This window comes from Pseudomonas sp. NPDC087814 (assembly GCF_044742865.1).
In the GTDB taxonomy this organism is placed as follows: domain Bacteria; phylum Pseudomonadota; class Gammaproteobacteria; order Pseudomonadales; family Pseudomonadaceae; genus Aquipseudomonas.
On record NZ_JBIUVK010000025.1, the window covers coordinates 1 to 56,581 of the forward strand.

General features: G+C 61.6%; 54 protein-coding genes (1 of these 54 cut by a window edge). 39 read left to right on the top strand and 15 right to left on the bottom strand.

Annotation, left to right across the window (positions count from 1 at the left end; all coding sequences use genetic code 11):
* The 8 genes from ACIOMR_RS18520 to ACIOMR_RS18555 form a co-directional block, all read left to right on the top strand.
* Positions 1-156, top strand: a 156-nt coding sequence (locus tag ACIOMR_RS18520; RefSeq protein ID WP_401195756.1) for a 50S ribosomal protein L19, incomplete at its 5' end; no start/stop codon positions are given.
* A gap of 84 nt (positions 157-240) precedes the next feature.
* Complete coding sequence (locus tag ACIOMR_RS18525) at positions 241-654, top strand: acyl-CoA thioesterase (RefSeq protein ID WP_016977715.1); 414 nt, start codon at positions 241-243, stop codon at positions 652-654.
* 136 nt (positions 655-790) lie between these two features.
* A complete protein-coding gene (gene xerD / locus ACIOMR_RS18530; protein WP_003209584.1) occupies positions 791-1,687 on the top strand; it encodes a site-specific tyrosine recombinase XerD in 897 nt (298 codons plus the stop codon).
* Positions 1,688-1,841: 154 nt separating this feature from the next.
* Positions 1,842-2,573 (top strand): bifunctional protein-disulfide isomerase/oxidoreductase DsbC, encoded by a 732-nt coding sequence (gene dsbC, locus ACIOMR_RS18535; protein ID WP_003209582.1) that lies wholly within the window; start codon positions 1,842-1,844, stop codon positions 2,571-2,573.
* A 126-nt stretch (positions 2,574-2,699) separates the two neighbouring features.
* Positions 2,700-4,004: a homoserine dehydrogenase gene (locus ACIOMR_RS18540; protein ID WP_003209580.1), complete on the top strand. Its 1,305-nt coding sequence runs from the start codon at positions 2,700-2,702 to the stop codon at positions 4,002-4,004.
* Positions 4,005-4,071: 67 nt separating this feature from the next.
* Complete coding sequence (gene thrC, locus ACIOMR_RS18545; RefSeq protein WP_008438237.1) at positions 4,072-5,481, top strand: threonine synthase; 1,410 nt, start codon at positions 4,072-4,074, stop codon at positions 5,479-5,481.
* Between the two features lie 109 nt (positions 5,482-5,590).
* Entirely contained in the window at positions 5,591-9,172 is a 3,582-nt protein-coding gene (locus tag ACIOMR_RS18550) for a transporter substrate-binding domain-containing protein (protein ID WP_401195687.1), read from the top strand.
* Positions 9,173-9,245: 73 nt separating this feature from the next.
* On the top strand, positions 9,246-10,490 hold the full coding sequence (locus ACIOMR_RS18555) for an EAL domain-containing protein (protein ID WP_401195690.1): 1,245 nt from the start codon (positions 9,246-9,248) through the stop codon (positions 10,488-10,490).
* On the opposite strand, the gene ACIOMR_RS18560 is transcribed toward ACIOMR_RS18555, so the two are convergent.
* Positions 10,459-11,112, bottom strand: coding sequence for a response regulator transcription factor (locus ACIOMR_RS18560; protein ID WP_003209573.1), 654 nt, complete (start codon positions 11,110-11,112; stop codon positions 10,459-10,461). The two genes, ACIOMR_RS18555 and ACIOMR_RS18560, sit on opposite strands and share 32 nt — an antisense overlap.
* Before the next feature lie 150 nt (positions 11,113-11,262).
* Positions 11,263-11,463 carry a hypothetical protein gene (locus ACIOMR_RS18565; RefSeq protein ID WP_003209572.1) on the bottom strand — a complete coding sequence of 67 codons (201 nt, stop codon included), beginning with the start codon at positions 11,461-11,463 and terminating at the stop codon, positions 11,263-11,265.
* Between the two features lie 302 nt (positions 11,464-11,765).
* Here ACIOMR_RS18565 and ACIOMR_RS18570 point away from each other — a divergent pair, with 302 nt between their 5' ends.
* Positions 11,766-12,050 carry a DUF3509 domain-containing protein gene (locus tag ACIOMR_RS18570; protein WP_401195693.1) on the top strand — a complete coding sequence of 95 codons (285 nt, stop codon included), beginning with the start codon at positions 11,766-11,768 and terminating at the stop codon, positions 12,048-12,050.
* Positions 12,051-12,221: 171 nt separating this feature from the next.
* Here ACIOMR_RS18570 and ACIOMR_RS18575 read toward each other — a convergent pair whose 3' ends face one another.
* Together ACIOMR_RS18575 and ACIOMR_RS18580 are read right to left on the bottom strand one after the other, a co-directional pair.
* Entirely contained in the window at positions 12,222-13,100 is an 879-nt protein-coding gene (locus tag ACIOMR_RS18575; protein ID WP_401195695.1) for a TIGR02285 family protein, read from the bottom strand.
* Positions 13,100-14,299 (bottom strand): CaiB/BaiF CoA transferase family protein, encoded by a 1,200-nt coding sequence (locus ACIOMR_RS18580; RefSeq protein WP_401195698.1) that lies wholly within the window; start codon positions 14,297-14,299, stop codon positions 13,100-13,102. Before ACIOMR_RS18580 ends, ACIOMR_RS18575 begins: the two co-directional genes overlap by 1 nt.
* 145 nt (positions 14,300-14,444) lie before the next feature.
* On the opposite strand from ACIOMR_RS18580, the gene ACIOMR_RS18585 reads away from it, so the two are divergent.
* The 6 genes from ACIOMR_RS18585 (at position 14,445) to ACIOMR_RS18610 (ending at position 19,737) form a co-directional block, all read left to right on the top strand.
* Positions 14,445-14,987 carry a YaeQ family protein gene (locus tag ACIOMR_RS18585; RefSeq protein WP_003209567.1) on the top strand — a complete coding sequence of 181 codons (543 nt, stop codon included), beginning with the start codon at positions 14,445-14,447 and terminating at the stop codon, positions 14,985-14,987.
* Positions 14,988-15,173: 186 nt separating this feature from the next.
* Positions 15,174-16,883 (top strand): single-stranded-DNA-specific exonuclease RecJ, encoded by a 1,710-nt coding sequence (gene recJ / locus ACIOMR_RS18590; RefSeq protein WP_177046946.1) that lies wholly within the window; start codon positions 15,174-15,176, stop codon positions 16,881-16,883.
* A gap of 151 nt (positions 16,884-17,034) precedes the next feature.
* Entirely contained in the window at positions 17,035-18,141 is a 1,107-nt protein-coding gene (locus ACIOMR_RS18595) for an NADH:flavin oxidoreductase/NADH oxidase (protein WP_003209564.1), read from the top strand.
* Positions 18,142-18,333: 192 nt separating this feature from the next.
* Positions 18,334-18,834, top strand: coding sequence for an AAA family ATPase (locus ACIOMR_RS18600; RefSeq protein WP_401195703.1), 501 nt, complete (start codon positions 18,334-18,336; stop codon positions 18,832-18,834).
* Positions 18,818-19,354 carry a GNAT family N-acetyltransferase gene (locus ACIOMR_RS18605; protein WP_102605530.1) on the top strand — a complete coding sequence of 179 codons (537 nt, stop codon included), beginning with the start codon at positions 18,818-18,820 and terminating at the stop codon, positions 19,352-19,354. The genes ACIOMR_RS18600 and ACIOMR_RS18605 overlap by 17 nt, the downstream gene beginning before the upstream one ends.
* A 197-nt stretch (positions 19,355-19,551) precedes the next feature.
* On the top strand, positions 19,552-19,737 hold the full coding sequence (locus tag ACIOMR_RS18610) for a hypothetical protein (RefSeq protein WP_003209560.1): 186 nt from the start codon (positions 19,552-19,554) through the stop codon (positions 19,735-19,737).
* Positions 19,738-19,782: 45 nt separating this feature from the next.
* On the opposite strand, the gene ACIOMR_RS18615 is transcribed toward ACIOMR_RS18610, so the two are convergent.
* The 8 genes from ACIOMR_RS18615 to ACIOMR_RS18650 all read right to left on the bottom strand — a co-directional run bounded on the left by ACIOMR_RS18615 (position 19,783) and on the right by ACIOMR_RS18650 (position 29,982).
* On the bottom strand, positions 19,783-21,408 hold the full coding sequence (locus ACIOMR_RS18615) for a glucan biosynthesis protein D (protein WP_102368202.1): 1,626 nt from the start codon (positions 21,406-21,408) through the stop codon (positions 19,783-19,785).
* A 361-nt stretch (positions 21,409-21,769) separates the two neighbouring features.
* A complete protein-coding gene (locus tag ACIOMR_RS18620) occupies positions 21,770-23,194 on the bottom strand; it encodes a gamma-aminobutyraldehyde dehydrogenase (RefSeq protein WP_003209554.1) in 1,425 nt (474 codons plus the stop codon).
* A 116-nt stretch (positions 23,195-23,310) separates the two neighbouring features.
* Complete coding sequence (locus ACIOMR_RS18625; protein WP_003209553.1) at positions 23,311-24,120, bottom strand: ABC transporter permease; 810 nt, start codon at positions 24,118-24,120, stop codon at positions 23,311-23,313.
* A complete protein-coding gene (locus ACIOMR_RS18630) occupies positions 24,110-25,039 on the bottom strand; it encodes an ABC transporter permease (protein ID WP_003209552.1) in 930 nt (309 codons plus the stop codon). Before ACIOMR_RS18630 ends, ACIOMR_RS18625 begins: the two co-directional genes overlap by 11 nt.
* Position 25,040: 1 nt before the next feature.
* Positions 25,041-26,075 carry an ABC transporter ATP-binding protein gene (locus ACIOMR_RS18635; protein ID WP_003209551.1) on the bottom strand — a complete coding sequence of 345 codons (1,035 nt, stop codon included), beginning with the start codon at positions 26,073-26,075 and terminating at the stop codon, positions 25,041-25,043.
* A gap of 180 nt (positions 26,076-26,255) precedes the next feature.
* A complete protein-coding gene (gene ydcS, locus ACIOMR_RS18640; RefSeq protein ID WP_003209550.1) occupies positions 26,256-27,407 on the bottom strand; it encodes a putative ABC transporter substrate-binding protein YdcS in 1,152 nt (383 codons plus the stop codon).
* A gap of 72 nt (positions 27,408-27,479) precedes the next feature.
* The gene (locus ACIOMR_RS18645) at positions 27,480-28,937 is read right to left on the bottom strand and encodes a gamma-aminobutyraldehyde dehydrogenase (RefSeq protein ID WP_003209549.1); all 1,458 of its coding nucleotides are present in this window, start codon (positions 28,935-28,937) and stop codon (positions 27,480-27,482) included.
* Positions 28,938-29,070: 133 nt separating this feature from the next.
* Positions 29,071-29,982, bottom strand: coding sequence for a LysR family transcriptional regulator (locus ACIOMR_RS18650; protein WP_003209548.1), 912 nt, complete (start codon positions 29,980-29,982; stop codon positions 29,071-29,073).
* Positions 29,983-30,150: 168 nt separating this feature from the next.
* Between ACIOMR_RS18650 and ACIOMR_RS18655 the strand changes: the two genes are divergently transcribed.
* The 17 genes from ACIOMR_RS18655 to ACIOMR_RS18735 all read left to right on the top strand — a co-directional run bounded on the left by ACIOMR_RS18655 (position 30,151) and on the right by ACIOMR_RS18735 (position 47,809).
* Positions 30,151-30,864 carry a tellurite resistance TerB family protein gene (locus ACIOMR_RS18655; protein WP_003209547.1) on the top strand — a complete coding sequence of 238 codons (714 nt, stop codon included), beginning with the start codon at positions 30,151-30,153 and terminating at the stop codon, positions 30,862-30,864.
* 637 nt (positions 30,865-31,501) lie between these two features.
* The gene (locus tag ACIOMR_RS18660) at positions 31,502-33,124 is read left to right on the top strand and encodes a methyl-accepting chemotaxis protein (protein WP_401195713.1); all 1,623 of its coding nucleotides are present in this window, start codon (positions 31,502-31,504) and stop codon (positions 33,122-33,124) included.
* Entirely contained in the window at positions 33,124-33,636 is a 513-nt protein-coding gene (locus ACIOMR_RS18665) for a chemotaxis protein CheW (RefSeq protein WP_401195716.1), read from the top strand. Before ACIOMR_RS18660 ends, ACIOMR_RS18665 begins: the two co-directional genes overlap by 1 nt.
* Entirely contained in the window at positions 33,636-34,898 is a 1,263-nt protein-coding gene (locus ACIOMR_RS18670; protein ID WP_401195718.1) for a CheR family methyltransferase, read from the top strand. The genes ACIOMR_RS18665 and ACIOMR_RS18670 overlap by 1 nt, the downstream gene beginning before the upstream one ends.
* Entirely contained in the window at positions 34,895-35,581 is a 687-nt protein-coding gene (locus tag ACIOMR_RS18675) for a chemotaxis protein CheW (RefSeq protein ID WP_102368208.1), read from the top strand. Before ACIOMR_RS18670 ends, ACIOMR_RS18675 begins: the two co-directional genes overlap by 4 nt.
* Positions 35,578-37,881 carry a hybrid sensor histidine kinase/response regulator gene (locus tag ACIOMR_RS18680; RefSeq protein WP_178911508.1) on the top strand — a complete coding sequence of 768 codons (2,304 nt, stop codon included), beginning with the start codon at positions 35,578-35,580 and terminating at the stop codon, positions 37,879-37,881. Before ACIOMR_RS18675 ends, ACIOMR_RS18680 begins: the two co-directional genes overlap by 4 nt.
* Positions 37,878-38,888, top strand: a complete 1,011-nt coding sequence (locus tag ACIOMR_RS18685; RefSeq protein ID WP_003219250.1) for a chemotaxis response regulator protein-glutamate methylesterase — start codon at positions 37,878-37,880, stop codon at positions 38,886-38,888. The genes ACIOMR_RS18680 and ACIOMR_RS18685 overlap by 4 nt, the downstream gene beginning before the upstream one ends.
* A gap of 51 nt (positions 38,889-38,939) precedes the next feature.
* The gene (locus tag ACIOMR_RS18690; RefSeq protein ID WP_003219248.1) at positions 38,940-39,941 is read left to right on the top strand and encodes a diguanylate cyclase; all 1,002 of its coding nucleotides are present in this window, start codon (positions 38,940-38,942) and stop codon (positions 39,939-39,941) included.
* A gap of 247 nt (positions 39,942-40,188) precedes the next feature.
* A protein-coding gene (gene prfB / locus ACIOMR_RS18695; protein ID WP_096236834.1) for a peptide chain release factor 2 occupies positions 40,189-41,284 on the top strand; the annotation gives its coding sequence in 2 pieces (ribosomal slippage) (positions 40,189-40,260 and positions 40,262-41,284; 1,095 coding nt in all).
* 78 nt (positions 41,285-41,362) lie between these two features.
* Positions 41,363-42,865, top strand: coding sequence for a lysine--tRNA ligase (gene lysS, locus ACIOMR_RS18700; protein ID WP_003219243.1), 1,503 nt, complete (start codon positions 41,363-41,365; stop codon positions 42,863-42,865).
* A gap of 152 nt (positions 42,866-43,017) precedes the next feature.
* Complete coding sequence (locus ACIOMR_RS18705; protein ID WP_087695218.1) at positions 43,018-43,734, top strand: TetR/AcrR family transcriptional regulator; 717 nt, start codon at positions 43,018-43,020, stop codon at positions 43,732-43,734.
* A 16-nt stretch (positions 43,735-43,750) separates the two neighbouring features.
* Positions 43,751-44,299, top strand: coding sequence for a hypothetical protein (locus ACIOMR_RS18710; protein ID WP_087695217.1), 549 nt, complete (start codon positions 43,751-43,753; stop codon positions 44,297-44,299).
* 21 nt (positions 44,300-44,320) lie between these two features.
* Positions 44,321-45,598, top strand: a complete 1,278-nt coding sequence (locus ACIOMR_RS18715) for a flavohemoglobin expression-modulating QEGLA motif protein (protein ID WP_003219237.1) — start codon at positions 44,321-44,323, stop codon at positions 45,596-45,598.
* 172 nt (positions 45,599-45,770) lie between these two features.
* Complete coding sequence (locus tag ACIOMR_RS18720) at positions 45,771-46,676, top strand: alpha/beta hydrolase (protein ID WP_023659124.1); 906 nt, start codon at positions 45,771-45,773, stop codon at positions 46,674-46,676.
* Positions 46,673-46,999 carry a hypothetical protein gene (locus ACIOMR_RS18725; protein WP_003219233.1) on the top strand — a complete coding sequence of 109 codons (327 nt, stop codon included), beginning with the start codon at positions 46,673-46,675 and terminating at the stop codon, positions 46,997-46,999. Before ACIOMR_RS18720 ends, ACIOMR_RS18725 begins: the two co-directional genes overlap by 4 nt.
* Before the next feature lie 112 nt (positions 47,000-47,111).
* Positions 47,112-47,366 (top strand): FlxA-like family protein, encoded by a 255-nt coding sequence (locus tag ACIOMR_RS18730; protein ID WP_003219231.1) that lies wholly within the window; start codon positions 47,112-47,114, stop codon positions 47,364-47,366.
* A 209-nt stretch (positions 47,367-47,575) separates the two neighbouring features.
* Positions 47,576-47,809: a hypothetical protein gene (locus ACIOMR_RS18735; protein ID WP_401195728.1), complete on the top strand. Its 234-nt coding sequence runs from the start codon at positions 47,576-47,578 to the stop codon at positions 47,807-47,809.
* 28 nt (positions 47,810-47,837) lie between these two features.
* On the opposite strand, the gene ACIOMR_RS18740 is transcribed toward ACIOMR_RS18735, so the two are convergent.
* The 3 genes from ACIOMR_RS18740 to ACIOMR_RS18750 form a co-directional block, all read right to left on the bottom strand.
* Positions 47,838-48,623 carry an OmpA family protein gene (locus ACIOMR_RS18740; RefSeq protein ID WP_003219227.1) on the bottom strand — a complete coding sequence of 262 codons (786 nt, stop codon included), beginning with the start codon at positions 48,621-48,623 and terminating at the stop codon, positions 47,838-47,840.
* 55 nt (positions 48,624-48,678) lie between these two features.
* Complete coding sequence (locus ACIOMR_RS18745) at positions 48,679-49,107, bottom strand: DUF4398 domain-containing protein (RefSeq protein WP_003219226.1); 429 nt, start codon at positions 49,105-49,107, stop codon at positions 48,679-48,681.
* Positions 49,108-49,391: 284 nt separating this feature from the next.
* A complete protein-coding gene (locus tag ACIOMR_RS18750; RefSeq protein WP_003219222.1) occupies positions 49,392-49,736 on the bottom strand; it encodes a hypothetical protein in 345 nt (114 codons plus the stop codon).
* 187 nt (positions 49,737-49,923) lie between these two features.
* Here ACIOMR_RS18750 and ppc point away from each other — a divergent pair, with 187 nt between their 5' ends.
* The 7 genes from ppc to ACIOMR_RS18785 all read left to right on the top strand — a co-directional run.
* Positions 49,924-52,569: a phosphoenolpyruvate carboxylase gene (gene ppc / locus ACIOMR_RS18755; RefSeq protein ID WP_401195732.1), complete on the top strand. Its 2,646-nt coding sequence runs from the start codon at positions 49,924-49,926 to the stop codon at positions 52,567-52,569.
* A gap of 268 nt (positions 52,570-52,837) precedes the next feature.
* Complete coding sequence (adk, locus tag ACIOMR_RS18760; protein ID WP_401195735.1) at positions 52,838-53,485, top strand: adenylate kinase; 648 nt, start codon at positions 52,838-52,840, stop codon at positions 53,483-53,485.
* An 89-nt stretch (positions 53,486-53,574) separates the two neighbouring features.
* A complete protein-coding gene (tsaB, locus tag ACIOMR_RS18765) occupies positions 53,575-54,261 on the top strand; it encodes a tRNA (adenosine(37)-N6)-threonylcarbamoyltransferase complex dimerization subunit type 1 TsaB (protein WP_003219215.1) in 687 nt (228 codons plus the stop codon).
* Between the two features lie 160 nt (positions 54,262-54,421).
* On the top strand, positions 54,422-54,733 hold the full coding sequence (locus ACIOMR_RS18770) for a hypothetical protein (protein ID WP_003219213.1): 312 nt from the start codon (positions 54,422-54,424) through the stop codon (positions 54,731-54,733).
* Complete coding sequence (locus tag ACIOMR_RS18775) at positions 54,733-55,593, top strand: DUF72 domain-containing protein (RefSeq protein WP_003219211.1); 861 nt, start codon at positions 54,733-54,735, stop codon at positions 55,591-55,593. The genes ACIOMR_RS18770 and ACIOMR_RS18775 overlap by 1 nt, the downstream gene beginning before the upstream one ends.
* Before the next feature lie 27 nt (positions 55,594-55,620).
* On the top strand, positions 55,621-56,448 hold the full coding sequence (locus ACIOMR_RS18780; RefSeq protein WP_008431093.1) for an oxaloacetate decarboxylase: 828 nt from the start codon (positions 55,621-55,623) through the stop codon (positions 56,446-56,448).
* A 3-nt stretch (positions 56,449-56,451) separates the two neighbouring features.
* Positions 56,452-56,581: the beginning of an extensin family protein gene (locus tag ACIOMR_RS18785; RefSeq protein WP_087695213.1), read on the top strand. It continues 569 nt past the right edge of the window; only the first 130 of its 699 coding nucleotides appear in the window; its start codon is at positions 56,452-56,454; its stop codon lies beyond the right edge, outside the window.

Consider the following 56,581-nt stretch of genomic DNA (forward strand, 5'->3'; position numbering starts at 1 on the left):
TGCATCGGTGTTGGCGTAGAGCGTACTTTCCAGACCTACAGCCCGCAAATCGACAGCATGGCCGTTAAACGTCGCGGTGACGTACGTAAAGCCAAGCTGTACTACCTGCGTGACCTGTCCGGTAAAGCAGCTCGCATCAAGGAAAAACTGGCTTAAGTCCAGCTTCCCGATGCAGAAAAAAGCAGCCTACGGGCTGCTTTTTTGTTGCCTGAAATTTGTCTATTTCCCCGGTACTTATTCATGACTACTCGCCTCGAAGAAATTCAGCGTCGTACTGACCTCTCCGTTACCCATGTGACCAAAGCCGTTTTTCCACCGACTACCAACCATCACAACACGCTGTTCGGCGGCACCGCACTGGCATGGATGGACGAAGTGTCGTTCATTACGGCTACGCGTTTCTGCCGCTTGCCGCTTGTAACGGTCTCCACCGACCGTATCGATTTCAATCACGCGATACCGGCGGGCTCCATCGTTGAATTGATCGGACGGGTGATCAAGGTGGGCAACACCAGCCTCAAGGTCGAGGTGGAAGTGTTTGTCGAAAGCATGAGCGCTGACGGACGAGAAAAGGCCATCCAGGGTGTGTTCAGTTTTGTCGCGATTGATGCTGACAAACGACCGGTGCCCGTGCTGCCAGGGTTTGCCGACTGATCCTGGATCGAGTCGCTTTTGTGGCAAGGGAGCAAGCTCCCTTGCCACAGATTATTTGCCCGCTTTCATTGATGTGTAGCGGCCCGTGCTGCGATAGGATCTACCCGACATCGCCATTTTCCCTGCTTGAGCCCTCATGTCCGCCATCGACCACCCGCAGATAGACCGCTTCCTCGACGCCCTCTGGCTGGAAAAAGGCCTGTCGGACAACACCCGCCAGGCTTACCGCAGCGACCTCGCGTTGTTCAATGGCTGGTTGCAGGAGAAAAACCTCGAGCTGCTCGATGCCGGTCGCGAGCTGATTCTCGACCACCTGGCCTGGCGCCTGGAGCAAAACTACAAGCCTCGCTCTACTGCGCGTTTTCTCTCAGGCGTGCGTGGCTTCTATCGCTACCTGCTGCGGGAAAAGCTGATCGCTGTCGACCCAACCCTGCAAATCGACATGCCACAGTTGGGCCGGCCACTGCCCAAATCCCTGTCGGAAGCCGACGTCGAAGCCCTGCTCGCAGCCCCCGACCTGAGCGAAGCCATCGGCCAGCGCGACCGTGCCATGCTGGAAGTGCTGTATGCCTGCGGCCTGCGCGTCACCGAGCTGATCAGCCTGACCCTGGAACAGGTCAACCTGCGCCAGGGTGTATTGCGCGTAATGGGCAAGGGCAGCAAGGAGCGCCTGGTGCCCATGGGTGAAGAGGCGATCGTGTGGATCGAACGCTACATGCGCGACGCCCGAGCCGAGTTGCTCAACGGTCGGCCCAGCGATGTGCTGTTTCCCAGCCAGCGCGGCGAACAGATGACCCGCCAGACCTTCTGGCATCGCATCAAGCACCAGGCCAAGGTTGCCGGCATCGGCAAGTCGCTGTCGCCCCACACCCTGCGTCACGCGTTCGCCACGCATTTGCTCAACCACGGCGCGGATTTGCGCGTGGTTCAAATGCTCCTGGGCCACAGCGACTTATCCACCACCCAGATATACACCCATGTGGCGCGGGCACGTTTGCAGGAGATGCACGCCAAGCACCATCCCCGTGGATGAAAAACACTTCGGAAAAAGCCCAATTTCCCCGCGACTGGCTGCCCTGCGGCCCAACTGTGGTAGGCTTTGCCGGTTCGCAAAGGGGACGGCCCAAACCCGTGTTTGAAGATCGGTGTTCCTGCTCCCGTCCCTGCATCTGCCTTCAGGAGTTCCCATGCGCTTGACCCAGATTTTTGCCATCGCAGCCATTGCGTTGGTCTCAACCTTTGCCGTCGCCGACGACGCCGCAGAGAAGACAATCCGCAAGAGCCTGGAAGCCCTCCAGCTCGACACCCCGATTGAAAGCATCAACGCCAGCCCGATGGCCGGCCTGTACGAAGTCAAGCTCAAGGGCAGCCGCGTGCTGTACGCCAGTGCCGATGGCCAGTACATCGTCCAGGGCTACCTGTTCCAGCTCAAAGACGGCAAGCCGGTGAACCTCACCGAGAAAGCCGAGCGCCTGGGCGTGTCCAAGCTGATCAACGGTATTCCGGTGGCTGAAACCGTGGTTTACCCGGCCATCGGCGAAACCAAGACCCACATCACCGTGTTCACCGACACCACCTGCCCGTACTGCCACAAGCTGCATGCCGAAGTGCCTGAGCTGAACAAGCTCGGCGTTGAAGTGCGCTACGTGGCGTTCCCGCGCCAGGGCCTGGGTTCGCCGGGTGACGAGCAGTTGCAAGCCGTATGGTGTTCGGCCGACAAGAAAGCGGCCATGGACAAGATGGTCGATGGCAAGGAAATCAAGGCCGCCAAGTGCGCCAACCCGGTTTCCAAGCAGTTCGCCCTCGGCCAGTCGATTGGTGTGAACGGTACGCCGGCCATCGTTTTGGCTGACGGCCAGGTGATTCCGGGCTACCAGCCTGCGCCGCAAGTTGCCAAACTGGCACTGAACGCAAAGTAAGCATTATCGTCGAGCCTTGACGATCATGATCCGCCGACAGTTCGGCGGGTCATTAATAGAGAGCCGCAGTTGTGCGGCTGTTTTCACGGCCGACCTTGAGTCGGCCGTTTCATGGGGAGTTCTTCAGTGAAACCGGTCAAAGTAGGCATCTGTGGGTTAGGGACCGTCGGTGGCGGCACCTTCAACGTACTTCAGCGTAACGCTGAAGAAATTTCCCGCCGTGCAGGGCGTGGGATTGAAGTGGCACAAATTGCCACGCGTACGCCAAAGCCTCAGTTCCAAACGACCGGTATTGCGATTACCAACGATGTCTTCGAAGTCGCCACCAACCCTGAAATCGATATCGTCATCGAGCTGGTAGGCGGCTACACCGTGGCCCGCGAGCTGGTGCTCAAGGCCATCGAAAACGGCAAGCATGTGGTCACTGCCAACAAGGCGCTGATTGCCGTGCACGGTAACGAAATCTTCGCCAAGGCCCGCGAGAAGGGCGTGATCGTGGCGTTCGAAGCCGCCGTGGCCGGTGGCATCCCGGTGATCAAGGCGATCCGTGAAGGCCTGTCCGCCAACCGTATCAACTGGGTGGCCGGCATCATCAACGGCACCGGTAACTTCATCCTCACCGAAATGCGCGAGAAGGGCCGTACCTTCGAAGACGTGCTGGCCGAAGCCCAGGCCCTGGGTTACGCCGAAGCCGATCCGACCTTCGACGTGGAAGGCATCGACGCTGCCCACAAGCTGACCATCCTGGCGTCCATCGCCTTTGGTATCCCGCTGCAGTTCGACAAGGCCTACACCGAAGGCATCACCAAGCTGACCACCGCCGACGTGAACTACGCCGAAGCCTTGGGCTACCGCATCAAGCACCTCGGTGTGGCGCGCAGCACCCCGGCCGGTATCGAGCTGCGTGTGCACCCGACACTGATCCCGGCCGACCGCCTGATCGCCAACGTCAATGGCGTGATGAACGCCGTGATGGTCAACGGTGACGCTGCCGGTTCCACCCTGTTCTACGGCGCCGGCGCCGGCATGGAGCCGACCGCTTCGTCTGTGATCGCCGACCTGGTGGACGTGGTGCGTGCCATGACCAGCGACCCGGAAAACCGCGTACCGCACCTGGCCTTCCAGCCGGATTCGCTGTCGGCCCACCCGATCCTGCCGATCGAAGCCTGCGAAAGTGCCTACTACCTGCGCATCCAGGCCAAGGATCATCCGGGCGTGCTCGCCCAGGTGGCCAGCATCCTGTCGGAGCGCGGCATCAACATCGAATCGATCATGCAGAAGGAAGTCGAAGAACAAGACGGCCTGGTGCCCATGATCCTGCTGACTCACCGTGTGCTGGAGCAGCACATCAACGACGCCATCGCCGCGCTTGAAGCGTTGCAGGGCGTGGTTGGGCCGGTGGTGCGGATTCGCGTCGAACACCTGAACTAATCGTTTTGCGGCAAGGGCCCCACGCGTTCGGCGGCCCTTGTTCAAGCATGCTCTAGAGGAGCCAGTCATGCGTTATATCAGCACCCGCGGCCAGGCACCGGCCCTGAATTTCGAAGACGTTCTGCTGGCCGGTCTGGCCACTGACGGCGGCCTGTACGTGCCGGAAAACCTGCCACGCTTCACCCAGGAAGAAATCGCTTCGTGGGCCGGCCTGCCGTACCACGAGCTGGCGTTCCGGGTCATGCGCCCGTTCGTCACCGGCAGCATCCCGGATGCGGATTTCAAGAAAATCCTGGAAGAAACCTACGGCGTGTTTTCCCACAGCGCCATTGCCCCGTTGCGCCAACTGAACGGTAACGAATGGGTCCTGGAGCTGTTCCACGGCCCGACCCTGGCGTTCAAGGATTTCGCCCTGCAACTGCTGGGTCGCCTGCTGGACTACGTGCTGGAAAAACGCGGTGAGCGCGTGGTGATCATCGGCGCTACTTCCGGTGATACCGGCTCGGCGGCGATCGAAGGCTGCAAGCACTGCGAAAACGTCGACATCTTCATCCTGCACCCGCACAACCGCGTGTCGGAAGTGCAGCGTCGGCAGATGACCACGATCTTCGGCGAGAACATCCACAACATCGCCATCGAAGGCAACTTCGATGACTGCCAGGAAATGGTCAAGGCCAGCTTCGCCGACCAGAGCTTCCTCAAGGGCACGCGCCTGGTGGCGGTGAACTCGATCAACTGGGCGCGGATCATGGCCCAGATCGTCTACTACTTCCATGCTTCCCTGCAGTTGGGCGGCCCGGCGCGTTCGGTGTCGTTCTCGGTGCCAACCGGCAACTTCGGCGATATCTTCGCCGGTTACCTGGCACGCAACATGGGCCTGCCGATCAACCAGTTGATCGTCGCCACCAACCGCAACGACATCCTGCACCGCTTCATGAGCGGCAACCAGTACGTCAAGGAAACCCTGCACGCCACACTGTCGCCGTCGATGGACATCATGGTCTCGTCGAACTTCGAACGCCTGCTGTTCGACATGCACGGTCGCAACGGTGCTGCCCTGGCCGGCCTGATGGACAGCTTCAAGCAAGGTGGCGGTTTCAGCGTCGAGCAGGAGCGCTGGACCGAAACCCGCAAGCTGTTCGACTCCCTGGCGGTGGACGACGCAGAAACCTGCGAGACCATCGCCGAAGTCTACGCCCAGACCGGCGAGCTGCTGGACCCGCACACCGCCATTGGCGTCAAGGCCGCGCGCGAATGCCGCCGCAGCCTGGACATCCCGATGGTGATTCTCGGCACCGCGCACCCGGTCAAATTCCCGGAAGCGGTAGAGAAGGCCGGGGTTGGCAAGGCGCTGGAATTGCCGGCGCACCTCACCGACCTGTTCGAGCGTGAAGAGCGTTGCACGGTATTGGCCAATGACCTGAAAGCGGTACAGGCGTTTGTCAGCCAGCATGGCAATCGCGGCAAGCCACTCTGAGCCAACGGCTTTGCGTGGTGGATCAAGCCCGTCTTCGTGACGGGCTTTTTCATTCTGGCGAGCCATACTTGTGCGGCGACCAACAAGAATAATCAAGGAAACCCAACCGGTGTATTTATCGACCCGAGCACACGCGTGGCTGGCATGTGTGCTGCTGCTTGGCCATGGTTCGGCAAGCCTCGCGGCTGTCAGCCTGCCGTTCAAGCTGGTGCCGGCGTTCATTGCCCTGGAGCCCATGCCCCTGACGGTCAGCGAGCAGCAATGGCTGGCGGCCCATCGGCCACTGAGAGTGGGCATTTCGATTGATGACTATCAGCCGATCGATATCACCCGCGACCGCAATCGCTACCAGGGCATCAGCGCCGATTACCTGAGCCTGATCGGCGCGCGTCTGCATGCACCGATGCAAGTCCTGGGTTTTGCCGAGCGGGCGCAGGCGGTGGAGGCCCTGCGGAGCGGCGCCATCGATATTCTCACCAGTGCCAACGGTTACGAGCGTGATGTGTCGGGGTTGCGCTTTACCGAAGACTACATGCCGGACCGCTCGGTGGTGGTCGTGCGCCGGGATGACAGCACCCAGAACGAGGACCTCAAGGACAAGAAGCTGGTGTTGCTGGACGGTTACGCCAACGTCAAGAACGTCCATCAGGCGTATCCCGGGAGCCACATCATGCTGGCACCGAATCTCTACAGTGGCCTCGAAGCGCTGAAGCAAGGTGATGCCGATGCGTTTATCGGCAACGAAGTGATCGTGCGCGCCTATAAATCGCTGCGGCCCTACCTGGGCTTGCAGATCAAGGTGGAAAGCCGGCTGGCGCCCATCGGCTTTGCCTTTGCCACGCGGGAGGCCGACCCGCTGTTGGGGACGCTGATGGACCGGGCGCTGGCGAGTATTGATGAGTCTGTGCGGCGGGAGATCCTTGCGCGCTGGACCACCGGACTGGGGGTGGGCATTGCCGCCGAGCGCATCGCCTTGTCGGCCCCGGAGCGGGCCTGGGTACTTCAGCATCCGCATGTGGTGGTGGCGTCCCAGCAACTGTCTCCCTATGTATTCAAGGACAAGGACGGCCAGTGGGTGGGGCTGAATGTGGACTTGCTCAACCGCATTTCACGCATGACCGGCCTGCAGTTCGTGATGGAGGAAGTGTCCTCCACGGCACAGACCCTGGGGTTGCTGGAAACGGGCAGGGCGGACATGAACACCACCCTGGCCGAAAATCAGGAGCGCAAGGCCTTTCTCGATTTCAGCCATGGGTTCGGGGGCTCAGGCTGGGTGTTTATCCAGCGCGCTGACGCACCGCCAGTGGCCAGTTTGAGCGAGCTTTCAGGCAAGGTGCTGGCGCTGCCGGCACGCCATGTCCTGGAGGGATATATTCGTCGCGAGCACCCCGGGATCAAGCTGCAACCGGTGGATAACTACGTCCAGGCCCGTGAGCTGGTAACGCAGGGTCGCGCGGCGGCGACTATCCAGAGTGAAGTGGAAGTGCAGAGTTACCCGGCCGATGAGTTGCGCATCGGCCGCAGTGTCGAGGGCAAGTGGTCGGCCAACAGCCTGTCGGTGCGCAAGGATCAACCGGAACTGCTGAGCATTTTGAACAAGGCGCTGGAAGCGCTGCCGGTCGCGGAATTGAGCGCCCTGCGTTTGCGTTGGCTGGGTAGCGTACCCGTCCCGGTGCCGGCCTGGCAGCGTGTGCCGCCATGGGCCTACTGGACGGTCGCCATGGCGCTGCTGTTTGTGCTGGTGTCCCTGGCCTGGAACAGCCGGCTCAAGCGCCAGATTCGCCAGCGCCTCCAGGCCGAGCAGCGGCTCAACGACCAGTTGGCGTTCAAGCGCGCGCTGCTGGACGGCATGCCCAACCCGGTATTTGTGCGTGATCTGGAAGGACGCCTGGTGACCTGCAACACCAGCTATGAACAACAGTTGAACACCCGGCGCGAGCAGATCCAGGGCCTGACGCTGATGGAAAGCGGGCTGATGCCTGACGCTACGGCCGCGCGCCTGCATGCCGGCCACATGGAGCAATTGGCGAGCCAGCAGTCGCTGTTCGTCGACCGGCAGCTGGAGTTCAATGGCGGGGCGTTTCATGTGTATCAGTGGACGGTGCCGTTCTTTGACGCCAAGGGCCAGCTCCAGGGTTTGCTCGGTGGCTGGGTCGATATCAACGAGCGCAAGGTCCTGGAGCTCCAGCTGATGGATGCGCGGCAGGCCGCTGACGAAGCGAACTACGCAAAAAGCGCGTTTCTCTCGACCCTGAGCCACGAGATTCGCACGCCGATGACCGCCATTATCGGTCTGCTCGAGCTGGAGCAGGAGCGTGCCCTGGCTGAAGGCAAGCCAGTGTCTGAAGCCCTGCGAGTGGCCCATCGCTCGGCGCGGGAGTTGATTGCCCTGATGGGTGACAGCCTCGACCTGGCCAAGATTGAAGCCGGTCATCTGCAACTGGCGCCGCAGGCCACTGACTTGAGAGGTTTCTTCGAGGGCATACAGCGCTTGTTCGAACCCATGGCGCAGAAAAAGGGCCTTCACCTGACCCTGGCATTCGACCCGAGCGCGCAAGGGTATTACTGGTTCGACCCGCTGCGCCTGCGTCAGGTTATCCATAACCTGTTGGGCAACGCGCTCAAGTTCACCTCGCGCGGCGAGGTTCGGGTCAGTGTTGCGCGCAAGCTTGACCCGGCGGGGGCCGAATATTTGCAGCTGTGTGTGGAGGACAGCGGGCCGGGCATTGGCGTCGAGCAGCAGGCGCGAGTGTTCAAGCCGTTTATCCAGGTCAGCGCGCGGACGGCTGCCGAGCACGGCGGCACGGGACTGGGCTTGAGCATCTGCCAGCAACTGGTGGAATTGATGGGAGGCAGCATCACCCTGAGCAGCGTGGTGGGAGAGGGCACGGTGGTGTGCATCGACCTGTACCTGGATCGGGTCAGCAGTGACGACGTGCCAGCATCTGCCGGTGTACCGCTGCTGGTCGCCGGCCGCAACCTGTCGGTGTTGGTGGTGGATGACCTGCCGGCCAATCGGCTGGTGCTGGTTCAGCAGTTGCAGTTCCTGGGTCATCAAGTAGTGGCCGTCGACTCGGCCGAAGCGGCCTTGCAGCGTTGGCATCATGAGGTGTTTGACGTCCTGGTCACCGATTGCAATATGCCGGGCATGTCCGGCTACGCCTTGAGTGAGGCCATCCGCCGGCTTGAAGCCCAGGAGCAACGGCCACGCCTGGCGCTGGTGGGTTGCACGGCGAATGCCCTGGATGATGAACAGCAGCGCTGCCGGGAGGCGGGAATGGATGAACTGCTGGTCAAGCCCGTGACCCTTGAGCACTGGACGCGTGTGCTCGCCCGCGTCGTGCCTGCACGCTCTTTCAGCATCCAGACCCTGCGCACCATCACCCAGGCCGACGGACCGGTTTTGCAGCGGATGCTGCAGGAGCTGGCGAGGAGCCTTGAGCAGGAGCATAACCTGATGGCCTCCGCCATGGCGGACCACGACCAGGTCCGGCTGGCCGCCTCGCTGCACCGCCTGAAGGGCATATGCTGCCTGGTGGATGCGTTGCCGCTGGCCAAGGCCTGTGTGGCGCTGGAAGGGTGTATTCGGGAGCAGCGCAACGCTGAGGTTGAACTGCACTGGTTAGCGCTGCGCGAAGCATTGATCGAATTCCAGGTCGAGCTTGAGGCTTATCTGGACCCGTCCGAATAAGACATGTCCTATGGGGAAGGCGCGGGGTTTTTATTAGTCTGTGCACCTTCGCTTCTCCCCGGTAACGTTTTTCATGCGCTCCCTCAACGTCCTGATCCTCGAAGATAACCCGTTCCAACTGATGGCCCTGCATCAGATGCTCAACGCCAACGGCGTATTCAATGTACGCACGGCCGAAACGGTCGACGCCGCTCGCCAGTCACTGGAGAGCAAGGGCGCGGTGGACCTCGCGATTTGCGATCTGTACCTGGAGCAGGGTGATGGCCTTGAGCTGATTCGGGAAATGGCCGAGCGCCGCCAGGCTCAGGTGTTGATCCTGCTGAGCAACGCCGAGCCGGATGTGCTGGAAGGCGTGGCGCACATGGCCCGACAGTTGGGGCTCAACGTGCTCGGCTGCCTGCCCAAGCCGGCGTCGGCAACGCTGATCGGGAAAGTCCTCGAGGCGTGCCGGGAACGCTTGCGGCCCGGGCCGCCGGTGGTGTCCTGGGAGCGGGTGCGTCAGCTGCTGGACTTGAGCGAATCCGAGCAGTTGCCGCCTTCGGCGGATCTGAGCCAGGCCGCTATCGCCCGCTGCGGCACGGTCTGGTATCAGCCCATTGTCAGCCAGGCGGGCGCGTTGCAAGGTGTTGAAGCGCTGGCCCGCTGGCAGCTTCCTGACGGCGAGTTGCTGTTGCCTGACGCGTTTCTGCCGGTGCTGGAGTTTGCCGGAATGGAAGAGGCGTTTACCTGGTACGTGCTGGAACAAGCGCTGGGCCAGGCGGCACACGTCATGCGCGAAACCGGGCAGGTGCTGCCGGTGGCGGTGAATATCCCGGGGCGGATGCTGGAGCGTCCGCACTTTCCCCAAGTGCTGCAAGGCTTGCTGCAACTTCACGGCGTGCCCGCCCGTGGCCTGACCCTGGAACTGGTGGAAACCTCGCGCCTGAACACCGACAGCGCCCACGTCACCGGCTTGCTGCGTTTGCGGATGATGGGGTGCAAGCTTTCCATCGGTGATTTCGGCGTGGGCGGCACCAGCCTGCAACGCTTGCTGGAATTGCCCTTCAGCGAATTGAAGATCCCGCCGGCGTTTGCCAGCGGCATGGCCAGGGACGATCGCAAGGCGGCAGTGGTTGCCGGCGCCATGAGCATGGCGAGGCGACTGGGTGTGGGTGTGGTGGTGACCGGGGTTGAAAGCGCCGCCGACTATCACGCGGTGAGTGAACTGGGGGCTGCGTGGTTGCAAGGCTGCTTTATCGCCGGCCCCATGGACGCCGAGGCGCTGAAGCAGTGGATCGCGTTTCAGGCTAGGCCAGCCCGTGTTCCTGCACATAGATAAACAGCGCGGCGTCGTTGCTCAGGCCCAGCTTGCGCATGGCGCTGACCTTTTGTGCACTGACGGTTTGCTTGCTGCGATGAAGATTCGCGGCGATCTCGCCTACCGTCAGGCCGCCGGCCAGCAGGCGGATGACTTCCAGTTCACGGGGTGAGAGTTGATCCTGGGAGTGCACACGCTCGACGCCTGCCAGGTTCAGTGACTGACTGATAGTCTGGGCCACATAACGTCGCTGCTGGCGCACCTGACGGATTGCTTCAGGCAATTCGTCTGCGAGACTGGCCTTGCTCAGCAGGCCCATGACACCCAACTCCAGGATGGCGTGGAACAGGCCGGCGTTGTTCAGCATGGTCACCACCACGATGGGCAGGCCCGGGTGATGCCGGCGCAGTTGTTCGATCAGGCGCAAGCCGTCGGCCTGGGGCTCGGCGGGCATCATGAAGTCGGTCACCAGAATGTCGCAGGCACAACGTTGCAGCAGTTCGCCAAGGGCCTGGGGTGAGTTGGCTTCACCGACGATGGTTAGCCTCTCGTCACGCTCCAGGACCGCCCGCAGACCGATGAGGAAAATCGGGTGGTCGTCGGCGAGGACGATGCGCAATGGCTTGTCAGACGTTTCGTTCAATACAGGCTCCCGGGGTAATTCGGGGATTCTAGCCTGTTAACGCAGGAGAGGGTCTGAAGGTGCGGTTTACAAAGGTGTAAAAAACGCCGCGTCCCCGTCCGTGGGGCAGCGGCGTTTTTCGTTTCTGGCAGGCCCGGTCGGAGTGATCGTTTAGGCGAGTAGTTTCTGAGCCACTGCCATTACGGTTCCGACAGCCGTGAAGAAGCCGATGGCGATACCAACGGGATACCAGAAATTCTCTCGGGTTATCTTGTGGGATTCTGCGTTTAGCTTGCGTTGCTCGGCATAAATTCTGGATATGTCGGCGTGAATCTTCTCTAGTATTGCCTGCTCTTTTTCGTGTTCCAGCATGGTCTTCGTCCTTCGCAACGGGGCCTTTTGGTATGCGCTGTTTATCGATGTGCCGGCATGATCAGCGCTCACCGAGTATAGGATTCACCCTCGGCATCAGCGCCAAAACGGCAACTCATTGAGTAAGCAGTTATGTGCTGCCGTTTTTTGCTTGTCATGTTGCAAGCGCATGCTGGACACGTCATCCCCCGGCAACCCTTGAAAGACGAAAAAGCGAACTTTCCTACGACGCAAATAGTCACTTAGGATAGATGCAGCTCCCGTTTACACGATTGTTTCCGAACTATTGAGTGGTGATCGAGATGGAAAGTATCAGCCTATTGCTCGGTGAAGCACTGAGCCCTTATCAGGTCACGCTGACCACCTCGGGTGTGCAGGGCGAATGCCTGGTGACCGTAAAGAATCCGGCCGGTGCCATCCTGGTCGAACGAGAAGTCGACCAGGCACAATTGACCGACAAGCGTGCATTGGTGGATGTGGTGGACTGTTTGCACCGCGACTTGATGATTGCCGAAGGACGCCTGGAACCCTCGGTCATGGCGGCCCTGCGTAATGCGGCCCTGACTCGGCCGATTGCCTGCGCATGAAGATTTGTTTTTGTTGGGAACCTTCCTACGGCAAGGTGAGTCAGATTTTGTAACAGCGAGATCAAGCATTGTGCTCCGGTGCTTGTGGCTCGTTGTTACTGGTCTTTTTAGGCCCTTATTAACCCCGAGTTGTCTCCCCACTGCTCGGGGTTTCTTTTTGCCTGCGATTTGTCATGGGCTCGGGGCATCCTGGAAAAACGTCGGGTGGTCTTGCAGGTATTGCTCACGCATGACCGGGTCGAGCCATGAGGCGTAGGACTGTCGCAGTTGCTCCTGCGGGATCTCGCGCAGCACCTGATTGATCCGCTCGATAGCCGTGCGGCCTGAGGCGTTATCCGTGCAGGCAATCCGGGTCAGTTGATAGGGCGGGGTGCCTTTGATGGGGTAGAAGATCAGCTCCTGTGGATCAATGCCTTGTTGCAGCGCCTGGTAGCGCACTTCTGTCCAGTAACCCAGCACCGCTTCCAGCCGCCCCTTTCGTTGCATCTGCAGCAGGCTGCCGAGGGCGTCATTGCCGTAATGCGGCGCCAGTTTGTGAGCACTGGTGTGCTTCAGCGCTTCATCGATGATGGAGCCGTAGCTGCGTTCGGCGATGATGCCAAGGCGCGCATCCCGTGCATTCAAAAATGCCTCCAGGTCGAACCGTCCATCCACCACAAACGGCGCCAGCAGCGCCCGCTGACCCTGGCGGATCGTCACCCCGTTGCTCACGGCCGCGAAGGCCTGGGCGGAAAACACGATGGTTTTAGCGCGCTCCGCCGTCCACAGCAGGGACGGGTCGCAGGTAAGCGTGCCGGGGTCGCGGAGCATCTGCATGCCGCGCGCGCGGTTCACGTGGAGGATCTGATGTCGATACTCCGGCATGTGTTCGGCGAGTATCGGCAGCAGTTGGTCGAGGGCGCCCTGGCCTTTTTGCGGGCCTTCGAAAATCGTCACTGGCGGCAGGTCACGCAACAGCCAGATCAAGGTTTCCTGGGCCTGGCTCGACAGTGGCCAAGTCCCGAGCAGTGAACCCAGGAGGCAGAGTCGAATGATGAAGCGCCGGCCCATCAGATCGCGCCGTTCTCACGCAGGCGAGTAACGGCGGCCGCATCGTAGCCCAATTCAGCGAGCACCACGCTGTTGTGCTCGCCCAGCTGCGGTCCGACCCACTCACAGCTGCCCGGTGTGTCCGACAGTTTGGGCACGATGCCGGGCATCTTGAAGTCCTTGCCGCCCGGGAGCTGCGCCTTGAGGAACATCTCGCGGGCGAGAAATTGCGGGTCTCTCAGCATGTCTTGCGCGCTGTAGATACGGCTGGCGGGCACTTCGGCCTTGTTCAACTGTTCCACCACTTGCTCAAGCGGCAGCGAGTTGACCCAGCGATCAATCACCCCGTACAACTCATCGCGCCGGCTGTCGCGGCCATCGTTGCTGGCCAGTGCCGGGTCGTTGGCCAGGTCGTCGCGACCAATGGCTGACATGAAGCGCTTGAAGATCGCGTCGCCATTGGCGCCGATCTGCACATGTTTGCCGTCGGCGCTGGTGTGGATCGAGGAGGGCGTGATGCCGGGCATGATGTTGCCGGTGCGCTCGCGGATAAAGCCGAACACGTCGAACTCCGGGATCATGCTCTCCATCATCGCGAAGATCGCTTCATACAGCGCCACATCCACCACCTGGCCGAGCCCGCCATTCACTTCACGATGACGCAGGGCCATCAGCGCCCCGATCACGGCCCACAACGCCGCGATCGAGTCCCCGATGGAAATCCCGGTGCGCACCGGCGGGCGGTCCTCGAAACCGGTGATGTAACGCAGGCCCCCCATGGATTCGCCCACCGCGCCAAACCCAGGCTGGTCCTTCATCGGCCCGGTCTGGCCAAAGCCCGAGAGGCGCACCATCACCAGTTTCGGGTTCAGGGCGTGCAAGGTTTCCCAGCTCAGGCCGAGCTTTTCCAGCACGCCAGGGCGAAAGTTCTCAATCAAAATGTCGGCATCCGCCAACAGTTGCTTGAGGATCGCCAGGCCGTCCGGGTGTTTCAGGTTCAGGGTCAGGGATTTCTTGTTGCGCGCCTGCACAAACCACCACAGCGAGGTGCCTTCATACAGCTTGCGCCACTTGCGCAGCGGGTCGCCGCCATCCGGGGATTCGACCTTGATCACCTCGGCGCCGAACTCGGCGCAGATGCGCGACGCAAACGGGCCGGCGATCAAGGTGCCGAGTTCGATGACTTTCAGGCCGGCAAGTGGTTTGGCGGTAAACGACATGAGGAACCTTTCGGGCAGGGCAGGGATGTGAGCCTTTTAACATAGGCGAGTGGCGCAGTGATAAGGATGATGCAGCGCAGGATTCGTTGAATCACCTCGCCATCGGTTAGACTTGCCGCCTTTCCCTGTCTCTAGAAGTCCGTTCATGGCCCAGCCGTCCACGACCTACAAGTTTGAACTCAACCTCACCGACCTTGACCGTTCGGTGTACGAGAGCGTCAAGCAGACCATCGCCCGCCACCCTTCGGAAACCGAAGAGCGCATGACCGTGCGTTTGCTGGCCTACGCGCTTTTCTACAACGAGCAGCTGTCTTTCGGTCGTGGCCTGTCAGATGTAGACGAGCCGGCGCTGTGGGAAAAAAGCCTGGATGATCGGGTCCTGCACTGGATCGAAGTCGGCCAGCCGGACGCGGACCGCCTGACCTGGTGTTCCCGCCGTACCGAACGCACGACCTTGCTGGCCTACGGCAGCTTGCGCGTCTGGGAAGGCAAAGTGGTGCCGGTGGCGAAGAACCTGAAAAACGTGAGCATCGCCGCCGTACCCCAGGAAATCCTGGAAGTGCTGGCCAAGGACATGCCCCGGGTGATCAAGTGGGACGTGATGATCAGCGAAGGCACGATCTTCGTGACCGATGACCGTGGGCAGCACGAAGTCCAGCTGGAATGGCTGGCTGGCGAGCGCGGCTGAAACGTCGATAACTGATTGGACGCTGGTCGAGTGTGGGAGCTGTCGAGCTTCAGCGAGGCTGCGATGCAGGCGCTGCGGTCTGACAGGTACACCGAGGTGATCCCATCGCAGCCTCGCTGGGGCTCGACAGCTCCTGCAAGGGATCACCGCTAATTTTCAACATTAAAGAGAAGCTTCCGTCACCCCATGCGTATCGATCCTCGCCCGTTGCCCGCCGTCCTGCCATTCCTCGGTGAATTGCCACCGTTGTTGACCCGTCTCTACGCCGCACGCGGGGTGCAATCGGAAGCCGAGCTGGATAAAAGCCTGGCGCGGCTGATCCCGTATCAGCAGCTCAAGGGCATCGATGCCGCGGTGGACTTGCTGGTGACGGCCCTGGAGCAGCGCCAGCGAATCCTGATCGTGGGTGACTTCGACGCCGACGGCGCCACCGCCAGCACCGTGGGCACCCTGGGCCTGCGCTTGTTGGGCGCCGCCCATGTCGACTACCTGGTGCCCAACCGTTTCGAATACGGCTACGGCCTGACCCCGGAAATCGTCGCCGTGGCCCTGCAGCGCCAGCCACAGCTGCTGATCACCGTGGACAACGGTATCTCCAGCGTCGAAGGCGTGGCGGCCGCGAAAGCGGCGGGGCTCAAGGTGCTGGTTACCGACCACCACTTGCCGGGCGACGAACTGCCCGCAGCCGACGCCATCGTCAACCCGAACCAGCCGGGCTGTGAATTCCCCAGCAAGGCCCTGGCCGGTGTGGGCGTGATCTTCTACGTGCTGATGGCCCTGCGTGCGCGCTTGCGCAGTTTGGGTTGGTACGAGAACAAGCCGCAGCCGAATATCGGCGAACTGCTGGACCTGGTGGCCCTGGGCAGCGTGGCCGACGTGGTCCCGCTGGACGCCAACAATCGCATCCTGGTCTACCAGGGCCTGGAACGCATTCGCGCCGGTCGCGCCCGGCCGGGGATCAAGGCGATCCTCGAAGTGGCCAAGCGCGATCACGCCCGCATCACCTCCACCGACCTTGGTTTTATCCTCGGCCCGCGCCTGAACGCCGCCGGGCGCCTGGATGACATGAGCCTGGGCATCGAGTGCCTGCTCACCACGGATTTCGCCGCCGCCCGGGAAATGGCCGCGCAACTGGACGGCATGAACCAGGACCGCAAGTCCATCGAACAAGGCATGCAGCGCGAGGCCCTGGCCCAGCTCAAGGACTTGCCGGTGGAGTCGATGCCGTATGGCTTGTGCCTGTTCGACCCGGAATGGCACCAGGGCGTGATCGGCATCCTCGCCTCGCGCATGAAAGAGCGTTACTTCCGCCCGACCATCGCCTTTGCCGACGCCGGTGACGGCCTGCTCAAGGGCTCCGGGCGCTCCGTGCCGGGTTTTCATATCCGTGACGCGCTGGCCGTGGTGGCCAGCCAGCACCCAACGCTGATCGCCAAGTACGGCGGCCACGCCATGGCGGCGGGTCTTACCTTGCCCGAGGCCAACTTCCCACTGTTCGCCGAGGCCTTTGACGCCGAAGTGCGTCGGCAACTGCGCGAAGAAGACCTGACGGGCCGGCTGCTGTCCGACGGCACCCTGGCGGTTGAAGAGTTTCACCTGGAACTGGCCCGCGCCCTGCGCAACGCCGGGCCGTGGGGCCAGCATTTCCCAGAGCCGTTGTTTCACGGGGTGTTCCAACTGGTGGAGCAGCGCGTCGTCGGCGAGCGCCATCTGAAGGTGGTGCTCAAGAGCGAGTGTGGATCGGTGAAGCTCGATGGCATTGCTTTCGGCATCGACCGCGAGATCTGGCCCAATCCCACCATTCGCTGGGTGGAACTGGCCTACAAGCTCGACGTGAACGAGTTCCGTGGCCAGGAAACCGTGCAACTGATGATCGCGCATATCGAGCCGCGCTGAACCCTGTGCAATCCTCTGTTGTCGACTAGTCTCTAAGCACTGTGTGATCGGTCTTGTGACCTTGTCTTATTTCAGCCCGCCGGGGACGGGTTTTTCGTCGACCTTTCAAACAGAACCCTGGAGCCTGCCCACTGCATAAAAGAGGTGCCCCATGAGTCTGCTGCTTGAACCCTATACCCTGCGCCAACTGACCCTGCTCAACCGCATCGCCGTGTCACCAATGTGCCAGTATTCCAGCGTCGATGGCCTGGCCAATGACTGGCACCTGGTGCACCTCGGCAGCCGTGCCGTCGGTGGCGCCGGGCTGATCTTTACCGAAGCCACCGCCGTGACTGCCGATGGCCGCATCACCGCCCAGGACCTGGGCCTGTGGAACGACGAACAGATCGAACCGCTGCAACGCATCACGCGCTTTATCAATGCCCAGGGCGCGGTGGCGGGCATTCAACTGGCCCACGCCGGGCGCAAAGCCAGCACGCACCGGCCATGGATCGGCAAGCACGGCAGCGTCAAGCCGGAAGATGGCGGCTGGGTGCCGGTGGGCCCTTCGCCGATTGCCTTCGATCCGCAGCACACTTCACCCAAGCAACTCGATGAAGGGCAGATCCAGCAAGTGATCGCTGACTTCGTCGCTGCCGCCAAGCGCGCGTTGACCGCCGGTTTCAAAGTGGCGGAAATCCATGCCGCCCATGGCTACCTGTTGCATCAATTTCTTTCGCCGCTGAGCAACCAGCGTCAGGACCAGTACGGCGGCTCGTTCGAAAACCGCATCCGCCTGGTGCTGCAAGTGACCACGGCGGTGCGTGAGGCCTGGCCGCAAGAGCTGCCGCTGTTTGTGCGGGTCTCGGCCACCGATTGGGTCGAGGACGGCTGGAACCCGGATGAAACCGTCGAACTGGCGCGCCGCCTGAAAGACCTGGGCGTCGACCTGATCGACGTCTCCTCGGGTGGCACCGCGGCCAATGCGGAAATTCCTACCGGGCCCGGCTACCAGACCCGCTTTGCCGAGCGTGTGCGCAAAGAGTCGGGAATCGCCACCGGCACCGTGGGCATGATTACCGAGCCCGCCCAGGCCGAGCACATCTTGCGTACCTGTCAGGCCGATATCATTTTCCTCGCCCGTGAACTGTTGCGTGACCCGTACTGGCCACTGCATGCCGACGATGACCTGGGCGGGCGCAAAGCCACCTGGCCGGCGCAGTATCAGCGGGCTACGCATCGCGACCAGCCGATTCATGAGTCGGACTTGCGGGATTAACCTTGCGCAGGAAAACGCCTGAAGCTACTGTCGAAACTATGACTCTATTACTGAACGCCTCGATTATTCCCACCCTCCAGGAGAGGGTGGGCTGACGCGTGCTGGAAAAGCATGAAAAACCCGCCCTTGAACCGGCGGGTTTTTTATTGCTCGCCGATCACCGGCCAAACTCTGCGACACAAGGAGAAGCTCATGTTGCATCTGATCTGCGGCAAAATCGCAGCCGGTAAATCGACCCTGACCCAGCAGTTGTCGCAAGCCCCACAGACGGTATTGATCAGCGAGGATGAGTGGCTGTCACGCCTTTATCCCGGACAGATCCAGGCTCTGGGCGACTACGTGCGCTGCACCGGCCACCTGCGCGATGCGTTGACGGCCCATATCATCTCGTTGCTCAAGGCCGGCGTCTCGGTGGTGCTGGATTTTCCCGCCAACACCCTGGCCAGTCGCCGCTGGATGCGCTCATTGTTCGAAGGCGCAGGCGCTGACCATCAATTGCACTACCTGGATGTGCCGGACGAGGTCTGCAAGGCACGCCTGCGTGCGCGCAACGCGGCGGGTACCCACGCGTTCGAAACCAGTGACGCCCAGTTCGACTTGATCACCGGCTATTTCGAAGCACCGACACCTGCGGAAGGCTTCAACCTTGTTCACCATCAACCCTTGGAAGCACAGCATGTTGATCAAGCGTGACCTGACCGAAAAGGACCTGCCGTTGCTGGCGCTGATTGACCGTACCGAACGGATCGAGGCGTGCTATCGCGTGGAGCACGGGGAGTTGCTGCTGTACCCCGAGCACCACGACATGCGCGGCTGGCCCGAAGGCGAAGCCGAGCAGGATGCCGTGGCCTTGCAGGCGTGCCTGAAGCGCGGCGGGTGGCTGCACGGTGTGTTTGACGATGCAAAGCTGCTGGCGGCCGTGGTAGTGGACAACCGGGTTATCCTCAACCAGGGCCTGCGTATGCGCCAGCTCAAATTCCTGCATGTGAGCCATGGGGCCCGTGGCCTGGGCCTGGGTGGCCAGCTGTTTGCCCTGGCCTGTGAACACGCCCGTGCAGCCGGGGCCGAGGCGTTGTACGTATCGGCCACGGAATCGCGCAATACGGTGGAGTTCTATCTGCGGCTCGGCTGCCGGTTGCTCAAGCAGCCGGATCCCGAGCTGTTTCAACAGGAGCCGCACGACATCCACCTGTACCGGCCGCTTGTGGGATAACGCTGTAGGTCATTGCCCTGCAAGCGTTTTTTTAAGTGATTACTCTAAAAAAGTCCCACGCCCTGCAAGATAGTTTCTACGCTTAAGGTAAGCATGATTTCTGGCCCAGGAAATCAGCTTGTTGATCCTCGCAGGTCGCATCGCGGGATGGGGTTATGGGCAACCAGGAGCAGTTGATTGATACGAGGAGACAGTCCATGGCCAAGTCTTATGGTGTAGCGGGGGTGTTGTCGTCTTTTCTGGCCCGCAGGATGTCGCTGCGCAGCCGGCGCCTGAGTTCGGACGAAGAGCAATTGCTGGAACAGTACCGCGCCCTGACCGAGAGTGATCAGGTGGCGATGCGGTACTTGATCGGGGCGATGAAGAGTATTTCGCGGTTCTGAAGATCCCGAAGGGGCGTTCCCACGCGAGCGTGGGAACGTTCGGTATCAGGTGTACTTGCGCTTGTCTGGTGCAGGTGGGAAGTATTGGTACAGCCAGGTTTCGCTCAAGGTGCGGTCCTGGGTGCGGATGAACAGCCGCAGTTCAACCGGCTCGACGCTGTCGCTGGTCGGGTACCAGTCAAACAGAATTCGATAGCCCTTGATGGCATCCAGTACCAACACGCTGAAGTCTTTGACCTCACCATGGGAGCAGGTCACCACCGGCTCGATCCCGGTGCCTTCAGGCAAACGATCCAGCCCGCCGCCGTTGAAGTCCACGGCAAAGCGCCGCGCCCAGACTTCGGGGTAGTGCTCGCCCGGCGCCCAACCTTCGGTGAAACCGCCCATGCCCGAACGGGTGGCATTGACCTGCGCCAGTGGCGTGCTGACCGGCGGCAGGGCGCTCCAGTAGAGCTTGTAGCCGTAGTTCAGGGATTCGCCGGCAGCGACGGGCTTCTTCGGGGTCCAGAAGGCCACGATGTTGTCCAGGGTCTCGCCGGTTGTAGGAATTTCCAGCAGATCGATAGAGCCTTCACCCCACGCAGTAGTAGGTTCTACCCACAGGCTTGGGCGTTTGCTGTACCAGTCCACCGTGTCCTGATAGCTGGCGAACTCATGATCGGTCTGCACCAGGCCGAAGCCTTTCGGGTCGGTGTCGGCAAACGCGTTGAATTGCAGGGTAGCCGGGTTGTTCAGCGGGCGGCAGATCCACTCGCCATTGCCGCGCCACATGGCCAGGCGATCCGAGTCGTGGATTTGCGGGTGAATGGTGTCGCACATCCGCCGCTCAACGGTGCCGCAGCTGAACATGCTGGTCATCGGTGCGATGCCCAGTTGCTCGATGGCGGTACGCGCATTGATATGGGCGTCGATGGCCATTACCACCTGGTTGGCCTGGCAGTCGATATCGAAGCGATAGGCACCAGTGGCGCTCGGCGAATCCAGCAGGGCGTAGACCACGAAGCGGGTGCTGTCCTTGTCCGGGGTTTCGAACCAGAACTTGGTGAAGTCCGGGAATTCCTCGCGCTTTTTCGCGTAGGTGTCGATGGCCAGGCCGCGTGCGGAAAGGCCGTACTGGCCGGTGGAATCCACCGCACGGAAGTAGCTGGCGCCGAGGAAGGACAGCACGTCGTGGCGGTCCAGTTCCGGGGCCTTGAACAGCTTGAAGCCGGAGAAACCCAGGTCGCCGGTCAGTTGCTTGGTGTCTACCGTGGTTTTTTCATAGTTGAACAGCGAAGGGCGGAAGTGCACCTCGCGGGCCTGGCGGGTTTTCGGGTCGACGCTGTACATGCGCACCGGCGTCTTGAAGCCCATGCCGACGTGGAAGAACTGCACGTCCAACTGGCCGTTCAATTCTTTCCACAGCGAATGCTTGCCGTCGTAGCCGATGGCGTTGAAATTCTGCGGGGTCATGGTCGCCAGGGTCGGCGGCAATACCTGCTTGGTGTCCTGGTAGCGATTGCTTGCCAACTGCTTGGCCTGGATCTTCAGGGCCTCGAAATCGAAGGCCTGGGCCTCGCCATCAGCGGCGCGGTTGCCCGCCCAGGCCTGGGCGGCCAGCAGGCCACTGGCCGACAGACCGGTGTAAGCCGCGATGGCCATGGACGCTTTGAGCAAATTCCTGCGGTGCATAAATACAACCTGTCGTGAACAATCCCGCGCCGTTCCTGGCACGTGCTGGATCAAGGAAAACGGTTCGGACATGCCTTCGGCCAAACGCAACGGACATTAAACAGATACCAAATAGCTTAAGCGGTTCGGTGCGCAAGGAAAAATGATTGATGGCGGGTTGATGGCGCTGCATATGAAACAAGACGTTTCTGTGGAAACCGTGTGGTGAGGGAGCTTGTTCCCGTTGGGTCGCGAAGCGACCCCAAACCAGGCGATCGAGATCCTTCAGGGATATCTCGATCGCCTGGTTTGGGGCTGCTGCGCAGCCCAGCGGGAGCAAGCTCCCTCGCCACAGTGAGCTCGCTTCGACAGGGGTAAAGGGTCAGTGCTTGAACATCACATGGCGAACGGTGGTGTAGTCCTCCAGGCCGTACATGGACATGTCCTTGCCGTAGCCGGACAGTTTCTGACCGCCATGGGGCATTTCGCTGACCAGCATGAAGTGGGTATTCACCCAGGTGCAGCCGTACTGCAACCGTGCAGCCAGGCGATGGGCGCGGCCGACGTCGGCGGTCCACACAGAAGAGGCCAGGCCGTAGTCCGAATCGTTGGCCCAGGCCAATACCTGGGCCTCGTCGTTGAATTTGGTTACCGACACTACTGGCCCGAACACTTCGCGGCGCACGATTTCATCGTCCTGCTGCGCGTCGGCCAATACGGTCGGCTCAAAGAAGAACCCGTTGCCTTCCACCGCCTTGCCACCCGTGATCAGGCGGATATGGGATTGCGCCACGGCACGCTCCACAAACCCGGCCACACGGTCACGGTGCTGTGCGGTGATCAGCGGGCCCAGCTCGGTGGCCGGGTCATCCTGCAAACCGTATTTGATGCTGGCAACCGCCGCGCCGAGCTTCTCGACGAACGCGTCGTAGATATCGGCCTGTGCATAAATCCGGCACGCAGCGGTGCAATCCTGCCCGGCGTTGTAGAAGCCGAAGGTGCGAATGCCTTCCACCGCCGCGTCGATATCGGCGTCGTTGAAGATGATCACCGGCGCCTTGCCGCCCAGTTCCATGTGCATGCGTTTGACGCTGTCGGCAGTGCTGGAAATGATATTGGCCCCGGTGGCAATCGAACCCGTCAGCGACACCATGCGCACTTTCGGGTGATTCACCAGCGGGCTGCCCACGGTTGGCCCACGGCCAAACACCAGGTTGAGTACACCGGCCGGGAAAATTTCAGCGGCCAGTTCCACCAGGCGCAGCGCGGTCAGCGGGGTTTGTTCCGAAGGCTTGAGCACCACGGTATTACCGGCGGCCAGGGCCGGGGCGATTTTCCAGGCGACCATCATCAGCGGGTAGTTCCACGGCGCGATGGAGGCAATCACGCCCACCGGGTCACGGCGGATCATCGAGGTGTGGCCCGGCAGGTACTCGCCGCCGGCCGAACCGCTCATGCAGCGGCTGGCGCCGGCGAAGAAGCGGAACACATCGGCCACCGCCGGGATCTCGTCGTTCAGCGCGGCGCTGTAGGGTTTGCCGCAGTTGTCCGACTCAAGCTTGGCCAGCTCTGCGCCGTGGGCTTCGATGGCGTCGGCGAGTTTGAGCAGCAGCAGCGAGCGATCCTTCGGTGGCGTTTGCGACCAGCCTTCAAAAGCGCTGTCGGCAGCACGCACCGCGGCGTCGACCTGGGCTTCGCTGGCTTCCTTGATTTCCACCAGTACCCGACCCAACGCCGGGTTGAACACCGGCTGCGCCGGGCCTTCGCCTTCGACCAGATGGCCGTTGATCAGCAGTTTGGTTTGCATGGTTCAGTCCTCTTAAAGCTGCATCGTTTCCCCTGCCGAAACCGGTTCAAGTATGGGAGCGAGCAAGCCCGCTCCCACATTTGAATCTCATTCCTTCAGTGGCAATGTGTTGTCAGTTATTTACCGCCACTACCGGCCACGCTTTCGCCGCCGCGGGTCAGGTAATAGGCACCCAGGATCGGGAACATCGTCACGATCATCACCAGCATCGCCACCACGTTGGTCACCGGCACATCCCGTGGCCGGCTCAACTGGTTGAGCAGCCACAGCGGCAAGGTTCGCTCGTGGCCGGCGGTGAAGGTGGTGACGATGATTTCGTCGAACGACAGCGCGAACGCCAGCATGCCGCCGGCCAGCAACGCCGAGCCGAGGTTGGGCATGATGATGTAGCGGAAGGTCTGCCAGCCGTCGGCGCCGAGGTCCATCGAGGCTTCGATCAGGCTGTGGGAGGTGCGGCGCAGGCGGGCGATCACGTTGTTGTAGACGATCACCACGCAGAAGGTCGCGTGGCCGACGATGATGGTGAACATCCCCGGCTCAATCCCCAGGGTCTTGAAGGTCGCCAGCAACGCGATGCCGGTGATGATCCCCGGCAGTGCAATCGGCAGGATCAGCATCAGCGAGATGCCTTGCTTGCCGAAGAACTCCCGGCGATACAACGCCGCCGAGGCCAGGGTGCCGAGCACCATCGCAATCAGCGTGGCGATGGCCGCGATTTGCAGCGACAGCTTGATCGCTTCCAATACGTCCGGCCGCGAGAAGGCCACGCTGAACCACTTCAGGGTGAAGCCCTGGGGTGGAAAGCTGAACGCCGCCTCTTCGGTGTTGAAGGCGTAGAGGAAGATGATCAGGATCGGGAAGTGCAGGAAAACCAACCCGCCCCAGGCCGCGATTTTTAGACTGAGTGAGGCTTTTTCAGAGTGCATCGAAGGCCCCCAGACGTTTGACGATGGACAGGTAAACCGCGATCAGCACGATCGGCACCAGAGTGAACGCCGCGGCCATGGGCATGTTGCCGATAGCGCCTTGTTGCGCGTACACCATGCCGCCGACGAAGTAACCCGGCGGGCCCACCAGTTGCGGCACGATGAAGTCGCCCAGGGTCAGCGAGAACGTAAAGATCGAACCCGCCGCGATCCCCGGCACCGACAGCGGCAGAATCACCTGCATGAAGGTCTGGCGCGGCTTGGCGCCGAGGTCTGCCGAGGCCTGCAGCAACGATGGCGGCAAACGCTCCAGCGAGGCCTGGATCGGCAGAATCATGAACGGCAGCCAGATGTACACAAACACCATGAACCGCCCCAGGTGCGAGGTGCTCAAGGTGCTGCCGCCCACGCCGGGAATGCCCATGATGAATTGCAGCGCCGGCTCCAGGCCCAGGTGCTGCACGAACCACTGCGCCACGCCGCCCTTGGCCAGCAGCAGGGTCCAGGCGTAGGCCTTGACGATGTAGCTGGCCCACATCGGCATCATCACCGCGATGTAGAAAAACGCCTTGGTCTTGCCGGTGGTGTAGCGCGCCATGTAGTAGGCGATCGGGAACGCGACGATGGCACTGGCGATGGACACCACCACCGCCATGCTCAAGGTGCGCACGATGATGTCGAAGTTCGACGGCTGGAACAGCGCGGCAAAGTTGGCCAGGGTCAGGTCCGGGGTGACCGCCATGGTGAAGTCATCGAACGTATAGAAGCCTTGCCACAGCAAGGTCAGCAGCGACCCCAAATAGATCGCGCCGAACCAGATCAGCGGCGGCACCAGCAGCAGCGACAGGTACAGGTTGGGCTTCTTGTACAGCAGGTTGGAAAACCTGCGCATCGGGGGTTGGGACAGGGCCAGGCTCATGTCACACCTCGCCTGCGATGTCGGTCAACGGCGTCATGGCTTCCCGCGCCCAGCGCGCGGTGATGGACTGGCCGACTTGATGCCCGGCGGTGGTGTCCAGCCATTGGTTGTTGGCCTGGCTGATGTTCAGCGCCTGGCCGTTTTCCAGTTTCAGTTCGTAGCGAGTGGCGCTGCCCTGGTACTGAATGTCATGCAGCAGGCCGCTGACTTCCACCTCGCCGCTGCCCAGCGGGCCTTCGGCGAAGCGCACGTGTTCCGGGCGGATCGAGAACGGCTGCGGGTTACCGCTCAAGCGTTGCGCCAATTCGCCGCGAATCACGTTGGAGGTGCCGACGAATTCCGCGACGAAGGTGGTGGCGGGCTTCATGTACAGGTTGCGCGGGGTGTCGACCTGTTCGATGCGGCCCTTGTTGAATACGGCCACACGGTCGGACATCGACAGTGCTTCGGTCTGGTCGTGGGTGACGAAGATGAAGGTGATGCCAAGTTGGCGTTGCAGTTTCTTCAGCTCGCTTTGCATCTGTTCGCGCAGCTTCAGGTCGAGAGCGCCGAGGGGCTCATCCAGCAGCAATACGCGCGGACGATTGACCAGTGCGCGGGCCAGGGCCACACGTTGACGCTGGCCGCCGGAGAGTTGCACCGGCTTGCGGTCGCCGTAACCGCCGAGGGCGACCATGCCCAGCGCTTCTTCGGCGCGGTTGAGGCGTTCGGTCTTGCCCACGCCTTTGACTTTCAGGCCGTAGGCCACGTTGTCCCGCACGTTCATGTGGGGGAACAGCGCGTAATCCTGGAACACAGTGTTCACGTCGCGCTGATACGGCGGCAAGCCGGCGGCTTCCTCACCGTGGATGCGGATGGAGCCGGCACTGGGTTGCTCGAACCCGGCGATCAGGCGCAGGCACGTGGTTTTGCCCGAGCCGGAAGGGCCGAGCATGGAAAAGAACTCGCCGTCCTGGATATCGATGGAAACCCGGTCAACGGCTTTCACTTCGCCGAACTGACGGGAAACGTGGGTGAATTGGACTGCAAGCGTCATTGTGCGGTGCTCCAAAAAGGCGCGTCTTGTAAAAATTAAATCGGAGGTAGAGGTGATCGTTCCCACGCTCTGCGTGGGAATGCAGCGCTGGACGCTCCGCGTCCGCCCTTAAAGTCGTGACGCGGAGCGTCACAGGAGGCATTCCCACGCGGAGCGTGGGAACGATCAACTAGGGAGTGCTTAGCGCCCGCCCATGATCGCGATGTAATCCTGGGTCCAGCGGCTGTATGGCACGAACTTGCCGCCTTCAGCCTGCGGGGTTTTCCAGAAGGCGATCTTCTCGAACTGGTCGAAACCGTTGGTCTTGCAACCCTCGGCGCCCAGCAGTTCGCTTTCCTTGCACGCCGCGGGAACCGCCGGCAACGAACCGAACCACGAGGCCACATCACCCTGGACCTTCGGCTGCAGCGACCAGTCCATCCACTTGTAGGCGCAGTTCGGGTGCTTGGCATCGGTGTGCAGCATGGTGGTATCCGCCCAGCCGGTGGCGCCTTCCTTCGGAATGGTCGAGGCAATCGGCTGCTTCTCGTTCACCAGGCCGTTGACCTGATACGGCCATGCGCTGGAGGCCACCACGCCTTCGTTCTTGAAGTCGCTCATCTGCACGGTGGTGTCATGCCAGTAGCGGTGGATCAACGGCTGCTGGGCGCGCAACAGGTCGAGCACGGCCTTGTACTGGGTTTCGGTCAGCTCGTACGGGCTCTGGATGCCCAGTTCCGGCTTGGTGGCCTTGAGGTACAGCGCCGCATCGGCGATGTAGATCGGGCCGTCATAGGCCTGCACGCGGCCTTTGTTCGGCTTGCCGTCCGGCAGGTTCTGCGCATCGAACACTACGTTCCAGCTGGTGGGCGCGGTCTTGAACACGTTGGTGTTGTACATCAACACGTTCGGGCCCCACTGGTACGGCGTGCCGTACGTTTGCTGGCCGACCACGTACCACGGCGCATCTTTCAGGCGCGGGTCGATGTTCTTCCAGTTGGGAATCAGCGAGGTGTTGATCGGCTGTACGCGCTTGCCGACGATCAACCGCAGCGAGGCATCGCCCGACGCGGTGACCAGGTCGTAGCCGCCCTTGGCCATCAAGCTCACCATCTCGTCGGAGGTGGCGGCGGTCTTGACGTTGACCTTGCAGCCGGTCTCTTTCTCGAAACCGGTGACCCAGTCGTAGTTCTTGTCGCTTTCGCCACGTTCGATATAGCCGGGCCAGGCGACAATATCCAACTGGCCTTCACCGGCACCCACCGCCTTCAGCGGTTCGGCGGCCTGGATGCTGACACTGGCCAGCAGCGCGGTGGTCAGGGCACTGAGCAGAGCGGTCTTGTGCGCAGACATGGGGGTTCCCTCTTCTTTAATTATGGTCGGGGCAGTTTTTGCAGCAGGTGGTGCGTGAGCGTAGTTGTTGTTTTAAAGATGCTGGCCGTGGCGCGCCATGATGTGCCGCACCACGCTGTAGTCCTGTAGCGAATCGCTGGACAGATCTTTGCCATACCCCGAGCGCTTCAAGCCGCCGTGGGGCATTTCGCTGACCAGCATGAAATGACTGTTGATCCAGGTGCAGCCGTATTGCAGGCGCGACGCCACTTGCATCGCCTTGTCCAGGTTCTGGGTCCACACGGAGGAGGCCAGGCCGTATTCCGAGTCGTTGGCCCAGTCCACCGCCTGTTCCAGCTCGTCGAAGCGGGTCACGGTGACCACCGGGCCGAACACTTCGCGCTGCACGATTTCATCATTCTGTTTACAACCGGCCAGCAAGGTTGGCTGGTAGAAGAAGCCAGCACCGGAATGCACGGCGGCGCCGGTGATGCGTTCGATATGCGGCTGGCCGAGGGCGCGTTCGACAAAACTGGCGACGCGGTCGCGCTGGCGGGTGCTGATCAGCGGGCCGAGTTCGTTGTCGGCATCGCGCTTGCCGGCAAACCGCAGGCTGCTGACGGCGGCGCCGAGCTCGGCCACCAATTTGTCGTGGATGCCGGCCTGGGCGTAGATGCGGCACGCGGCGGTGCAGTCCTGGCCGGCGTTGTAGTAACCGTAGGCGCGCACGCCTTCGACCACGGCTTGCAGGTCGGCGTCGTTGCACACGATCACCGGGGCCTTGCCGCCCAGCTCCAGGTGCGTGCGCTTGAGTGTCTTGGAGGCGGCCTGGAGGATCTTCTGCCCGGTGACGATATCGCCGGTCAACGAGACCATGCGCACCTTCGGGTGGCTGACCAAATGGCTGCCGACCCCTTCGCCGCCGCCACACAGGATGTTGATCACCCCGCGCGGCAACAACTGGCTCAGTACGGGCGCCAGGGCCAGGATCGACAGCGGGGTATGTTCCGACGGCTTGAACACCAGGGTATTACCGGCCGCCAGGGCCGGGGCGATTTTCCAGGCGGCCATCATCAGCGGGTAATTCCACGGCGCAATGGAGGCCACCACGCCAATCGGATCGCGACGCACCATGCTGGTGTAGCCCGGCAGGTATTCACCGCTCAGTTGCCCGGTCTGGCAGCGCACGGCGCCGGCGAAGAAACGGAACACATCGACGGTCGCGCTCAAATCGTCCTGACGTGCCAGGTGCAGCGGCTTGCCGCAATTCAGCGATTCCAGGCGGGCGAGGTAGTCGGCTTGTTTTTCGATTGTCTCGGCGATGCCCAGGAGGATGTTCGAGCGCTGCTGGGGCGTGGTCCGCGACCAACCGGCAAAGGCCCGGTGGGCGGCGAGGATTGCGGCTTCGACCTGCTCGGTACTGGCTTCGGCGATATGGGTGAGGATTTCACCGGTGGCCGGGTTGATGATCGGCTCGACAAACCCCTGGCCCGGGACCAGTTCGCCGTCGATCAGCAACGCAGTGAGCAGCGGTGTGGGCGCGCCAGACATTTTTCGCGATCTCTTTTCTTGTGTGGTCATGGCTGTTCTCGTGCGAGGCGCCTGACCTTCTCTTATGGGATGAGCAGAGACTAGAGGTCAGGCGCGAGGTCAACAAATACTAAATACTGAAAGCAGCATTCGATTAAATAGATGGCTTGCGTGGGTGGGGCTGTTCGCGGGCCACCGTCAGGAATGGGTCCACCAGCGCCGGGCGCGCCGTGCCCCGGCGCCAGGCCAGGCCCACGTCGAGGGTCTGGCTGAGGTCGGCAATCGGCCGGGCCTCGATGATGTCGCCTTCCAGGGACCAGGGGCGGTAGGTCATGTCTGGCTGGATCGACACCCCCAGGCCGGCGGCGACCAGGCTTCGCACGGCTTCCGTCGAGGCGGTGCGCAAGGTGACGCGAGGTTGCAGCCCGGCGCCGGTCCACATGCGTTGGGCGTTGTGGCCCATTTCGTCGACGTTCAGTTGAATCAGCGGCTCGCGCGCCACATCCGCCAGGTTAATGCTGTCGTGTTCCAGCAGCGGGTGCTGGGCGGGCAGCCATAAACGGTGGGGCGAGTGGGTGAGCACTTCGGTTTGCAGGGCGTGGCGGTCTTCGAGGTTGGAGAGGATCAGCACGCCGACGTCGATTTCACCGCTGACCAGCAGGTGTTCGATGTAGGGGCGTTCGTCCTCCATCACGCGGATTTCGACATTGGGGTAGGCGCGCTGGAAGCGGGTAAGCAAGTCCGCCAGGTAGTAGCCGGCGACCAGGCTGGTCACGCCGATGATCAACTGCCCGGCCACCTGGTCGGTGCTCTGTTGCAGGCTGCGCTTGGCGTTGTCGACGGTGGCGAGGATGAGGTGCGCCTGGCGCAGGAACTGGTGGCCCTGGTGGGTCAGGGTCATGCCCTTGGCGTGGCGGTTGAACAGGTTGACGCCGATTTCCTGTTCCAGTTGCTGGATCGCCAGGGTCAGGGTGGACTGGGAGATGAAGGCGGTCTGGGCAGCGGCGGAGATCGAACCGGTCTCGGCCACGGCGATGAAGTGACGGATCTGACGCAAGGTCATCATGCTGGAATTACCAGTGGGGTGTTTTTATAGATTTGTTCGAGTGTATATCGTTTTAATTGAGGGGTAAGCGCGTTACATCTGGAAGCACTCTAGATCGGGGGTTTTTGGCACTTAGTTTTACGCTGGGGGCCTATTGGTCCTGTGAACTTGAGTTTCTGGAGGTTGTGAATGAATACCCGTGGATTGCTCGATCAACTGCTCAAATCCGGCCAGGACATGTTGCAGAACAAGGCTGGCGGGCAGCGCAAGTCAGATGACAAGGGTGCCCTTGGCGGACTGCTGGGTGGCGGCGGGTTGGGTAGCTTGCTTGGCGGTGCCGGTGGTGGGGCCCTCGCGGCCGGCGCCATGGGTCTGTTGCTGGGCAACAAGAAAGCCCGCAAGTTTGGCGGCAAGGCGCTGACCTATGGCGGGTTGGCTGCTTTGGGGGTGATTGCCTACAAGGCCTACGGTAATTGGCAGGCGCAGCAGGCGAGTGCGCCTCAAGGGGAGCCGCAGACCATTGATCGGCTGCCGCCGGCCCAGGTCGAGCAGCACAGCCAGGGGATTTTGAAGGCGCTGGTGGCTGCGGCCAAGGCTGACGGGCATGTGGATGAGCGTGAGCGGGCGTTGATCGAAGGGGAGTTTGTGAAGCTGGATAACGATCGTGAGTTGCAGCAGTGGTTACATGCCGAGCTGAACAAGCCGCTGGATCCGGCAGATGTGGCTCGGGCTGCCAGTACTCCGGAGTTGGCTGCCGAGATGTATATCGCCAGTGTGATGTTGGTGGATGAGGAGAACTTCATGGAGAAGGCTTACCTCGATGAGTTGGCGCGGCAGCTTAAGTTGGAGCCGGGGTTGAAGGCTGAACTGGAGAAGCAGGTGCGGCAGGCTGAGGTGGTTTGATTGTGTACATATCCGTTTCTGCGGTAACGGCTACTTATGGTAAAAGCAAAGACCAGAACGAAGCAGAGCCGCTTTTCTGTAGGAGCTGGCTTGCCGGCGATGCAGGCACCTCGGTCTTCCAGACACACCGAGGTGATGCTATCGCCGGCAAGCCAGCTCCTACAGTGGACCGTGCCCGCTTTAGCTTTTGATTTGGCTTTTAAACACTCAAGCCGGCCGGTAAGCCGCTGTGCTGTTGATCTGCTTTTGATCTTGATCTTAGGCGCCCCGTTAAACCACGCTGGCCGAACGCAGGCTTTGGAGCGAGGGTAACCTGGCAGGACGCCAGGTTAGCCGTCCTGGGCCAAGGATGGCCCATGACGGCGGCCCACGGTCCAAAGCCGGAGTGAGGGCACACCGAGCCTGGGCGAGGAGCCGAGTGGTGGGGCAAGAGCGTTTTGCTTACTTTTGCGCTTTTCAAAAGTGAGCCGCTGTAAGAGCGGAACCAATAGCAGCCGTTACCGCAGCAACGGATATGCCCCCCCCCCAAGAAAACTTTCCTCCCCCGAGCGTGACCCAGATCCCACAAGCCGTTGATTAATGATGGCATCCGCTCAGCTATACTCCTCTCCATTTGAATGGCCCTTGAGGAATTACTGTGAAGAACTGGACCTTGCGCCAACGGATTTTGGCGAGCTTTGCGGTCATCATCGCGATCATGCTGCTGATGGTAGTGGTCTCGTATTCACGCCTGTTGAAGATCGAGGCCGGCGAAGAGTCAGTCCGCGATGACGCAGTCCCCGGGGTCTACCTAAGCTCCATGATCCGCAGCGCATGGGTCGACAGCTACCTCGACACCCTCGACATCATCGGCCTGCGCAAAGACAAGACACTCACCGAAGCCGACAAGGCCGACTACAAGTCCTTCGAAGCGCGCATCATCACGCAAATGGCCAATTACAAGGCAACTATCAACGGCGCTGAGGATCAGGCCGAGTTCGATAAGTTCGAAGCCCTGCACCAGGCCTACAACAAGGCTTTGGCCGCAGTCACTGAAAACCTGCAACGCAATGACGTCGTCGCCGCCCGCAAAGTGTTCGACGAAGAGCTGACCCCGACCTGGACCGCAGGCCGCATGAAGCTCAACGACATCATCACCGAAAACAAAAACGTCGCGGACCGCGCCACCAACGCTATCGACGACGCCGTGTCCGCTGCAAAAATCAGCATGGGCGTCTCGCTGATCCTCGCGATCCTCGCCGCCGGCCTCTGCGGCCTGCTGCTGATGCGCGCGATCATGGCGCCGATGAAACGCATCGTCGACATCCTCGAAACCATGCGCACCGGCGACTTGAGCAAACGCCTGAACCTCGAACGCAAGGACGAATTCGGCGCAGTAGAGACCGGCTTCAACGACATGATGACCGAGCTCACCGCCCTGGTGTCCCAGGCACAGCGCTCTTCGGTACAGGTCACTACCTCGGTCACCGAGATTGCCGCGACTTCCAAGCAACAACAGGCCACGGCCACTGAAACCGCCGCGACGACCACCGAGATCGGCGCTACTTCGCGGGAGATCGCTGCTACTTCCAAGGACTTGGTCCGTACCATGACCGAAGTCTCCACCGCCGCCGACCAGGCCTCGGTGGCCGCCGGCTCCGGCCAGCAAGGCCTGGCGCGCATGGAAGAAACCATGCACTCGGTGATGGGCGCGGCCGACCTGGTGAACGCCAAGCTGGCGATCCTCAATGAGAAGGCCGGCAACATCAACCAGGTGGTGGTGACCATCGTCAAGGTCGCTGACCAGACCAACCTGTTGTCCCTCAACGCTGCCATCGAGGCCGAGAAGGCCGGTGAGTACGGTCGCGGGTTTGCCGTGGTAGCCACCGAAGTGCGGCGCCTGGCCGACCAGACCGCCGTGGCCACCTACGACATCGAGCAGATGGTGCGCGAGATCCAGTCGGCGGTGTCGGCCGGGGTGATGGGCATGGACAAGTTCTCTGAAGAAGTGCGCCGTGGCATGTTCGAGGTGCAGCAGGTGGGCGAGCAACTGTCGCAGATCATCCATCAGGTGCAGGCCCTGGCGCCACGGGTGTTGATGGTCAACGAAGGCATGCAGGCCCAGGCCACCGGCGCCGAGCAGATCAACCATGCGCTGGTGCAGTTGGGCGATGCCAGCAGCCAGACCGTGGAGTCCCTGCGTCAGGCCAGCTTTGCCATCGACGAGCTGAGCCAGGTCGCCGTTGGCCTGCGCAGCGGCGTGTCGCGTTTTAAAGTCTGATGAACGACCTCGCGGCTAAACGCGGTGCCGTTGCGGCAGTGAAGAAAGCACTGTTCCTGGTGTTTCACATCGGTAATGAACGGTATGCCCTCAAGGCCACGGAAGTGGCCGAGGTGCTGCCGCGCCTGCCGCTCAAGCCCATTGCCCATGCGCCTGCGTGGGTCGCCGGGATCTTTGCCCATCGCGGGGCAATGGTGCCGGTGATCGATCTCAGTGCCTTGACCTTCGGTACGCCGGCCCAGGCCCGCACCAGCACGCGCCTGGTGTTGGTCAATTATCAGCCGGATGCACTCACTCCGGCACGCTGGCTGGGGCTGATCCTCGAACAGGCCACCGATACCCTGCGCTGTGACCCGGCGGAGTTCCAGCCCTACGGCCTGGACAACCGCCAGGCCCGTTACCTGGGCCCGGTGCGCGAAGACGAGCGTGGCTTGATGCAGTGGATCGGCGTGGCGGACCTGCTGACGGCTGACGTGCAGGCGCTGCTGTTTGCCGCGGGCGAGGAGGCTTGATGAGCAGTGATCAACGCTTCTTCGACTTCCTTAAGGAGCGCATTGGCCTGGACGTTGCCTCGGTGGGCGAAGCGATCATCGAGCGTGCCGTACGCCAGCGCAGCATGGCGCTCAGCGCGCAGACCGCAGATCAATACTGGCAGCAATTGCAGGCCTCCACCGACGAACAGCAAGCGCTGATCGAAGCGGTGATCGTCCCCGAAACCTGGTTTTTCCGTTACCCCGAATCCTTCGCCACCCTGGGCCGGCTGGCGGTCACCCGCCTGGCCGAAATCAAGCAGATGCGCGCCCTGCGGATCCTCAGCCTGCCGTGTTCCACCGGCGAAGAACCCTATTCGATTGCCATGGCCTTGCTCGACGCCGGGCTGGCGCCGCATCAGTTCAAGGTGCAGGGCATGGACGTCAGCCCGCTGTCGGTGGAGCGCGCCCGCCGTGGGGTGTACGGCAAGAATTCGTTTCGCGGCCAGGACCTCGAGTTCCGCGATCGCCACTTCACCGATCAAACCGACGGCTACCGGATTGCCGACCGGGTACGCGAACAAGTGCGCCTGCAGGTGGGCAACCTGCTGGACCCCACGCTGCTGGCCAACGAGCCCACCTACGATTTTGTGTTCTGCCGCAACCTGCTGATCTACTTCGACCAGCCGACCCAGAAGCAGGTGTTTGAAGTGCTCAAGGGCCTGACCCATGTCGACGGCGTGCTGTTTATCGGGCCTGCCGAAGGCAGCCTGCTGGGGCGCCTGGGCATGCGTTCGATTGGCGTGCCGCAGTCGTTTGCCTTCAGCCGGCATGCGGAGCCCGCGCCTGAACCGGTATTTGTGCCGATGCCCGCGCCGATTCCTCAGCGCAGTGCCGCGCCTATCCCGACCAGGCCCCGGCCGTTCAGCACCGTCAGTGCCCAAGTGGTACCGATCAAGCCGCCGCCCCCGCAGTCGGACGCCGCCGATCTGCTCAGTCAGATTGCGACCCTGGCCAATGAAGGCAAGAGCCTGGAAGCCCGTGCTGCCTGCGAGCGTTATTTGCAGAGCCATCCGCCGGCGGCCCAGGTGTTTTATTGGCTGGGCCTGCTCAGCGATGTGGCCGGCAGCGCCCTGGAAGCCCAGGGTTATTACAGAAAAGCCTTGTACCTGGAACGCCAGCACCCGCAGGCCTTGATGCACCTGGCCGCGTTGCTCGAGTCCCAGGGCGATGTCGCCGGCGCCCGGCGTTTGCAGGCTCGTGCCGCGCGCAGCGAGCGAGCTGACAGTGAGCGTAAATCATGACCCTGGATCCCGAGCTGAACCTGACCCTGGCCGATACCCAGGCCATCGATGACTGCTGGAACCGCATCGGCATCCACGGTGACAAGTCCTGCCCGTTGCTGGCCGAGCACATTCACTGTCGCAATTGCTCGGTGTATTCCGCCGCCGCCACGCGCCTGCTCGACCGTTATGCCTTGCAGCAGGACGATCACCGCCCCGTCGCGACGCCGGAAGTCGAGGGTGATGTCCTCACCCGTTCGCTGCTGATGTTCCGCCTCGGCGAAGAATGGCTGGGCATCGCCACTCGCTGCCTGGTGGAAGTGGCGCCGTTGCAGCCGATCCATTCCTTGCCCCATCAGCGTTCCCGCGCCTTGCTGGGCGTGGCCAACGTGCGTGGCGCACTGGTGGCGTGCCTGTCCCTGGTGGAATTGCTGGGGCTGGACAGCACCGGCAGCGGCCCCAGTGGCGCACGAATCATGCCGCGCATGCTGATCATCGCGGCGCAGGACGGCCCCGTGGTGGTGCCGGTGGACGAAGTGGACGGTATCCATGCCATTGATGAACGGACCTTGAACGCGGCGTCTGCCTCCGGCACCCAGGCCAGCGCCCGCTATACCCAAGGGGTGTTGCAGTGGAAAGGCCGCAGCCTGCGCTGGCTGGACGAGGCGCAATTGTTGTCTGCCGTGACCCGGAGCCTCACATGACCCCCGACCAGATGCGCGATGCCTCGCTGCTGGAGCTGTTCAGCCTGGAAGCCGACGCCCAGACCCAGGTGCTCAGCGCCGGCCTGCTGGCCCTGGAGCGCAACCCGACCCAGGCCGACCAGCTCGAAGCCTGCATGCGCGCCGCCCATTCCCTGAAGGGCGCGGCGCGGATTGTCGGGGTGGACGCGGGGGTCAGCGTGGCCCACGTGATGGAAGATTGCCTGGTCAGCGCCCAGGAAAGCCGCTTGTACCTGCTGCCGGAGCATATCGACGCACTGCTGCAAGGCACCGATTTGCTGATGCGCATTGCTACGCCGGGCAATACCGTGGGCCCGGCGGACATCGAGTCCTATGTGGCATTGATGGAGCGGTTGCTCGATCCGTCGCAGAAAGTCGCACCGCCCGCTGCGCCAAAGCCTGCGCCGCCGCCAACGCCCGCGCCAGAACCTGAATTGTCGATGGAAGCGCTGCTGACCCTGCCGCCGGAGCCCGAACCCGCGCCGCCGGTCAGTGCCGAACTGCCGCGCCAAAATAAGCGCATGACCGAAGGCGGCGAGCGGGTGTTGCGGGTGACCGCCGAACGCTTGAACAGCCTGTTGGACCTGTCCAGCAAGTCCCTGGTGGAAACCCAGCGGCTCAAGCCTTACCTCGCCAGCTTGCAACGCCTCAAGCGCATCCAGAGCAACAGCGCCCGCGCCCTGGAAAACCTCGACGGCCACCTCAAGACCGTCGACCTGAGCCTGGAAGCCCAGGAAGCGCTGGCTGATACCCGCCGCCTGTTGAGCGAAGCCCAGGCGCTGCTCGCGGAAAAAACCGCCGAAATCGACGAGTTCGGCTGGCAGGCCGGGCAACGCGCCCAAGTCTTGTACGACACGGCGCTGGCGTGCCGCATGCGGCCGTTTGCCGACGTGCTGGCCGGGCAGGTGCGCATGGTGCGTGACCTGGGCCGCAGCCTCGGTAAACAGGTACGCCTGGAAATCGAAGGCGAGAAAACCCAGGTCGACCGCGATGTGCTGGAAAAACTCGAAGCGCCGCTGACCCATTTACTGCGCAATGCTGTGGACCACGGCATTGAAATGCCCGAGCAACGCCTGCTGGCGGGCAAACCGGCTGAAGGCCTGATCCGCCTGCGGGCGTCTCACCAGGCCGGCTTGCTGGTGCTGGAGTTGAGCGACGACGGTAACGGTGTCGACCTGGAGCGCCTGCGCGGCACCATCGTCGACCGGCATTTGTCGCCGGTGGAAACCGCCCTGCGCCTGAGCGAAGAGGAACTGCTCACGTTCCTGTTCCTGCCGGGGTTCAGCCTGCGGGACAAGGTCACCGAGGTCTCGGGGCGCGGGGTCGGCCTGGATGCGGTGCAGCATATGGTGCGCCAGTTGCGCGGCGCGGTGGTGCTGGAGCAGGCGGCGGGGCAGGGCAGTCGCTTCCACCTGGAGGTGCCGTTGACCCTGTCGGTAGTGCGCAGCCTGGTGGTGGAAGTTGGCGAAGAGGCCTACGCCTTCCCGCTGGCCCACATCGAGCGCATGTGCGATCTTGCGCCCGACGACATCGTGCAACTGGAAGGCCGCCAGCATTTCTGGCACGAAGGCCGGCATGTCGGCCTGGTCGCCGCCAGCCAGTTGCTGCAGCGCCCGCCGGGGCAGGGCAGTCAGGAAACCCTGAAGGTCGTGGTGATCCGCGAGCGCGATGCGGTCTACGGGATTGCCGTGGAGCGTTTTATCGGCGAACGCACGCTGGTGGTATTACCCCTGGACGACCGGTTGGGCAAGGTCCAGGACATCTCCGCCGGAGCGTTGCTCGATGACGGTTCGGTGGTGCTGATCGTCGACGTCGAAGACATGCTGCGATCGGTGGACAAACTGCTGAATACCGGTCGTCTGGAGCGCATCGCCCGACGCACCCAGCAAACCCTCGAAGCACCGCGCAAGCGTATTCTGGTGGTGGATGACTCGCTGACCGTGCGCGAGCTGCAACGCAAATTGTTACTTAATCGCGGTTATGAAGTGGCCGTGGCAGTCGATGGCATGGATGGCTGGAACGCGCTGCGCTCCGAAGACTTCGACCTGCTGATCACGGACATTGATATGCCTCGCATGGACGGTATTGAATTGGTCACACTCTTGCGCCGTGATACTCGCCTGCAATCCCTGCCGGTGATGGTTGTTTCCTACAAGGATCGGGAAGAAGACCGTCGTCGTGGACTGGACGCCGGCGCCGACTATTATCTAGCCAAGGCCAGCTTCCATGACGACGCGCTGTTGGACGCGGTGGTGGAGCTGATTGGAGGAGCACGGGCATGAGGATTGCGATCGTCAATGACATGCCCATGGCCGTGGAGGCCTTGCGCCGGGCGTTGAGCCTTGAGCCGGCCCACGAAGTGGTGTGGGTTGCGGGCAACGGCCTGGAAGCAGTGCAGCGTTGCGCCGAGTTCACGCCCGACCTGATTCTGATGGACCTGATCATGCCGGTGATGGACGGTGTGGAGGCCACCCGGCAGATCATGGCCGAGACGCCTTGTGCGATCCTGATTGTCACCGTCGACCGCCAGGCCAACGTCAGCCGTGTATTCGAAGCCATGGGCCATGGCGCCCTGGACGTGGTTGACACCCCTGCACTGGGCGTGGGCAATCCGAAGGACGCCGCGGCACCGCTGTTGCGCAAGATCCTCAATATCGGCTGGCTGATTGGCCAGCGTGGCAGCCGCGTGCGGGCCGAGCCTGCGCCCCAGCGGGCCACGGGCAAACGCCAGAGCCTGGTGGCCATCGGTTCGTCCGCAGGCGGCCCGGCTGCCCTGGAATCCCTGCTCAAGGGCTTGCCCCGGGACTTCTCGCCGGCCATTGTGCTGGTGCAGCATGTGGACCAGGTGTTCGCCGCCGGCATGGCCGAATGGCTGAGCAGTGCCTCGGGCCTGCCGGTGCGCCTGGCCCGGGAAGGCGAGCCGCCCCAAAGCGGTGTCGTGTTGCTGGCGGGCACCAACCATCACATTCGCCTGCTGAAGAACGGCACGCTGGCCTACACCGCAGAGCCTGTGAACGAGATTTACCGGCCGTCCATCGACGTGTTTTTCGAGAGCGTCGCCAGCTACTGGAATGGCGATGCCGTTGGCGTGCTGCTGACGGGGATGGGGCGTGATGGCGCCCAGGGACTTAAGTTGATGCGTCAGCAAGGCTACCTGACCATCGCGCAGGACCAGCAAAGCTGTGCTGTTTACGGCATGCCCAAAGCGGCAGCGGCGATTGACGCGGCTGTTGAAATTCGCCCATTGGACAGAATTGCGCCACGATTGCTGGAGGTATTCGCAAAATGACCGATATCACACGCTGTCCTGGCCTGCAGGTAGTAATTCAGGTGACCGTAAATGAATGATTTGCAGCTCGACGACTTCAAGACCGACGAAAACGCCGCCATGGTGCTGCTCGTCGACGACCAGGCGATGATCGGCGAGGCCGTACGCCGGGGCCTGGCCCATGAAGACAATATCGACTTCCACTTTTGCGCCGACCCGCACCAGGCCATTGCCCAGGCGATCCGTATCAAGCCGACGGTGATCCTGCAGGACCTGGTGATGCCGGGTCTCGATGGCCTGACCCTGGTGCGCGAATACCGTAATCACCCGGCGACGCAGAACATCCCGATCATCGTGCTTTCCACCAAGGAAGACCCGCTGATCAAGAGCGCGGCGTTTGCTGCCGGGGCCAACGATTACCTGGTCAAGCTGCCCGATAACATCGAACTGGTGGCGCGCATCCGCTATCACTCGCGCTCCTACATGACCCTGTTGCAACGGGACGCGGCCTACCGGGCGCTGCGGGTCAGCCAACAGCAGTTGCTGGACACCAACCTGGTGCTGCAACGGCTGATGAACTCCGACGGCCTGACCGGGCTGTCCAATCGCCGGCATTTCGACGAATACCTGGAACTGGAATGGCGCCGCGCCATGCGTGACCAGACCCAACTGTCGCTGCTGATGATCGACGTGGACTTCTTCAAGACCTACAACGACAGTTTCGGCCACCTGGAAGGCGACGAGGCGTTACGCAAGGTGGCGGCGACCATTCGTGATGCCAGCAGCCGTCCTTCGGATTTGCCGGCGCGTTATGGCGGTGAAGAGTTTGCCCTGGTGCTGCCCAATACCTCGCCGGGCGGTGCGCGGCTGGTGGCCGAGAAGCTGCGCCAGGCGGTGGCGAGCCTGAAAATCCCGCACATTGCCCCGGCAGAAGGGGCGAGCCTGACCATCAGTATCGGCTTGGCGACCATGACCCCGGTGCAGGGCACCGATTGCCGGCAATTGATCTCGGCGGCGGACAAGGGCCTGTACCTGGCCAAGCACAATGGGCGCAATCAGGTGGGGATCGAGTAGGGAATACGGTCTGCGGGATGTCGCAGACCTAATGTGGGAGCGGGCTTGCTCGCGAATGCGGTGTGTCAGTCAATGCATCTGGCGACTGAACCACCGCATTCGCGAGCAAGCCCGCTCCCACATTTGATCTTCATCGCTGTCTGGATGGTGCATATCCCCGCCTTTTCGGCCAAGCGGACTGCCGTTATCAGCCGTTTGTCGTTATACTCGTCGGCTTTCAAAAGTTCGCCAACGAGTGCTGCCCGCCATGGAAATCAACCCGATCCTTAACACCATCAAGGACCTGTCCGAGCGCTCCGAAACTATTCGGGGGTATCTTTGACTACGATCAAAAGCATGAGCGTCTGACCGAAGTCAATCGCGAGCTTGAAGATCCGGCTGTCTGGAACAAACCTGAATACGCCCAGGAACTGGGCCGCGAGCGCGCTGCGCTGGCGCAGATCGTCGACACCCTCGACGAATTGAACACCGGTCTGGGCGATTGCCGCGACCTGCTGGACATGGCCGTCGAAGAAAACGACGAAGGCGCAGTGGGCGATGTCGTCGCCGAGCTGGCCCGTCTCGAGGAAAACCTCGCCAAACTCGAATTCCGCCGCATGTTCAGCCATGAAATGGACCCGAACAACGCCTACCTGGACATCCAGGCCGGTTCCGGCGGCACCGAAGCCCAGGACTGGGCCAACATCCTGTTGCGCATGTACCTGCGCTGGGCCGACAAACGCGGTTTCGACGCGACCATCATGGAACTGTCGGCCGGTGAAGTCGCCGGCATCAAGGGCGCGACCGTGCACATCAAGGGCGAATACGCCTTTGGCTGGCTGCGGACCGAGATCGGCGTACACCGCCTGGTGCGCAAGAGCCCGTTCGACTCCGGCAACCGTCGCCACACGTCGTTCTCCGCCGTTTTCGTCTCGCCAGAGATCGACGACAAGGTGGAAATCGAGATCAACCCGGCAGACCTGCGGATCGACACCTACCGTTCCTCCGGTGCCGGTGGCCAGCACGTAAACACCACCGACTCGGCCGTACGTATTACCCACGTACCGACCAATACCGTGGTGAGCTGCCAGAACGAACGTTCCCAGCACGCGAACAAGGACACCGCCATGAAAATGCTGCGGGCCAAGTTGTACGAGCAGGAAATGCAGAAACGCAACGCCGCGTCCCAGGCGCTGGAAGACACCAAGTCGGATATCGGCTGGGGTCACCAGATCCGCTCGTATGTGCTCGACGCGTCGCGGATCAAGGATCTGCGTACCAACATCGAACGCAGCGACTGCGACAAGGTGCTCGACGGTGATATCGACGAATACCTGGAAGCCAGCCTGAAATCTGGCCTGTAACTCCTTTGTAGGAGCCGGCTTGCCGGCGATCCCCGGCCGCAGGCCGGGGACAACGAACCTGATGGAAAATTTAAAGACATGAGCGACCAACAACTCGACCCGCAAGCCCTGCAACAGGAAGAAAACTCCCTGATCGCCCTGCGCAAGGAAAAGCTTGCTGCCGAGCGCGCCAAGGGCAATGCCTTCCCGAACGACTTCCGCCGCGAAAACTACTGCGATGCCTTGCAGAAACAGTACGCGGACAAGACCAAGGAAGAGCTGGCAGAGGCTGCAATCCCGGTCAAGGTTGCCGGTCGCATCATGCTCAACCGTGGCTCGTTCATGGTGATCCAGGACATGACCGGTCGCATCCAGGTCTACGTCAACCGTAAAACCCTGTCCGAAGAAACCCTGGCCTCGGTGAAAACCTGGGACATGGGCGACATCATTGCCGCCGAAGGCACCCTGGCCCGTTCCGGCAAGGGTGACCTGTACGTTGAAATGACCAGCGTGCGCCTGCTGACCAAATCCCTGCGCCCGCTGCCGGACAAGCACCACGGCCTGACCGACACCGAGCAGCGCTATCGCCAGCGCTACGTTGACCTGATCGTCAACGAAGAAGTGCGCCAGACCTTCCGCGTGCGTTCGCAGGTTATTGCGCACATCCGCAGCTTCCTGATGAAGCGCGACTTCCTCGAAGTTGAAACGCCGATGCTGCAAACCATCCCGGGTGGTGCCGCAGCCAAGCCGTTCGAAACCCACCACAACGCGCTGGACATGGAAATGTTCCTGCGTATTGCGCCTGAGCTGTACCTCAAGCGGCTTGTTGTTGGCGGCTTCGAAAAAGTGTTCGAGATCAACCGCAACTTCCGTAACGAAGGCGTTTCGACCCGTCACAACCCTGAATTCACCATGTTGGAGTTCTACCAGGCCTACGCCGACTACGAAGACAACATGGACCTGACCGAGGAACTGTTCCGCGAACTGGCGCAACTGGTCCTGGGCACCACCGACGTGCCATACGGCGACAAGGTGTTCCACTTCGGCGAGCCGTTCGTGCGCCTGTCGGTGTTCGACTCGATCCTCAAGTACAACCCTGAGCTGACCGCCGATGACCTGAACGACATCGACAAGGCCCGCGCCATCGCCAAGAAAGCCGGCGCCAAGGTGCTGGGCTTCGAAGGCCTGGGCAAATTGCAGGTGATGATTTTCGAAGAGCTGGTGGAGCACAAGCTGGAGCAGCCGCACTTCATTACCCAGTACCCGTTCGAAGTGTCGCCGCTGGCCCGTCGCAACGATGACAACCCGAACGTCACCGACCGTTTCGAGCTGTTCATCGGCGGCCGTGAAATCGCCAACGCCTACTCCGAGCTGAACGATGCCGAAGACCAGGCCGAGCGCTTCATGGCCCAGGTGGCCGACAAGGACGCTGGCGACGACGAGGCGATGCACTACGACGCCGACTTCGTACGCGCCCTGGAATACGGCATGCCGCCTACCGCCGGTGAAGGTATCGGCATCGACCGGTTGGTGATGTTGTTGACCAACTCGCCGTCGATCCGTGACGTGATCTTGTTCCCGCACATGCGGCCACAAGCGTAACCGTAGCGAAATCCGAAGCCGCCTTTTATAAGGCGGCTTTTTTATGTGGCGTTTATAAGCGTCAAGTAAACAGCGCCAGGTGATCGTTCCCACGCTCCGCGTGGGAACGCAGCCCGTGACGCTCCGCGTCACACTGTGGAGGAAGATCCGTCGTGAACCGCGTAATGGCTCAAAAGGGTGCCGCCGGCATTGCCGCTGCCGTGGCTGAAAGTGTTCAGTACCAGGGCCGCAAGGCCAGTCGCCGGGGCAGTGAGCAGCGCAGGCAGGACATTCTCGATGCAGCGATGCGCATCGTGGTACGCGAAGGCGTGCGTGCCGTGCGTCACCGTGCGGTGGCGGCGGAAGCCGGTGTGCCGTTGTCGGCCACCACCTATTACTTCAAGGACATCGACGACCTGCTCACCGACACCTTCGCCCAATATGTGGAGCGCAGCGCCGCGTTCATGGGCAAGTTGTGGGTGCGTAACGAAGGCCTGCTGCGCGAGATGGTGGCTTATGGCGACGGCAGCCCGCAGTCGCGCTCGCAACTGGCCGATGACATCGCGCGCCTGACCGCCGATTACGTGCAACGCCAATTGCTCAACCGCCGTGAGCACCTGATGGCCGAGCAGGCGTTTCGCCAGGAAGCGCTGCTGAACCCGCGCCTGGCCGAGCTGGTGCGCTCCCACCAGCAAATCCTGCTGCAGGGCACTTGCCAGTTTTTCCAGGTATTGGGTTCCCGCGAGCCGCAACAGGATGCCAAAGTGTTGACGGCGATTATCGGTCGGATGGAATATCAGGGCCTGCTGGGCGGCTCAGAGCCTCTGACCAGCGAAGAAATGCTTGAGATCCTCAAGCGTTACATGCATTTGGTGTTGGCTTCGGTCTGACACAGGGGATTGTCCAATGAAAGCCTGGCGCGTCGTCGTGATCGCCTTGTCGTTCCTGTTGCTCAGCGGTTGCCTGGTGACCTTCAAGGACCCGTTGCCCGCCAGCGAGGCGGCGCCTGATGGACTGCTTGGCAAATGGGCCAGCAAAAATGCCTGGGGTGAGCCGCTCAACCTGCAAATCAGCCGCGTCGGTAAGCACCGCTACAAAGCCGTGAGCTACCCTAAGGCCAAGCCGGGCCAGCGGGATGAATACCTGTTCACGGTTTCCCGGCATGGCAGCCGCTGGTATCTGTCGGCGCCATTGCCGACCAGGTTCGGCGGGCATTACATCCTCGCCGGGTTCGAATTGAATGATGAGCACGAGCTGGTGGTCTACAACCTCGACCTGGATCAGGTCCACCAGGCGGTCGGCCAGAAGGTCCTGAGTGGCAGCACCGTCGAAACCGTCGAGGGTGCCGGTGTGTTGATCGACAGTTCCATGGCCCGGGTATTTGCGTACCTGGATGATCCGGCCAATGCCGATGTGTTCGTCGAAGCCGTGCGCTACCAGCGTGCAGGCAAATAACGTTTAAAGAGGAAGTACCGGGTGGACGATTACCAGCAGACGATACGCGCCTTGTCCGATCGCATTGTGCTGGCGCAAACACCGATTCGCGTCCTCGACGCCGTGAAGTGGGACGAGAATATTCGCCAGGGATTCCTCAAGGCCAAGGGCAAGGAAATGCCGGCGGTGGACCGCGACTACTACCTGACCCGGCCGCTGTCGTTCGATTCCAGCGCGGTGAAGCTCGAGTTCCAGAACATCGAGCGTGACATCACCCGCCAGCTTGGCCAGTTCAACCCGGTCGGGCAGATCATGCGGCGCATGTGCAAGGAGTACCGCATGGTGGTGCGCATGCTCGAAGCGCGGGGCACCGAGGATTTCGGCCTGATCTCCCAGGAGCTGTACGGTGCCGCTTCCGATGCGTTCCATGCCGGTGACCCGACCCTGGCCGACCTCGGCCTGATGATGTCGGACTACCTGAACAATATCGATGGCCGTGGCGACCTCAAGGACGAAGCCAAGACCCTGACCGCCAAGGACGCCGTCAACCTGCTGCAGAGCCGCCTGAACAAGGTATTCGGCGAGGCCGAGGAAACCATCCGGGTGTTCGAGTCCGACGGTATCGTGGCGGATGCGGCGGCAGGTGCCGACTACATCAAGATCCGCGCCGACGCGATGTTCAACGACCGCGACGTGCGCGCCCTGGAGGTCCATGAAGGCCTGGTGCACGTGGGCACCACCCTCAATGGGCAAAACCAGCCGATCTGCACCTTCCTGTCCAAGGGCCCGCCCTCGTCGACCGTGACCCAGGAAGGCCTGGCGATCCTGATGGAAATCATCACCTTCGCCTCCTACCCCAGCCGTCTGCGCAAGCTGACCAACCGCACTCGCGCCATTCATATGGTGGAGCAGGGAGCCGACTTCCTGCAGGTGTTCGAGTTCTTCCGTGAGCAGGGCTTTGAGATGGCGGAAAGCTACGGCAACGCGAGCCGGGTTTTCCGTGGGTCGACGCCTACGGGTCTGCCGTTTACCAAGGATTTGTCCTACCTCAAGGGCTTTATCATGGTTTACAACTACATTCAGTTGGCCGTGCGCAAAGGCAAGCTGGAGCAAGTGCCGTTGTTGTTCTGCGGCAAGACCACCCTGGAAGACATGCGTACCCTGCGCCAACTGGTGGACGAAGGCCTGGTGGTGCCACCCAAATACCTGCCGGATCAGTTCCGCGACATGAATGCGTTGGCGGCGTGGATGTGTTTCTCCAACTTCCTCAACCATTTGAGCCTGGACCGGATCGAGGCGGATTACTCCAATATCCTTTAACGATATCTCTGAAGGAACTCAGTCAAAATGTGGGAGCGGGCTTGCTCGCGAATGCGGTGTATCAGCAACAGATGTGGTTACTGAATCACCGCATTCGCGAGCAAGCCCGCTCCCACCTTGATCTCCATAGGTCTTCAGGATCGTTCCCAACCCATTCACGAGGCTTCAACGGATGAGAATCCTCGGCATTCTTTGCCTGCTACTGACCCTTAACGGCTGCAGCTCCTTATTGTTCTATCCGGAGCGCGGCATGCCGTTCACCCCGGAAAAGGCTCGCCTGCAATACCGTGACGTCACATTGACCACCGCCGATGGTCTGAAGCTCCACGCCTGGTGGCTGCCGGCCAAGGCCGGCGTGCCGCTCAAGGGCACGGTGCTGCACCTGCACGGCAATGGCGGCAATCTCGCCTGGCACCTCGGCGGCAGCTGGTGGCTGCCGGAGCAGGGCTATCAAGTGCTGTTGGTGGACTATCGCGGCTACGGGCTGTCCGAAGGCGAACCTTCGCTGCCGGCGGTTTACCAGGACATCGACGCTGCCTTCAAGTGGATCGACAGCGCCCCCGAAACCCAGGGCCAGCCGTTGATCGTGCTCGGCCAAAGCCTGGGCGGCGCGCTAGTGGTGCACTACCTGGCGGAACATCCCGAACGTCAGCCGCAGCTCAAGGCGCTGGTACTGGACGGTGTGCCGGCCAGTTATCGTGACGTAGGACAATTCGCCCTCAGCACCTCCTGGCTAACATGGCCGTTCCAGGTGCCGTTGTCGTGGCTGGTGCCGGACGGCGACAGTGCGATCAACGCCATGCCCCGGCTGACCGGCGTGCCGAAATTGTTGTTCCATAGCCTGGACGACCCGATCGTGCCGCTCTCCAACGGCATTCGCCTGTATCAGGCTGCGCCGCCACCGCGGGTGCTGCAACTGACCCGGGGTGGCCACGTGCAAACCTTTGCCGACAAGACCTGGCAAACCGTGATGCTGCGCTACCTGGACGACCCCCAGCATTTCAACGGGCTGCGCCGCCTGGGGGAAATCCCCAATTACCCGGCGGCCCCGAACTCCAACGCAGAGAACCCGCAATGAGCGAAGAACGCAACATGATCCCCCTGATCCTCACCGGCATCGGCACCATCATCGGTACCGTTGGCTGCCTGTGGTACTACGGCTATTTGCACTTCGCCAAGCCCGAGGATGCGTTGCTGCTCAGCGACTTCACCATGCTCAAGACCGTGCCGGGCGAGGACTACAAAATCTCCCTGACCCCGGCCGCCCAGGTGGCGCAATGCGTTGATGGCGTGCTGGTGCTGTTTGATACCGAACAGAAAGGGCTGACCGGCGTACTGGTCAACAGCAAGAAGCAGGCAGTGCGTTGCATGGGGCAGGAAACGCCGCAATTGGAGCAGTAGCGCGAGTCAAGTGGGAAAGGTCTGGAACCATTTTAAGTGGATTGCCACAGATTCCGTACTGGCCAGCAGCGCTGGATCGGTTATCTCGGATACTTAATTTGGAGTCACTTGAATGGACATTCCTCGCGTAAATAACTCGTCTTCCCCATTCACTGCCGGTGCGGGGGGAGGTGATTCGCGACTTCAGCAATTGGAACAAGAGATTCAGAAGTTGAAGAACCAGATCGCCCAAGGAGGCGGTGGTGCACAGGGCGCGCAGGGCGAAGAAAGCCTTGAGGAAAGGCTCAAGAGGCTCGAGGCGGAGCTGGCCCAACTCAAAGGGCAGGCGGCTCCGGAGCAGGATAACTCGGCGCCAGTAAGCTACTGACCCGATGCTCTTGAAGCGCACTGGGACCTCTTGATTCCTGGCCTGCAAATAAAAGAATCCCGCCATTTGGCGGGATTTTTCATGCGGCCTCAAACGATCATGCAGCGACGGAGCGGGCGGCGTGGTGTGCGGGCTGGGCCCTCCGGTGCAGTCGTAGTTGATGATGGAAATATCTGGAACCGTATTGCGTAACGCACCACAGAAGCGATGTGATTTACACGAGTTGGGGCGAGAAGGTGGCGATAGATATTGCTGCAATAAGCAACATGGTGAACATGCTCAGGGGGCACGAGAAGCTGGAAATGCTCGACGCCGAGGATCATAAGCTCAAGCAATTGCTCGACAAGCTGTCGGAACATGGCTACGGCGGGAAGATAGAGCTACCAGCCGAGGATCCCAACCGACCTGTCCGGTTCGACGACCCGAAAAAAAACCCACAGTAACGTGGGTTTTTTTTCCAGCATCAATCGATCAGTTGGCCATCGAAGAACGTGGCTTGACCGGCTGGTTGTCGTTGGAGATGGTCACTTCAACGCGGCGGTTCATGGCGCGGCCCGAAACGCTGCCGTTATCGGCAACCGGGTATTCCTTGCCATAGCCCTGGGTCACGATGCGCGAGATATCCACACCCTGGTTGGCCAGTGCGCGCTGTACGGAAGCGGCGCGGCGCTCGGACAGGCTCTGGTTGTACGAGTCGGAACCGGTGCTGTCGGTGTAGCCTTCGACGATCACTTTACGGTCCGGGTTATCGCGCAGGAACTGCGCCAGCTTGGTGATGTTCACCAGGCCGCTGGACTTGAGGTCCGACTTGTTGGTGGCGAACAGCACGTCACCAAAGGTCACCAGTGTGCCGCGATCAGTCTGCTTGGCGTTCAAGCTGTCCTGCAGTTGCTTGATCTGCGCGTCACGGGCCTGCAGCAGGGCGCGGGCACGTTCGTCACCGGCGTTTTTCAGCTTGGCTTCGGACTCACGCAGGACGATGGTGTCCTTGGCCACTTCAACGCGCTGGTTGGTCAGGTAGGCCAGTTGGTCGACCTTCTTCTGGTCTTCCTTGTCGCGGTAGGCCTTGTCAGCCTTGTCCAGCCAGTCGCTGGCGTCTTTGGTTTCCAGCGCCGCTACCTTGGTAGCTTGCGGGTTGGCTTGCAGGGCCGAGAAGTTGGTCCGAGCATTTTCCAGGTTCTGGTTCGGCGGGGTGGAGCAAGCCGCCAGAGCAACGCTCATCGCCAGCAGGGCAGGGATCATCAATTGTTTACGCATAGTCGTGTCGTCCTTTCAATTCGGTTTCGGGTGCAATGCAATCAGGGGCGGCGGCTTACTGTTGCGGCTGGATCACAGCCGGGCGCATGCCTTCCTGACGCAGCTCCTGAACAGCTTTCTGGGAATCCTTCACAGCCTGTTCGGCCTTGGCAGCCTGGGCTTTACGCTCTGCTACGCGAGCGTCCCACTCGGACTGTTCGGCCAGGCGACGGGCTTCGTCGTAGTTCTTGTCGTGCATGGCGATTTCAGCTTGCTTCAGTTTGTCCTGGGCAGACTTCATCTCCACGGCTGCGAACTCGGTACCGCCGGCGCTGACAGCGCTGTTCACCGCAGATTGGGTAACAGCGTATTGCTCGGTCGGCGGGTTGCCGGCGCAGCCAGCCAGTACGAAGCTGGTGCCGATTGCCAGCGCGGCCAATTTAAGCCCGCGCAGGTGGTTAAACGAGGTTTTGGCAGTGCTGGTCTTCATCGTCTTCAACTCCATTAGGTAACTCCTGAAAAACATCAAATCCATCTCCGGCTTGCAGTGTCTGCGGGGCCCGGCGGTTAGCTCAGGACGCCTATTCAAACGGCTGTTCCAAGTGATGGCTTACTGGCTGTGACCGGAAGCTTTTTTGAATAGTTCAGCGAAGATGGCGATTTGCCTAAAAAAATATTTGACTGAACGGTCAGTGTTTAAAAGTTGGAACTTTTGCATGGCGCAGCGGTATCCAGGGCCTGTGGGAGGCCCTGAATACGGGAGGTTAAGGGGTTCGAGGCGCAGGTTTACTAGTGTTTCTGCTTGTCGGACTGAGCTGACAAATCGTGCAGGTAACGCCGTGACAGGCTGAGAAACCGTGGGGTTGGGCCGACATCCTCATACAGCGGATCGCCTTCCTCATCGGTCGCAATCACCTGCTTGCCCTTGATGTAGGGAAAGCTCGCTTCCAGCTCTTCGAGAGCTGCGCCAATCAACTCGCCGAGCAGTTCTTCGGTATGGCGTTTGGGGTACATCTCGGAGATCGCCGCCAGCCTGGCGGCGGCTTCCACGTCCAGATGGATGGCGTATTCGGTTTTGGTCAGGCGACCCTTGGCGTTTTCTTCCCAATGCTGGGCCAGTTCTCGGATTTTCATGGCAACCTCAATGGAGCCCACGGTACGCGGGCGATGATGAGTGACCAGCCGGCCAGCGCGGATAACGCTGCGGCTTACTGTTGAGACTAGCTGCAACTCACAAGGTTTAAAGTTCCTTGTAAGACGTCGCCGTGGGCGGCACTCTTGAAGATCAAAGCGTCCCGGATTTTCTGCTGGAGATTGGCTGATGAGCGATATCGATGCACGTTTGCGTGAGGATGTTCACCTGCTGGGTGAACTGTTGGGCAACACGATTCGAGAACAGTACGGCGATGAATTCCTCGACAAGATCGAGCAGATCCGTAAAGGCGCCAAGGCCGACCGCCGTGGCGCAGCCTCGGAGCAGGTGGCCGGCGAAGAGCTGAGTGCCAGCCTCAATCAACTCAAGGAAGACGAACTGCTGCCGGTGGCGCGGGCCTTCAACCAGTTTCTCAACCTGGCCAACATCGCCGAGCAGTACCAGTTGATCCACCGCCGCGATGAATCAACCCCGGCGCCGTTTGAGTCACGGGTACTGCCGGAACTGCTGGCACGCTTGCAGAGTGAAGGCCACAGCAGCGAATCCCTGGCGCGCCAGTTGGGCCGGCTGGAAATCGAACTGGTGCTCACCGCTCACCCCACCGAAGTCGCCCGCCGCACCCTGATCCAGAAATACGACGCCATCGCCGCACAACTGGCCCTGCAGGATCACCGCGACCTCACCACCGCCGAGCGCGAGCAGATCCGCAATCGCCTGCAACGCCTGATCGCCGAAGCCTGGCACACCGAAGAAATCCGCCGCACCCGGCCCACGCCGGTAGACGAAGCCAAGTGGGGCTTTGCGGTGATCGAGCATTCGTTGTGGCACGCCATCCCGAATTATTTGCGCAAGGCCGATCACGCCTTGCACGCGGCTACCGGCCTGCGCCTGCCTCTGGAGGCCGCGCCGATTCGCTTCGCTTCCTGGATGGGCGGCGACCGCGACGGCAACCCCAACGTCACCGCCCCGGTCACCCGCGAAGTGCTGTTGCTGGCGCGCTGGATGGCGGCTGACCTGTACTTGCGCGACATCGACCACCTCGCCTCCGAACTGTCGATGCAACAGGCCAGCCCGGCATTGCAGGCCAAGGTGGGTGACAGCGTCGAACCTTACCGGGCGTTGCTCAAGCAATTGCGTGAGCGGCTGCGCGCCACACGCCAATGGGCCCACACCTCGTTGACCAGCACCACGCCGGCGCCCGCCGATGTGCTGCAAAACAACCGCGACCTGCTCGAGCCTTTGCAACTGTGCTACGAGTCGCTGCATAGCTGCGGCATGGGCGTGATTGCCGACGGCCCCCTGCTGGATTGCTTGCGTCGGGCGGTCACGTTCGGGCTGTTCCTGGTGCGCCTCGACGTACGCCAGGATTCCACCCGCCACTGCGCGGCCATGACCGAAATCACCGACTACCTGGGCCTTGGCCGGTACGAGGATTGGGACGAAGAGGCGCGCATCAGCTTCCTGATGAAGGAACTGGCCAACCGTCGACCCTTGTTGCCGGGCTACTTCAAGCCTTCGGCAGACACCGCCGAAGTGCTGAACACCTGTAAGGAAATCGCTGCCGCACCGGCTGCGTCCCTGGGTTCCTACGTCATCTCCATGGCCGGCGCCGCGTCGGACGTGTTGGCCGTGCAACTGCTGCTCAAGGAGTCCGGCGTACAACGGCCGATGCGTGTGGTGCCGTTGTTCGAGACCCTGGCTGACCTGGACAACGCAGGCCCGGTGATCGAGAAACTGCTGCTGTTGCCGGGTTATCGCGCCCGCCTGCAGGGCCCGCAGGAAGTGATGATCGGCTACTCGGATTCGGCCAAGGACGCGGGCACTACCGCCGCCGCCTGGGCGCAATACCGGGCCCAGGAACGGCTGGTGGAAATCTGCCGCGAACAACAAGTCGAACTGCTGCTGTTCCACGGTCGTGGCGGCACTGTAGGCCGCGGCGGCGGCCCGGCTCACGCGGCGATTCTGTCGCAGCCTCCTGGGTCGGTGGCGGGGCGTTTCCGCACCACTGAGCAGGGCGAGATGATCCGCTTCAAGTTCGGCCTGCCGGACATCGCCGAGCAGAATCTCAACCTGTACCTGGCGGCGGTGCTGGAGGCAACCTTGCTGCCACCGCCACCACCGGAGCCGGCCTGGCGCCACTTGATGGACGAATTGGCCGCCGACGGTGTCAGCGCTTACCGCGCCGTGGTGCGGGAAAATCCGCAGTTCGTCGAGTATTTCCGCCAGTCCACGCCGGAGCAGGAACTGGGTCGCTTGCCCCTGGGCAGTCGTCCGGCCAAGCGCCGGGCTGGTGGCATTGAAAGCCTGCGGGCGATCCCGTGGATCTTCGGCTGGACCCAGACCCGCCTGATGCTGCCGGCCTGGCTCGGCTGGGAAGCGGCGTTGAACAATGCCCTGAAGCGTGGCGAAGGCGAGTTGCTGGGGCAGATGCGCGAGCAGTGGCCGTTCTTTCGTACCCGCATCGATATGCTGGAAATGGTGCTGGCCAAGGCCGACGCCGATATCGCCCGGCTGTATGACGAGCGATTGGTGCAGCCCGATCTGCTGCCATTGGGCGCGCACTTACGCGACCTATTGTCGCAGGCGTGCAGTGTGGTGCTTGGCCTGACTGGCCAGTCTCAGCTGCTGGCCCACAGCCCCCATACGCTTGAGTTCATCCGCCTGCGCAACACCTACCTGGACCCGTTGCACCTGCTGCAGGCCGAATTGCTGGCCCGATCGCGACAACAGGAAGCGGCACAGGACAGCCCTCTGGAACAGGCGCTGCTGGTGTCTGTGGCCGGTATTGCCGCTGGTTTGCGCAACACCGGCTGACATTTATGGCGTGTTCTCAATAGCTTGCAGATACCCCGCGCCGGTCGCCGTAAAATTGGCGACCGGCGTTTTGCTGTCAGGGTTGTACCTGCCTATAAAGCCAGCGCGGCGCGGGTTTCTCCTACTTTCGGCGGCTTGTGTGGTTTGGGCCTGCTGTGTATCTTGATCAGCCTTTGGCCGTTTGTGCGGCCTGGACCCAAAATTTCCGAGATTGGCCCCACGCGGCGAATCCGAGCGTCATCTCTATAAAAAATTGAGGAGCACATCGATGCGCGTCATTCTGCTGGGAGCTCCCGGGGCCGGTAAAGGTACTCAGGCAAAGTTCATCACTGAAAAATTCGGCATTCCACAAATCTCCACCGGCGACATGCTGCGTGCGGCCGTCAAAGCCGGCACCGTGCTGGGCCTGATCGCCAAGAGCGTGATGGACAGCGGCGGCCTGGTCTCCGATGACCTGATCATCAACCTGGTCAAGGAACGCATCAGCCAGGAAGACTGCAAGAACGGTTTCCTGTTCGACGGCTTCCCGCGCACCATTCCCCAGGCTGAAGCCCTGGTGAAGGCCGGCGTCGAGCTGGACAACGTGGTGGAAATCGCCGTTGAAGACGAAGAGATCGTGCAGCGTATTGCCGGTCGTCGTGTTCACGAGGCCTCGGGCCGCGTCTACCACATCGTCTACAACCCGCCGAAAGTCGCGGGCAAGGACGATGTTACCGGCGAAGACCTGGTACAGCGTAAGGACGACACCGAAGAGACCGTGCGTCATCGCCTGTCGGTCTACCATTCCCAGACCAAGCCGCTGGTGGACTTCTACCAGAAACTCTCGGCCGCCCAGGGCAAGCCGAAGTACAGCCACATCGAAGGTGTGGGTTCGGTTGAAGCCATCACTGGCAAAGTACTGGAAGCGCTGATCTGATCGTTCATCCGCTTGATTGACAACGGCCCGCTTGCGGGCCGTTGTTGTTTATACTGACGCACTTTTTTTCAACGTGGATGCATACACCGATGAGCACCTTGCTGGCCCTGGACACCGCGACTGAAGCTTGCTCCGTTGCCCTGCTGCACGATGGCAAGGTTACGAGCCACTACGAGGTGATCCCGCGCCTGCACGCGCAGAAGCTGTTGCCGATGATCAAGCAATTGCTGCTGGACGCGGGCACCACCTTGTCGGCAGTGGACGCCATCGCATTCGGGCGCGGCCCGGGCGCGTTCACCGGCGTGCGCATCGCTATCGGTGTGGTCCAGGGGTTGGCGTTTGCGCTGGAGCGTCCGGTGTTGCCGGTGTCCAACCTGGCGGTGCTGGCGCAGCGGGCATTTCGCGAACATGGCGCCAACCAGGTCGCGGCGGCCATCGATGCGCGCATGGATGAAGTGTATTGGGGCTGCTACCGCGAAACCGCTGGCGAGATGCGCCTGGTGGGGGCTGAAGCTGTGCTGTCGCCTGAAACGGCGGCCTTGCCGGCTGATGCCAGCGGCGACTGGTTCGGTGCCGGCACCGGCTGGGGCTACGGCGAGCGCATTGGCGTGACGCTTGCCGGCCAGGATGCCGGAATGCTGCCCCACGCCGAAGACCTGCTGGCCCTGGCACGCTTTGCCTGGGAGCGAGGCGAGGCGATTCCGGCGGACCAGGCGGCGCCCGTGTACCTGCGGGATAAAGTGGCGCAGACCAAGGCTGAACGCGGGATTATTTGACGTCAAAAGTGCGGGCAATTTCAGACAAAAATAGCCAATCGTCAGAATTTGCCCGCGCTTTTAAACCTTTTACCAATTATGTGTTCTAGTTATCACCAGAGCATTTGCGCGCCATGGAAAGCGCCACTAAAATGCCATCACCGATACCGAGTTCGCATGTATGCGCATAGACGGCTTTTCATCACAGTCCTACCCCCTCAAGCGCAAGCCTCGCAAGGCGAACGTGACGGTAGACGACTCCGTCGAAGACTCGCCCGACTTTGTTGAAATCCAGTCTGACAACACTGCTGTTTCAACCCGTTCCCAGGGTTCCGGCGGTGCACGTACCAGTGGCGTTCCTGCCCGCCAGCAAGACATGATCTTCCCGCGCTCCATGAGCAAAAACGTCGCCAATGCTCTGGCCAGCTACCTGACCACTGCCGGCTTTGTCGAATGGGATATGGAAGTGCTGGGCCTCGATATCCATATCTGATGCTGTTGCCTTACTACCTCGGTTGTCCGTCCTGGAGTGAAAACGCCTGGCGCGAATACCTGTATCCCGCCGACGCCCGCTCCAGCGATTACCTTGCCCTGTATTCCCAGGTCTTCAACGCCGTCGAGGGCAACACCACGTTCTACGCCCGTCCTTCCGTCGCTACCGTGCAGCGCTGGGCTGAAATCATGCCCGAGCATTTTCGCTTCACGGCCAAGTTTCCGGGGGATATCAGCCACAGCGGCAACCTGATCGAGCAGTTGCCGGCGGCGGAAAGTTTCCTGGGGTTGATGAGCCCGTTGGGCGAGCGTATTTCGCCGTTGTGGCTGCAGCTGCCGGCCAGTTTTACCCCGCAGCGCCTGGGTGAGTTGGCCGGGTTTATCGACGGGCTGGAGCGACCGTTGGCGGTGGAGGTGCGTCACTCGGAATTTTTCGCCAAGGGCGACGCCGAGCGCAGTCTCAACCGCTTGCTGCGCGACCGCGGTGTCGAGCGCATCTGCCTGGACCCGCGTGCGTTGTTCAGTTGCACCTCCACCTCGGCAGCCGTGCTGCACGCCCAATCGAAAAAGCCCAAGGTGCCGCCTCGCCCGGCGGCGCTGACGCAGTTTCCGCAAGTGCGCTTTATTGGCCATCCGGAGTTGGAAGCCAATGATCCGTTCCTGGTGCCCTGGATTGAAAAGGTCGCCGGCTGGATCGAAGAGGGGCGTACGCCCTACGTGTTTCTTCACACTTCCGACAACCGCCTGGCCGCCCAACTGGCCTTGCGCTTTCATGAGAAATTGATGCTGCGCTTGCCCGGCTTGCCGGCATTGCCCACCCTGCATCGAGAACCCGCAGCGGAGCAACTGGGGTTACTCTAAGGCTCCTTTTCCCGATAGGAGTCAGTCATGGATGCCCAAACCCTTCGCGCCGAAACCTTCAAGGCCCTGCACGAGCGTGACCGCGCGTTCGTGATGCCCAATCCATGGGATGCCGGCTCCGCAAAAATGCTCGCCAGCCTGGGGTTTGAAGCCCTGGCCACCACCAGCGCCGGCTTTGCCTTCAGCCTCGGCCGCCCGGATGCCGAAGGTGCGTTGTCCCTGGAAGACACCTTGGGCAATGCCGGGGCGATCGTCCAGGCGACCTCGCTGCCCGTCGCCGCCGACCTGGAAAACTGCTTCAGTGACACCCCTGAAGGCTGCGCCGAGACTATCCTGCGGGCGGCAGCGACTGGGATTGTCGGTGGCTCCATCGAAGACGCCACCGGAATTGCCGTCGACCCGATCTATCCCTTTGACCTTTCCGTGGAGCGCGTCGAAGCCGCAGTCGCCGCTGCCCGCAGTTTGCCATTCCCCTTCACCCTGACCGCCCGCGCAGAAAACCTCCTGCATGGCCGGCTGGATTTGCCCGACACCATTCGCCGCCTGCAGGCCTACGCCGAAGCTGGCGCCGACGTGCTCTATGCACCGGCCCTGCGCAGTGCCGAGGAAGTATTGGCGGTGGTGAAGGCGGTTGCACCCAAGCCCGTGAATATCTTGATGTCAGGCGCCCTGAAACTCAGCGTGGCGCAGTTGAGCGAGATGGGCGTCAAGCGCATCAGCGTCGGCTCGGCCATGGCCCTGGCGGCTTATGGCGAGTTCTTCAGGGCGGCCCAGGAGGTTCATGAGTTGGGCACGTTTACCTTCACTGAGCGCTCGATGCCGTTCAACCAGGCCAATCAACTGTTCAAGGGCTGAGGCGTGCGTTTCTTCAAGGTGCTGGGCGTGCTGCTGGTGTTGGCAGGTGGTGTGTTGGTTGGCGTGTGGCGGGGCTGGGTGCCGCTGCCCGATGAGTGGAACCCGTGGGCGCCGCTGGACGTGCGGGCAAGCC

Excerpts from the sequence above, each read along its gene's own strand:
- ACIOMR_RS18525 (WP_016977715.1), top strand. The coding sequence starts at position 241 with ATGACTACTCGCCTCGAAGAAATTCAGCGTCGTACTGACCTCTCCGTT.
- xerD (WP_003209584.1), top strand. The coding sequence starts at position 791 with ATGTCCGCCATCGACCACCCGCAGATAGACCGCTTCCTCGACGCCCTC.
- dsbC (WP_003209582.1), top strand. The coding sequence starts at position 1,842 with ATGCGCTTGACCCAGATTTTTGCCATCGCAGCCATTGCGTTGGTCTCA.
- thrC (WP_008438237.1), top strand. The coding sequence starts at position 4,072 with ATGCGTTATATCAGCACCCGCGGCCAGGCACCGGCCCTGAATTTCGAA.
- ACIOMR_RS18555 (WP_401195690.1), top strand. The coding sequence starts at position 9,246 with ATGCGCTCCCTCAACGTCCTGATCCTCGAAGATAACCCGTTCCAACTG.
- ACIOMR_RS18565 (WP_003209572.1), bottom strand. The coding sequence starts at position 11,463 with ATGCTGGAACACGAAAAAGAGCAGGCAATACTAGAGAAGATTCACGCC.
- ACIOMR_RS18570 (WP_401195693.1), top strand. The coding sequence starts at position 11,766 with ATGGAAAGTATCAGCCTATTGCTCGGTGAAGCACTGAGCCCTTATCAG.
- ACIOMR_RS18575 (WP_401195695.1), bottom strand. The coding sequence starts at position 13,100 with ATGGGCCGGCGCTTCATCATTCGACTCTGCCTCCTGGGTTCACTGCTC.
- ACIOMR_RS18580 (WP_401195698.1), bottom strand. The coding sequence starts at position 14,299 with ATGTCGTTTACCGCCAAACCACTTGCCGGCCTGAAAGTCATCGAACTC.
- ACIOMR_RS18585 (WP_003209567.1), top strand. The coding sequence starts at position 14,445 with ATGGCCCAGCCGTCCACGACCTACAAGTTTGAACTCAACCTCACCGAC.
- recJ (WP_177046946.1), top strand. The coding sequence starts at position 15,174 with ATGCGTATCGATCCTCGCCCGTTGCCCGCCGTCCTGCCATTCCTCGGT.
- ACIOMR_RS18595 (WP_003209564.1), top strand. The coding sequence starts at position 17,035 with ATGAGTCTGCTGCTTGAACCCTATACCCTGCGCCAACTGACCCTGCTC.
- ACIOMR_RS18600 (WP_401195703.1), top strand. The coding sequence starts at position 18,334 with ATGTTGCATCTGATCTGCGGCAAAATCGCAGCCGGTAAATCGACCCTG.
- ACIOMR_RS18605 (WP_102605530.1), top strand. The coding sequence starts at position 18,818 with ATGTTGATCAAGCGTGACCTGACCGAAAAGGACCTGCCGTTGCTGGCG.
- ACIOMR_RS18610 (WP_003209560.1), top strand. The coding sequence starts at position 19,552 with ATGGCCAAGTCTTATGGTGTAGCGGGGGTGTTGTCGTCTTTTCTGGCC.
- ACIOMR_RS18615 (WP_102368202.1), bottom strand. The coding sequence starts at position 21,408 with ATGCACCGCAGGAATTTGCTCAAAGCGTCCATGGCCATCGCGGCTTAC.
- ACIOMR_RS18620 (WP_003209554.1), bottom strand. The coding sequence starts at position 23,194 with ATGCAAACCAAACTGCTGATCAACGGCCATCTGGTCGAAGGCGAAGGC.
- ACIOMR_RS18625 (WP_003209553.1), bottom strand. The coding sequence starts at position 24,120 with ATGCACTCTGAAAAAGCCTCACTCAGTCTAAAAATCGCGGCCTGGGGC.
- ACIOMR_RS18630 (WP_003209552.1), bottom strand. The coding sequence starts at position 25,039 with ATGAGCCTGGCCCTGTCCCAACCCCCGATGCGCAGGTTTTCCAACCTG.
- ACIOMR_RS18635 (WP_003209551.1), bottom strand. The coding sequence starts at position 26,075 with ATGACGCTTGCAGTCCAATTCACCCACGTTTCCCGTCAGTTCGGCGAA.
- ydcS (WP_003209550.1), bottom strand. The coding sequence starts at position 27,407 with ATGTCTGCGCACAAGACCGCTCTGCTCAGTGCCCTGACCACCGCGCTG.
- ACIOMR_RS18645 (WP_003209549.1), bottom strand. The coding sequence starts at position 28,937 with ATGTCTGGCGCGCCCACACCGCTGCTCACTGCGTTGCTGATCGACGGC.
- ACIOMR_RS18650 (WP_003209548.1), bottom strand. The coding sequence starts at position 29,982 with ATGATGACCTTGCGTCAGATCCGTCACTTCATCGCCGTGGCCGAGACC.
- ACIOMR_RS18655 (WP_003209547.1), top strand. The coding sequence starts at position 30,151 with ATGAATACCCGTGGATTGCTCGATCAACTGCTCAAATCCGGCCAGGAC.
- ACIOMR_RS18665 (WP_401195716.1), top strand. The coding sequence starts at position 33,124 with ATGAACGACCTCGCGGCTAAACGCGGTGCCGTTGCGGCAGTGAAGAAA.
- ACIOMR_RS18670 (WP_401195718.1), top strand. The coding sequence starts at position 33,636 with ATGAGCAGTGATCAACGCTTCTTCGACTTCCTTAAGGAGCGCATTGGC.
- ACIOMR_RS18675 (WP_102368208.1), top strand. The coding sequence starts at position 34,895 with ATGACCCTGGATCCCGAGCTGAACCTGACCCTGGCCGATACCCAGGCC.
- ACIOMR_RS18680 (WP_178911508.1), top strand. The coding sequence starts at position 35,578 with ATGACCCCCGACCAGATGCGCGATGCCTCGCTGCTGGAGCTGTTCAGC.
- ACIOMR_RS18685 (WP_003219250.1), top strand. The coding sequence starts at position 37,878 with ATGAGGATTGCGATCGTCAATGACATGCCCATGGCCGTGGAGGCCTTG.
- ACIOMR_RS18690 (WP_003219248.1), top strand. The coding sequence starts at position 38,940 with ATGAATGATTTGCAGCTCGACGACTTCAAGACCGACGAAAACGCCGCC.
- lysS (WP_003219243.1), top strand. The coding sequence starts at position 41,363 with ATGAGCGACCAACAACTCGACCCGCAAGCCCTGCAACAGGAAGAAAAC.
- ACIOMR_RS18710 (WP_087695217.1), top strand. The coding sequence starts at position 43,751 with ATGAAAGCCTGGCGCGTCGTCGTGATCGCCTTGTCGTTCCTGTTGCTC.
- ACIOMR_RS18720 (WP_023659124.1), top strand. The coding sequence starts at position 45,771 with ATGAGAATCCTCGGCATTCTTTGCCTGCTACTGACCCTTAACGGCTGC.
- ACIOMR_RS18725 (WP_003219233.1), top strand. The coding sequence starts at position 46,673 with ATGAGCGAAGAACGCAACATGATCCCCCTGATCCTCACCGGCATCGGC.
- ACIOMR_RS18730 (WP_003219231.1), top strand. The coding sequence starts at position 47,112 with ATGGACATTCCTCGCGTAAATAACTCGTCTTCCCCATTCACTGCCGGT.
- ACIOMR_RS18740 (WP_003219227.1), bottom strand. The coding sequence starts at position 48,623 with ATGCGTAAACAATTGATGATCCCTGCCCTGCTGGCGATGAGCGTTGCT.
- ACIOMR_RS18745 (WP_003219226.1), bottom strand. The coding sequence starts at position 49,107 with ATGGAGTTGAAGACGATGAAGACCAGCACTGCCAAAACCTCGTTTAAC.
- ACIOMR_RS18750 (WP_003219222.1), bottom strand. The coding sequence starts at position 49,736 with ATGAAAATCCGAGAACTGGCCCAGCATTGGGAAGAAAACGCCAAGGGT.
- ppc (WP_401195732.1), top strand. The coding sequence starts at position 49,924 with ATGAGCGATATCGATGCACGTTTGCGTGAGGATGTTCACCTGCTGGGT.
- adk (WP_401195735.1), top strand. The coding sequence starts at position 52,838 with ATGCGCGTCATTCTGCTGGGAGCTCCCGGGGCCGGTAAAGGTACTCAG.
- tsaB (WP_003219215.1), top strand. The coding sequence starts at position 53,575 with ATGAGCACCTTGCTGGCCCTGGACACCGCGACTGAAGCTTGCTCCGTT.
- ACIOMR_RS18770 (WP_003219213.1), top strand. The coding sequence starts at position 54,422 with ATGCGCATAGACGGCTTTTCATCACAGTCCTACCCCCTCAAGCGCAAG.
- ACIOMR_RS18775 (WP_003219211.1), top strand. The coding sequence starts at position 54,733 with ATGCTGTTGCCTTACTACCTCGGTTGTCCGTCCTGGAGTGAAAACGCC.
- ACIOMR_RS18780 (WP_008431093.1), top strand. The coding sequence starts at position 55,621 with ATGGATGCCCAAACCCTTCGCGCCGAAACCTTCAAGGCCCTGCACGAG.